Consider the following 57,671-nt stretch of genomic DNA (forward strand, 5'->3'; position numbering starts at 1 on the left):
TTCCATCCGCTCTCAAGAACACGTCAGATGATGAACGAAGCCATGGCATGGCCTCGCTGACCGAGACGCAAACCAGCTGCTCGCACCCTATGGGTTGCGGGCGGCAAGCGGTTTAAGTGGCACATGAAACCGTCACAGACTTGACACATTCGCTCAGCGCCCAAACTATCTCCTCCCGCATCATAGATGAGGCAAATTGGAAGCCTTTGATATCTATTGCGGATTTCTGGAGCAATTCCAGGAAAAGTGCGCAGCGGTTTTCTGTCCGGAATTGCGCGAAAACAAAGAGATAGAGCGGTTCGGGGATTCCGTGAAAAGCTGAACCGCTCTAAAAGGGAGAACAGCGTGAGAAACGGATCTACCGGGCGCCGGGCGCTCGTCGCAACCATCAGCCTCGCTGCCGCCATACCAGCTCTGGCTGCCGATCTGCCGGACGCCACGCCCGATGACAATCTCAACGCGGTTCTTTGGGACCAGACTTCGGTCGAGGCTCAAGCCAATGCACTCGGCGCCTATACGCTCGGCCGCATCAGGCTCGATGAAGCCTTGGCGGACAAGAACTGGACTGCTGCCCCAGTGGAACAGACGGGTAATTTCCAGGACTTTCCGCCAGCCATCATCCTCGATGTCGACGATACCATCGTCAACACATCGCCGTATCAGGCGCGCAACATCACCACCGGCAGCAGCTTTACTGCTGACAGTTGGACGCACTACGTCAACGCCCAGCAGGACAAGCCGATCGCGGGTGCGGTGGAATTCACCCAATATGCCGCCTCGAAGGGCGTGAAGGTCTTCTACGTGACCAACCGCACGGTGGAGGAAGAGAAGCCGACCGTCGAGGAATTGAAGCGCTTCGGCTTTCCGATGGGCGATAATGTCGACACCTTCCTCAGCGCCAAGGAACAGCCCGACTGGGGTTCCGCCAAGGGCACGCGTCGCGCCTTCATCGCCAAGAATTATCGCATCCTGCTGATGTTCGGCGATAATTTCGGCGATTTCACAGATGACTACAAGGGCACGGTGGAAGAGCGTCAGAAGGCATTCGAAGCCGCCAAGACCCATTTCGGCCATGACTGGATCGCGATCGCAAATCCAACTTATGGCTCGTTTGAAAGCGCGCCCTACAAGGGCGATTACAAGCTACCGCCAGAAGAGCAGCGGAAGATGAAGCAGGATGCCTTGACGCCCTGGGATGGGAAATAGCAACCGAACTCCCGGACATTGCGATGTCCGCCTCCGCCACCTCGCGACCTTCCGGTTAAAGGGAAGGGACTGCGATGGTGACGGAGACGGGCATCAAGCTTCCGTCGAAGAAAAGCCTAAGGCCTGAACCCAATCAACTCTTCCTTTTGAGCTTTGCCCCGCCTTCTTCCACCAGCTTTTGCGCAGCCTCGGCGACCGTGATCTTGCCGAAGGCGAGCTGGTCGGCGACGGGGCGCATGACGTTCTGATCGAACTCCCCGGATCCCATCGGTGCCGGCGGCGGATAGTCGCCGACCTGGTCTTTCAGAAGCTCGACATATTTGACCGTCAACTGCTCCACCGGATTGAGCTGCGGCAGGATCGCCTGACGGACCGCAGGCGACATAGGCACACCGCGCTCGACCCCGAGAATCTTGCCGGCATCGACATCGTTGACGAAGAAGTTGATGAATTTAGCCGCCGTTTCGCCGTTCTTGCTGGTAGCGCCGACGCTCCAGATCAGAGCCGGGCGGTAATAGTGGCCGGAAGGTCCGTCCTTCTTCTCGCGCGGCAGCATGGTGATCCCGAGCTTGCCCTTAACGACGAGCTGATAGCCGACAAGCTGGTTGGAATAGGTCATGCCCATGGCCGCTTTGCCAAGCGCCAGGCAATTGCTTTCGATGACGCTCTGGTCGAGCGTCTGGACGTCAGCCGAGACGGTACCACCGCGCTTACGAAGATCTTCCCAATAGGTATACCATTCCTTGGCGTCGTCGACAGCGAAACCCAGGCCGCCCTCATCCGTATAGAGCATCTTGCCGCGCTGGCGCAGCCACGCGTCGAACACATATTGGTAGCGCGCACCATAAGGGCCACCCCAATAGGCGCGTTTGCCCGCGGCCTTGGTCATTTCCACCGCAAGGTCTGCATATTCTGTCCAGGTCGTTGTCGGGCCTGGCGGCGTCAGGCCGGTCTTCTTGAACATGTCCTCGTCGTAAAACAGCGAGAAGGAGTTGAGCCCGAGACCGATGCCATAGAGTTTGTTGTCGACCGTCGTGAGCTTCAGGACATCCTTGCCGAAGCTATCGACGTTCAGTGTGGAAGGAACGAATTGATCGAGCGCCATGCAGGCACCGCGCCTGGAGTAGTCGGCGATCGAGCTCGGCTCGAGCTGAAAGACATCGGCAATGTTCTGACTGGCCATTCCGGTCGCAAGCTTGGCCCAATAGCCATCGCCACTGATACTTTCGCCAACGACGGAAATATCCGGATTCTTGCCGTGAAACAGCTCGGCAACCGCGACAGTACGCTTACCGCGATCGGGTGAACCCCACCACATGGCGCGCAATTGTGTCGCATCGGCAAAGGCGGGCATCGCTCCACCCGTAAAGGCAAGGCCAGCCGCGGTTCCAGCGGCTCCGATCATGAAAGAACGACGATTCATGCGCATGAGATTCCTCCTTCTCTTGCGTTGCCATCCGCGCACCCTCCCCCGGCGCCTCTGCGGATAAGATGAAGCGAAGATATGCAACAAGATTGCACTATGCAATAAAAAATCTTTCTATTGCAAATTTGCATATTTTTGCATAATTTTGCGATATGAATGATAGCCGTACAAAACGCATCAGGCAGGCCGACATTGCTGCCGCAGCGGGCGTCTCCGTCTCCACGGTGTCGCGGGTCTTGACCAATGAACCCGGCATCAGCGACACGATCCGCCAGCATATATTCAAGGTCGCGAGCGATCTCGGCTATCCCTTGAAGACCGCAGCCGAGACGACGACGGGTGGCCTTGCGCTGATCGCGAGCGACAGCGTTACGGGAGGCTTGAGCGTTTTCTACGAAGGCATCGTGGAAGGCTTGCGTGCCGGCGCCGTCGAGCGCGGCATGCGCTTCGATATCCGCCTGATCCGCCAGGCAAGAACCGAACCGGAGCTGGTGAAGGAATATCTCCAGACAGCCGGCGCAGAGGGTCTGTTTCTCGTCGGCATCGATCCCTCCGACGAACTTCGCCGCTGGCTCGAAGCAAGCGGCACGCCGGTGGTGCTCGTCAACGGCACCGATCACAAGCTGATCTTCGATGGCGTATCGCCCGCCAATTTCTTCGGCGCCTATGCCGCAACGCGCCGCCTGCTCGACGCCGGCCATCGCCGCATCCTGCATCTCACCGGCTCGCATCGCCAGACGATCCGCGAGCGCGTGCGCGGCTTCGAGGCGGCGATCGCTTCGGTGGAAGGCGCCGAGGGAAGGCTCGTGCCGATGAATTTCCGCGGCAGCTCCAGCCAGGAAGCGCATGACACGACAGCCGCCATTCTTGCCGAGAAAAGCGGCTTCACCGCCGCCTTCTGCATGAATGACTTCATCGCCGTCGGTGTCCTCGACGCCGTGATTGAAGCCGGCCTGCGTGTGCCGGAGGATTTTGCCATCGTCGGCTTCGACGATCTGCCCTGTGCCCTGATGACCAACCCACGGCTGGCAACGATGCGCGTCGACCGCGCAGCTCTCGGCCGGGAAGCCATCGGCCTGATGATCGCGCGCTTCCGCGACCGCGATGCGCCGGCACGCCAGATTTGCCACGGCGTTCAACCGATCGCCGGAGGCACTCTACCGCCCGAAACCTGAAGCCAATCCCGCCGCGGAAACGATCGAGAAAGCCGAACCGATGATCTATGACCCCGCCAGCTCCAATCCGCTCGCCGGCAATCCTCTGAAGACCCTTCCGGACATGCGCCGCGCGCTGACCGACCTGTTCGATCCACTGATCCCCTATTTCTCCGACGGTGGCGCCCGCGTCCGCATCGATGGTGCCGGCGCGCATTTCGACCGCGCGGCCGCCGATCTCGAAGGCTTTGCTCGCCCGCTCTGGGGCCTTGCGCCGCTCGGTGCCGGTGGCGGCGATTTTGCCCATTGGAACCGTTATGCGGAGGGCCTCGCCAACGGCGTCGATCCGACACATCCGGAATATTGGGGCACGGTCAACGGCCGCGACCAGCGCATGGTCGAGCTTGCCGCCCTCGGCTTCGCCCTCGCATTGGTCCCTGAAAAGATCTGGGAACCGCTCGATCAGCGCGCCCGCGACAATCTCATCACCTACCTCAAACACGCCCGCACCTTCGACTATGCCGACAACAATTGGAAATTCTTCCGCATCTTCGTCGACATCGCGCTCGATCGGCTCGGCGCCTCTTTCGACCGCAGCTTGACGGAAACCTATCTGAACGAACTGGATGGCTTCTATATCGGCGACGGCTGGTATCGCGACGGCGATGTACGGCGCATCGACCACTACGTTCCCTTCGCCATGCATTTCTACGGACTAATCTACTCCAAGCTCGTCGATGACGACCGGGCCAGGCGCTATCGCGAACGGGCAATCCTCTTTGCCAGGGATTTCCGCCATTGGTTCGCGGCCGATGGCGCCACGATCCCCTTCGGCCGCAGCCTGACCTACAGGTTCGCCTGCGCCGGCTTCTGGTCGGCCCTTGCCTTTGCCGACGTCGAGGCACTGCTGTGGGGCGAGATCAAGGGCCTCTGCCTTCGCCACCTGCGCTGGTGGGCCGACAAGCCGATCGCCAATCGCGACGGCACCCTGCCCATCGGCTTTGCCTATCCCAACCTGCTGATGTCCGAGAACTACAATTCCGCCGGCTCGCCCTACTGGGCCTTCAAGGCCTTCCTGCCGCTGGCGCTGCCCAAGACCCATCCATTCTGGACGGCAGAAGAAAAATCGGCTGAAAATGAGCCGGCTATCATCCCGCAGAAGCACCCCGGCATGGTGATGATGCGCAGCAAGGCCGATGTCGTCGCGCTCTCCTCCGGCCAGGAAAACCAGCAGATGCGCTTCGGCGCGGAAAAATATTCGAAGTTCGCCTATTCGGCCCGCTACGGCTTCAGCATCGAAAGCGACGAGCGCATCTTCGCCGGCGGCGCCTTCGACAGCATGCTCGCCTTCAGCGACGATGGCCTGCACTACCGGGTTCGGGAAACCAATGAGGAAGCAAAGCTTGCCGGCGATACGCTCTACGCCAAGTGGCTGCCTTATCCGGACGTAACAGTAGAGACCTGGCTGATCCCGGCGTCTTCCTGGCACATCCGACTGCACAGGATCAGCACGCCACGCCCGCTGCAAACGGCCGAAGGCGGCTTTGCCATTGCAAGACGCGATTTCGAGGCTGACACGCTCGCATCCGAACGCGGCTCCGCCTGCGCGATCGGTGAAGAGGATTTCAGCGGCATTCTCGATCTTGGCTCCACGATTGCCCGGGAAGGTATCGCCCAGAAGGCACCGCCGAATACCAATCTCATCGCCTCCAAAAGCTTGGTGCCGCAGTTGCGGGGCGCAATTCCAGCGGGCGAGACCACGCTTGTCTCGGCCGTTCTTGCGGTGAAGGATCCTGCGGCTGTTACCCACGCCTGGACGAACCCACCTGCCAAACCCGATATCGATGCGCTGCGGGCCCTCGTGACGGAGAAGGGAATTACAGTCAGCGCCATCCAGGCGCCCGGTCGCCTGCCATGACGCAATCCACCTCCGACCGCCCGGCCATCGCCTTTGCCATGCAGCCCTCGCGGACCCAGCATGTGCTGCCGGAGGCGCTTATCCAGCGCCTCGCTACCGTCGGCCGGGTGCTCGATGCCGCGCCAATGCAAGGCTTCGGCGACGATCGCGCGACCAAGCTGCTGGCGGAAACGGAAATCCTGATCACCGGCTGGGGCGCCCCGACGATCGACGCCACCGCGCTTCGACAAGCCCCAAATCTGAAGCTGGTGGTCCACGCCGCCGGCACCGTGAAAGGACTGCTCGGCGACGACCTCTTCGATCGCGGTATCCAGGTCAGTCATTCCGCCCAAGCCAATGCCCTGCCGGTTGCCGAGTTCACCCTTGCCGCCATCATCTTTGCCGGCAAGAAGGTCTTCCGGTTTCGCGATCTTTACGTTGCCGACCGCAATCGTAACCAGACCGTACCGATGCAGGCGCAAGCGATCGGCAATTATGGTCGCACCGTCGGCATCATCGGCGCCTCGCGCATCGGCAGGCGGGTGATCGAGTTGCTGGCTCCCTTCAGCTACCGCATCCTGCTTTACGACCCGATGGTGGACGCGCAAGAGGCGGCAAATCTCGGCGTGGAAAAAGCCGAACTGGATGCCTTGATGGCATCCTCCGATATCGTTTCGCTACATGCCCCGTCACTGCCCGCCACGCACCAAATGATCAACGCCAGCCGTCTGTCTTTGATGAAAGACGGCGCGACGTTCATCAACACGGCACGCGGCGCCTTGGTGGATGAAACCGCTCTGATCGCCGTACTGAAAACCGGCCGCATTGACGCGATCATCGACGTCACCGATCCGGAGATCCCGGAGGCGGGGTCAGCCTTTTACGATCTGCCGAACGTCTTCCTGACGCCGCACATCGCCGGTGCCGTTGGACTGGAGCGAACCCGCCTCGGCGAGATGGCCGTGGATGAAGCCATCCGCTTCATTGAAGGCAAGCCGCTGCTCTATCAAATCCGCCGTGAGGACATGGCGCGCATGGCATGACGCGACGCAGCAAATTCATGAAAACACCCTGAAATCGCCCCATTTCGGCACAGGCAGACAACCCGTTTTTAATCATTCGCGGCTAGCAATCTCTTTAGTCGAGAGGTTCTAGTAATGCGTACCCGCGTCCTTTCCATTCTGGCCGTAATGCTGCTTGCCGTGCTGGCAGGCTGCGCCACCGCGCCGTCGCGCACCCGCAACATCTGCGCGATCTTCGACCAGCGCGACGGCTGGTTCAACAACTGGCAAAGAGCAGCGCAAAACACCGAGCGCAAATATGGTGTGCCGGTGCCTATCCTGATGGCGACGATCTACACCGAATCCGGCTTCCGACCACGGGCTCGGCCGCCGCGCCGCTATTTGCTCGGTTTCATTCCCTGGAAGCGCCCGACGACCGCCTATGGCTATTCCCAGGCTCTCGACGGCACATGGGACAAGTATAAGCGCGAGACCGGGAATTGGGGCGCAAGCCGCACCAACTTCGCCGATGCGATCGACTTTGTCGGCTGGTATCACTACCAGACGCACCTGCAGACCGGCATTGCCCTCAACAATTCCTACGAGCTTTACCTCGCTTATTATTCAGGGCCTAAGGGGTATCTGCAGGGATCGTGGCGCAGCAACTCCATTGCGCTTGCCGGCGCCAGACGTTTCAACGGCATGACGCGCATCTACGCGCAGCAGCTTCCCGGCTGCAACTAGTCTCGCGAGCCTTGGGAGCCGAAGGCCCTAAGGCCGCGGCTCCAGGAGGTTCAGGCCGTCATCCTTACCCCAGATATCGGCAATCGAGATCTGTTGACCGGTTTTGCTGCTTTGAAGTGCCGCGATCCCGCACAACACCGACAGTGCACCGGCGCGTGAGCCGGCACGCTGCTTGAGTTCGTCGTTCGGACCGGAGCGAAGCAGCATATTGCGTAATCGGTCATCGCCACCGTAGTGCCCGCCGGATGAATGCGGCACCCATATGCGCTCGACATCGCCGAAATTCTTCATGACGACGATCTCGTCGGCCGGCGGTGTCGTCCAGTTCTGCTTCTCGTATTGGCGCAGCTCGATACGGCCCTTGTGGCCGTTGAAGGCAAGGTGGTGTCCTTCGATCGGCATGTAGGTATTGAGAGAATAGGAAACGTTGACGCCGCTGCTGTAGCGGATGGAAGCCACCATCGTGTCAGGGATATCGATATCCTCGCGAAAGACACAGGCATCGCGCACATAGCCGTCCACGGCTGAGGGATCTTCATAGAGGCTCTCAAGCAGCGGCGTGGCGCTGATATCGAGATAATAATCGCACTCGTCCTTGTAACGACAGTTACGACAGCGTTCGCCGCGAAAAGGACCCTTGCGGCCATAATGCTTGAGATCGGCAAAGGCGGCGACCGTCTGAGGATCGGAATCCAGATACCAGTTCAGAAGGTCGAAGTGATGAGTCGCCTTGTGAACGAAGAGGCTGCCGGAATTTTCCGTGAAGGCGTGCCAGCGGCGGAAGTAATCGGCGCCATGGCTGGTGTCGAGATACCAATGGAAATCGACGGACGTAACATCGCCGATGACGCCGGAATTGATCAGTTCCTTGATCTTCGCGGAGGTCGGCGCAAAGCGGTAATTGAAGGAAATATCCAGCCGTTTGCCGGTGCGCGCCTCGGCATTGAGAATACGCTTGATCTTGTCGACGGTCGTCGTCATCGGCTTCTCGCTGATGACGTTGGCACCTGATTCCATCGCCTTGACGATCAGATCGTCATGCGTTGAATCGCGCGTACAGACGATGACCAGATCCGGCTTTTCGATGCGCAACAGCTCATCGAAATCTGTGTAAACGGGCACGGACACGCCGATATACTCCAATGCCCGCTTCGCCCGCATGGCGTTGAGATCGCAAACGGCGACGAGCTCGACCTCGTTGGCCCAGCGTTCGACCAGATCCTTGCCCCACATGGTCACGCCACGGTTTCCCGTGCCGACCAGAACGTACCGTTTCTTCGATGACTGCATGTCTCTCCTCCAGACTCTGCAAATGACGACGATGAGGCCTCGGCGGCCTGAATTCATCTCGGTAGAGTGCGCCTCGAGACCTTAACCGGAATCCTAAGCCGGCGATCTCTCCATCGCCGTCCAATCCGGCTCGACCGACGAGCCGAGCCCGACGGCGCCGATAACGGAGCCGATCGCGAGCTGCCCCGCCTCGATCCGCAACCGCGTCCGGCCATTGTTGACGCGATAGAGATCGGAATGCGCCTTGGCAAAAGCCGCCTGCTCTGCTTCCGGAGCGCCGGCCATACCGTCGACATAGTGGTGGCCGTTGCGCTCGATATGCGTCATGCCTATCAGGGAGGCGAGTGCCAGATCCTCCTGTACCGCCAGACCGCCCTGCGTCGTCAGATCCTCCGCCGACATGAAATAGGGAATGCCGTCTTCGGCACTCCATTTGGCAACACGCGCCCGGTTCAGGAGCGAGCGATAGAAACCCTTGCAGGATTTCGACGAAATACCGGTATAGCCGAGCCCCCTGGCAGTGACGAACGCATCGATATCGGCATCGGATTCATCGATCTCGACCGGCTTGAAGGCGGCGAGCGCCTTGACCGGCTTCTCGAAGGCATGGGCGCGGGCAATCGGCTGCTCGACGAACAGGATCGAGGAAGCGAACCGCGCAAGCCTCGGTTCCCCCTTCACACGCGCAAGCAGATCCGCAACTGCCTCGGCGGAGGAGAATTGTTCATTGCCATCAAGCGTTACTGAGTATCTCGGCACCTTGGCGTCGATGACGGCAGCGACGCGGCAGAGGCGATCGATATCCGCATCAGCAACGCCCGACACTTTCACCTTGAAGAATGTCAGCCCATAGGCGTCGATCGCCTCTTCGAAACTCTCCGGCAGCCCGTCGTTCAATCGTTCACTTGTCGGAATATCGGCAGACACGATGGCATCAACCAGACCAACGGTATGGCGGGCAGCAAGACTTGCCGCCGGCTCCAATGTTGCCAGAAAACCAGCGAGATCGAAGCTCGAGAGATCGCCTGCCGTTGAACCATTGATACCGGGGCGGTTAGCCCTGATCGCCTGCGTGACGCTCAACCCCTCCAGCCGGCAGAGCGCATCGAGAATGGCCCGATCGGCGAGCGCAAGGCCGAAGGAGGCTACGAGACCATTCAGCTTTTCGCCCGCTGCCCTTCTATGATGCGAAGCCTCGACGGCAGCATGCAGACCGAAAGCCGTTCCCGATCCCGCACCCTTCAAGGCGTCGAGCGCCAAGGTCAGTGAACGGCGCAACTGGTTTTCATTGTCGGAGTTGGAAAGCTCGGGCGATTTGTCGAACCATTTCGGCACCATCAGTTCGGCCGCCATGCCCTGTGCAGAGCGCCCCTGCGCGTCTTCGATGCGGACGCGTAGAAAAGCCTGCCGCGCCTCTCGCAAGGTCGCCGCCCCGAAACGGAAGGGTAGCCGCAGCTTGACCGGACGCTCGAACGCCTCGGCTTCGACGAGCCTGATTTTCAATGGATCGGTCATGATGTCAGGAAGCTCCCGTGATTGTCAGGCCGGTAAGGGGATCGGCGTTGCTGTCCATGCGCGTCAGATCCTTGCGCAAGTGGCTATAAGAGCCTTCGCGGCATCGGCCTGCAGGCGACGATAGGGCAGATCTCACGATTTCTCCTCCTTGCCTGATTCCCTCCAGAATCAGGAAAAGCAACTGCTTGGCCGCCTAAGAAATGTAACCGTATAGTTACAAGATCACGCAAGAACTCCGGCCTTGTCAATCACCTTTTGAAATTTTGTCGAAAGTGCCGCAGGCCCCTTATTTCATTGCGATTCATGCCCGGATCGAGGCGAGAGTTACGTCCACAATGTGTTCGCCCCAGGCATTCAGTGCCTCCGATGATGAAAGCTTGCGGGCAAAAATCGTCGATAGTGTATGGCGGTTCGACAAGTAGAAGAAACCGAGCGCAGCAATCGTCAGATAGACCGATATAGGGTCGATGGCCGGCTTGAAAATGCCCGACGCCTCTCCCCGCCGCAAAACCTCCGCAAGCTCGTCGATCAGATGCGAGTGCATGACCGATACTTTTTCGGAGCGTTGCAGATAATGGGCCTGATGCAGGTTTTCGGTGGCAAGCAGGCTTAGAAACTCCGGGTGCGCCAGGAAGTGCCGCCAGGTGAAGAGAGCCAACTCCCGCATCCCCTCTTCCGGATGGCGGTGGGCGAGATCGAGCTGCTTTTCAGCATTGCGGATCGTCGCATAGGTCGCCTCCAGCACAGCGAGATAGAGCCCCTCCTTGTCGCCGAAATAATGGTAGAGCATCCGCTTGTTGGTCTGCGCCCGTGCCGCGATGGCGTCCACTCGCGCACCGCCGAAACCATGGGCGGCAAATTCCTCGGTGGCTGCTTCGAGAATTGCTTCCTGGGTGCGCTGTGGATTGCGCGAGGACTTTTTCGACCGTGCCCTCACCCCTCCGCCAGTATCGGCTTGTGCTGACTTTTCAATCGCTTGCCCTGCCTTGACCGCCATGACCAACCTCCTTCCCGACCGGTGTTTCCCATGGTGCGTGCCGTAAGCTGCCGCATACCTCGCTTGCATTGTTGCGCGATTGGCGCTTGACAGCGGTCGCGTTTCTATCCAACTTGTAACCAAATAGTTATATCATGCAAAGCAGTTCGTAAATCATCGCTAAACTGGGGAGGAGACCAGGATGACGTTGACGATCGACCGCCGGCAGTTGCTTGCCGGCATTGCAGCGACCGTAGCTTTCAGCAGCATCGGGCTTTCCAACGCCAGAGCCGCGACTGCGATGCGCCTTCTATGGTGGGGGTCGAAGGAGCGAGCCGACCGCACATTTGCGGCGGTGAAGGCCTACCAGGCCAAGAATAAGGACATCACCATAGCCGGCGAATCCTTCGGCTGGGATAGCTACTGGACGCGCCTCGCCACGCAGACCGGCGGTGGCAACGCGCCCGATCTCATCCAGATGGATTATCGCTATATCTTCGAATATGCCCGCCGCGGCGCGCTGCTCGACATGACGCCTTATCTCGGCAAGAGCCTTGCGATCGAGGATTTCGGCCCGGCCAATATCGATTCCGGCAAGGTCGACGGCAAGGTCTACGGCGTCAGTCTCGGGGTAAATTCCTTCATGGTGGTCTTCAACTCGGCCGCGTGGACGGAAGCCGGCGTCGAGCCGCCACATGACGCCATGACATGGGAACAGATCGGCGATGCCTGCGCCAAGATAACGGCAGCCAAAAAGCGCCGCGGATTTTACGGCACCGGCGATGCGAGCGGCAACGAGCCGGCATTCGAATGCTGGCTGCGCCAGCGGGGCAAAGCGCTCTATACGACGGACGGCAAGCTCGCCTTCGAAGCCAAGGATGCGACCGAGTGGTTCGACTTGTGGGGTCAAATGCGCAAAAGCGGCGCCTGTGTGCCAGCCGATGTCCAGGCGCTCGATCAGCAGACCCTCGAAACCGACATGCTGGTGACGAAGAAAGCAGCGATGAGCTTCGCCCACTCCAACCAGTTCGTGGCCATTCAGGGCCTGGTGAAGGAGAAGCTTGAGATCGTTTCCTATCCGGTCGCGGCTGCGGACAGCAAGCCCGGCCAGTATCTGAAGCCGTCCATGTTGATGTCGGTTTCGGCAACATCGGCGAATAAGGATGCCGCCGTCGCCTTCGTCAATTATCTGGTGGAAGATCCGGAAGGCACAAAGGCGCTTGGTCTCGAGCGCGGCGTCCCCGCTTCGCCGAAGATCCGCGATCTTCTGACGCCCGATCTGGACCCCGTCAGCAAGCAGGTGGTCGATTATATCGGCCGGCTGACGCCGCATGTCGGGCCATTGCCGCCATCGCCGCCGAACGGCGCCGGTGAGAATGCATTCCTGCTGAAGAAAATCGCCGAGGAAGTGGCTTTTGGTAAAACCAGCGCACAGGACGCAGGCACGAAGTTCACCGAACAGGCAGCAGCAAACATTACGCGAGGCTGATACCGTGGGTACAAACAGCAAGAGCGTTGCCGGCGGCTTGGCCGTCGCTACGCCCGCGCCCTTGCGCGTGGAAACGACCTATAAGGCGCCAGGCGCATTCGCGCGCAACGCGCCCGGCTACCTCTTTCTTCTGCCGTGGTTCATCGGCTTCTTCGGCCTGACCTTGGGCCCGGCGATCGCATCGCTCTATCTGTCGTTCACCGACTACAATCTTCTGCAGTCGCCAAACCTCGTCGGCATCGACAATTACGTGCGGATCGCCACGGCAGACGACAAATTCCTGTCGTCGATGAAGGTAACGCTGTTCTACGTCGTCTGCTCGGTACCCCTGAAGCTCGCTTTCGCGCTGATGGTGGCTTTGCTGCTCAACCGCGGCATCAAGGGCCTGCCGGTCTATCGCGCCATTTTCTACCTACCATCACTGCTCGGCTCCAGCGTTGCCATTGCCGTGTTGTGGCGGCAGATCTTCGATGCGGATGGCATCGTCAATACCTTGCTCTGGTACGCCTTCGGCATCAACGGGCCGAGCTGGATCTCCAATCCGGACTATTCGCTCTACACGCTGGTCATTCTCGCCATATGGCAGTTCGGCTCGCCGATGATCATCTTTCTGGCCGGCCTGAGGCAGATCCCGACGGATCTCTACGAGGCCGCCAGCCTCGACGGTGCCTCCAAGGCGCGGATTTTCTTCAAGATCACTCTGCCGCTCCTGACCCCGGTGATCTTCTTCAATTCCGTCGTCCAGACGATCGACGCCTTCAAGGCTTTCACGCCGGCCTATGTGATTTCTTCCGGCACCGGCGGCCCGATCGACTCGACGCTGTTCTACACGCTCTATCTCTACCAGGAAGCCTTCGGCTATTTCCGCATGGGCTACGCGGCCGCGCTCGCCTGGGTTCTGGTTGTCATTATCGCCATCTTTACCGCCTTCTCCTTCCTCTCCGCTCGTTATTGGGTTCACTACGATGACTGACGCGAAACTCACACATTTCGCCGAGGACATGAAGCCGCCGCGCGAGCGGCCCTGGTTCCTCTCCGTCCTTATTCATGTCGCTCTGATCGCTGCCTCAATCGTGATGCTCTATCCGCTGCTGTGGATGCTCTCGGGCTCGATCAAGGACCAGAACGAGATCTTCGGCACGGCATCGCTGATCCCGTCGCAATTCGATTTCAGCGCCTATGCCCGCGGCTGGTTCGGCGGCCAGGTCACCTTCGGCACCTTCGTCTGGAATTCGGCGGTCATCGCCGTGCTTTCGGTCATCGGCAATGTCATGTCCTGCTCGCTGGCCGCCTACGCCTTCGCGCGGCTCAATTTCTGGGGCAAGAATTTCTGGTTCGCGCTGATGCTCGGCACGCTGATGCTGCCCTATCACGTCACGCTCATCCCGCAATATATCCTCTTCCTGAAGCTCGGCTGGGTGAAGACGATGCTGCCGCTCGTCGTGCCGAAATTCCTCGCGGTCGACGCCTTCTTCATCTTCCTGATGGTGCAGTTCTTCCGCGGCATTCCACGCGAACTGGATGAGGCCGCCATGATGGATGGCTGCAGCCCGTGGCGCATCTATTGGCGCATCATGCTGCCTTTGTCGCTGCCGGTCATGGCGACGGCCGCCATCTTCTCCTTCATCTGGACATGGGACGATTTCTTCGGCCCGCTGATCTACCTTTCCGACATCAACACCTACACGGTGCAGCTCGGTTTGCGGTCCTTCGTGGACTCCACCGGAAGTTCTGACTGGAGCAGCCTGTTCGCCATGTCCAGCCTGTCGCTGATCCCGGTCTTCCTGATCTTCCTCTTCTTCCAGAGGCTGCTGATCGACGGTATCGCGACCGCTGGCCTCAAGCGCTGATCACAAACTCTGCGGTCCCGAATACCCAAGGTTCGGGATCGTAGCCAAAGAAACCCATTGAAAGGAAATGTCGCATGAGCGCGCTGCGCTTTGCCGCCATCGGCCTCAATCACGATCACATTTACGGCCAGGTCAACGTCATGCTGCGGGCCGGCGCCGAACTCGTCGCCTTCCATGCCGTGGAGGACGAGCTCGCCGCCGTCTTCGCCGACCGCTTCCCGCAGGCGAAACGTATCGCCGACAAAAGAGAGATCCTGGAGGACAGCTCCATCGCGCTGATCGTCAGCGCCGCAATCTCAAGCGAACGCGCCGGACTTGCCATCGAGGCCATGCGCCACGGCAAGGATGTGATGCTCGACAAGCCCGGCATGGTGACGCTCGATCAGCTCGCGGATGTCAAGAAAGTGCAGGCCGAGACCAAACGTATCGTTTCCATCCTCTACTCCGAGCATTTCGAGACGGCATCGACCGTCAAGGCCGGTGAGCTGGTGAAATCAGGCGCCATCGGCAAGGTCATCCACACGACGGGCCTCGGGCCACACCGGCTGCGCAAGCAGACCCGGCCGGACTGGTTCTTCGACCGCAAGCGGTATGGCGGCATCATCACCGACATCGCCTCGCATCAATGCGAGCAGTTCCTGTTCTTCGCGGACTCCCTTGAGGCTGAAGTGCTGTCGGCGACCGTTTCCAACCGCGCCAATCCCGAAACACCGGGCCTGCAGGACTACGGAGATTTCCACCTGCGCACGCCTGATGTGACCGGCTATGTCCGCGTCGACTGGTTTACGCCGGACGGTCTTTCCACCTGGGGCGACGGCCGCCTCTTCATCGTCGGCACCGAAGGCACGATCGAGCTGCGCAAATATATCGACGTTGCCGGTCGCCCCGGCACCGATCACCTCTTCCTCACCGACCGCAAGGGCATGCAGCATGTCGACTGCACCGGCTTCGACCTTCCTTACGGTCGCCAGCTTGCCGCCGACATAAGAGACCGCACCGAAACGGCGATGGGCCAGGAACATTGCTTCAAGGCGATGGAGCTGGCGCTGAAGGCGCAGGCGCTTGCCGAGGCAACATCCCTCAAGAACATTCAGAGGTAACCCGATATGTCCGACATCAAGAAAGTCGCGATCATCGGCCTCGGCATCGGCCGCTCCCACATTACCGAAGGCTATCTCCCGCACTCCGATCGCTACGAAGTCGCCGTCCTCTGCGATCTGAACGAGGAACGCCTCAATGCGGTCGGTGACGAATTCGGCATCGCCAAGCGCGTCAAGGATTTCTCCGAAGTCCTCGCCATGCCCGATATCGACATCATCGACATCTGCACGCCCCCCGGCTCGCATTTTCAGCTGATTATGCAGGCATTATCAGCCGGCAAGCATGTGGTCTGCGAAAAGCCGCTCGTCGGATCGCTCGCCGATGTCGATGCCGTCATCGCCGCAGAAAAGACGGCCAAGGGCCGGCTGATGCCGATCTTCCAGTATCGCTACGGCGACGGCATCCAGAAGGCCAAGCGCATCATCGCTTCGGGCCTTGCCGGCAAGCCCTATGTCGCGACGTCGGAAACGCATTGGGTGCGCGGCGCCGATTATTATGCAGTCCCTTGGCGCGGCAAATGGGAGACCGAACTCGGCGGCGTGCTGATGACCCATTCGATCCACCTGCACGACATGCTGACCTATCTGATGGGACCGATCGCAGGCCTCTTCGGCCGCGTCGCTACCCGCGTCAACGATATCGAAGTCGAGGATTGCGCCAGCGCCAGCCTGCTGATGGAAAACGGCGCGCTCGCCACCATCAGCGCCACGCTCGGCTCGCAGGAACAGATCAGCCGCCTGCGCCTCGCCTTCGAAAACGTGCTGATCGAAAGCAACCACGAGCCCTACAGCCCCGGTCAGGACCCCTGGAAGATCGTCCCCGCCAATGACGAGATCGGCGCAAAGATCGATGCGCTGCTCGCCAACTGGTCGCCGATCCCGAACCGCTTCAACACACAGATGAAGCTGTTCCACGAAGCACTGGTCTCCGGTGGTCCGTTGCCGGTAACATCGGCCGATGCCCGCCAGGCGCTGGAGCTGGTCACCGCGTTCTACGAATCGTCGGAAACACGCACCGAAGTCCGCTTCCCCGTCGGGCCGGAAGCCAAAAAATACAAGAGCTGGAGGCCGGCATGAACGTTGCCGCGCGAGCCATCAGAACCAACAAGGAGGAAGCGCCCATGGCGACAAGCGTATCGCTGCAGAAGGTTATCAAGCGCTATGGCGAGCTTCAGGTGGTTCACGGGATCGACCTGGAAATCGAGCCGGGTGAATTCACCGTCTTCGTCGGCCCCTCCGGCTGCGGCAAGTCCACTCTCCTGCGCATGATCGCGGGGCTCGAGCCGATTTCCGGTGGCGGCCTTTATCTCGACGGCAGCCGCATGAACGATGTCCCCGCCTCCAAGCGCGGCATCGCCATGGTTTTTCAGTCCTATGCGCTTTACCCGCATATGACCGTCTACAAGAACCTCGCCTTCGGCCTCGAAACCGCGGGCATGAAGAAACAGGATATCCATCCGCGCGTAGAGAAGGCGGCCGAGGTTCTGCAGATTACCCAGCTTCTCCAGCGCAAGCCGAAACAGCTGTCCGGCGGTCAGCGCCAACGTGTCGCCATCGGCCGCGCCATCGTGCGCGAGCCCAACATCTTCCTCTTCGACGAGCCGCTATCGAATCTCGACGCTGAACTCCGCGTGCAGATGCGCGTCGAGATCGCCCGCCTGCACCAGCGGCTCGGCAACACCATGATCTACGTGACCCACGACCAGACCGAGGCCATGACGATGGCCGACAAGATCGTCGTGCTCAATGGCGGCAAGATCGAGCAGGTCGGCGCTCCCCTCGACCTCTACAACAAACCGAAGAACAAGTTCGTCGCCGGCTTCATCGGTTCGCCGAAGATGAACTTCCTCGATGCAAAGATCGTCGCTTCCGACGACGGTTCCGCCGTCATCGACCTCGCCAGCCAGACAGTGCGCCTGCCGCGCCGGCTAGGCGGCCTGCAGCCCGGACAACCCGTCACTCTCGGCGCCCGCCCGGAGCATTTGAACGTCGGCGATCGCGGCGTCGGGCTCGGCAGTGCCCGCGTCGATCTCGTCGAGCATCTCGGCGGCCAGACGATCCTCTATGTCACGCTGCATGGCGGCCAGGCGCTGACGGTGGCGCTGGAAGACCAGCAGACTATCCGCGCCGGCGAAACGGTGAGCATTCACATCGATCCCGAACGCTGCCACCTGTTCGGCCCGGACGGCGCGACGCTGTAACAACAGTGGCCTGCGGATCGATCAGACCTCGACGATCCGCCGGCTGCCGATGGCTTGAATCTGGCCGGATGGAATGGCATCGGCGGGTATCCCGTCTCGCCGATGCAGCCGGATGCGGCGGTTGTTGCCGGGCGCAAGATGGAACCAGTCGTCCTCGGCCCGATAAGCTTCCAGATCGACCTGCACCGATTGCGCCAGCCGGTCGGCACTGAGATCAAGGAACCAGTCCTCGCCCTCCTGCACCGCCGACGCGGTGATCTCGGCATCGTGAAACGCCTTGGTGCGCCCAAGCGGAAAGTAGAAGGCCTGAGCGATCAGGGCACCGGTTGCCGACGCCGTCAGCCGCGCGACCGTGACATCATGCGACGGCGGCCCGAAACGGAAGGCATAGGTCGTATCGAAGAAGGCGCCGAACAATTCAGTGCAGGCTATCTTTTGCTTGCTGCGCGCTTCGAGCACTAGATCGCGGCCACCACCCACGACGATCTGGCGACCGTCGCGCAGGCAGGAAACCTCGACGGTTAGCTCGAGCGCTGATTCACTTTCGTTGATGACATGCACGTCGAGGCCGTTGGTGCCCTCGTCGGTCAACAGCACCTGCACCGGCCGAAAAGCGCGGCGCAGCCCATACCAGACCGGCTTTGGCTCTCCGGTTGAATCGATCACGCCCCAGCCGGCACCGGGAAGCAGGTCCTGCAGCGTCCAGACCAGCGCGCCGTTGCAGCCGGAGCCGTGCCGACGCCATTCGGCATAGATCTCCTCAACCACTTCGCCGGTTACGGCCCGAGAAAGGTTGAGATAGAGGTCCGGATCTTCTCGCCGCAGCCGGTTTGGTTCGAAGCCGTAAAGCTCCTGAAGATAATGATCGCGCACATCCTCGAAATCCCAGGAGGCACCGCGGTCACGAGGCACACGCTCTTTCCATAGCGGGCTATGAACTGCCGGAACCGGGAGATGCTGACCCAGCGTGCGCGCTTGTGGCACATGCGCGAAAGCCAGACTCTCGGCGGAGAATCGGACATCGGCGCGGCGCGCATCGGCGAGCCGCCGCATGTACGCACCGACACCGTAATAATGCGTCACGCCGACGTTCGAAGAAAACGGCATAGGCCCGCCCGAGGGCGAATTGACGATATAGGGCACATCCGGCCGGAGCGACTGCACCAGCGGCGGGATGATCTCCTCGACAACGGGGCTTTTCCAGAACTGCTCCGGCAGCCCCATCATCGCCGCCTGCTGGTGGATTTCGCTGCCGCCGCAAAGGACCGCCAGCGAAGGCGAGAGGCGCGTGCGGCTCAGAAGTTGCGAAACCTCCGTTTCGACATGGGCATTGAAGGCCGCGTCGTTCTTCGGATAGTCGAAATTGGCGAACATGAAGTCCTGCCAGACCATCAGGCCGAGTTCGTCGCACAGGCGGAAAAACTCCGGCGTCTCATAGGCCATGGTGCCGCCGATGCGGATCATGTTCATGCCGGCCTCAGCAGCCAGCCGCAGCCAGCTTTCGTAATCCTCGCGGGTGCCGGGCAAGCGCACGATATCGGCCGTGGTCCAAACAGCGCCGCGGCAGAAAATCCGCTCGCCATTGACGATCACGGCGAAATCTTCACCGTCGGCGCCACGATCGACCGACAATCTGCGAAAGCCGGTCTGCCCGAGCACATGTTCGATACCATCGACAAGAAGCGCGATGTCATGAAGCTGCGGCGTGCCGTGTGTATGCGGCCACCAGGGCGCTACATCCGGAATTTTGAGGATCGCGGTATAGCGGCCGGGACCATCCTTCTCGAAGGCTTGTTCCGCGTCTCCGCACCTCAGTACGAGTTCGCCGATCTCCCCTTCGATCGAAAGCGAGGCGTAGAGCCGACCTTCCCCGTTCTCAAGCAAATCCGGCCGCAAGGAGAGATCGCGGATCACTGGCGCGCTTGGCCGCAGCAGCGAAATCGGCCGCCATGGACCAATAGCCTGAACCTCCGGACACCAGCCGGGCATGTGGCCGAGCAGCGTCGTGCGCACCGTCCGCAGTCCCTGTGGCGTGATCATCTGCGGCCGCCATCGCGCGCGTGGGCCTGGCTCGGAAAGCTTCGGCTCCAGGGCTCGGAAGCAAAGCGCCAACTCGTCGCCGCCAAGCAGGGTGACGGCTACGTCGTGCGCTTCGAACATGCTTTCGGACAGGAGGATTTGCTGGCCGTTGAGGAAGACTTCGCAAAGCGTCGCCAGTCCTTCGAGCCGCAAGATCGCCTCGCCAGCTTCCGCATCCACCAGACGGCAAATGTACCAGGCGTCATGGTCGTGAAGCGGTTGCGGCTTCGCCCGGTCGAAACGGCCAGCTTTTTCCAAGGCTTCCGCGACCGTGCCCGGCACGGGTGCCGGGATGAAGCCTGAGTTCAACGGCACATCAGACGGCAGGAGGCAGGTGCCCGCCTCCGTCAACACCAGATTCCAACCTTCGCTCAGCCCCATTCCACCGCCGAGATCCGCCAAGCGCCCGCCCATGACATCTTTCGAGGGATTACCCCCGCCCCAATATTCTCAGAAACAACCCGGCTTTATTGCGATCGAACGAAAGCCGATCAAAGCTTCCGTTCGAGCTCGCTCATCATGGAATCCCATGCATCTGCGGCAGGATCAAGGGCTGTGCGCAGCGGCTCGAATTTCTTGCGCGTGACGGCGCGAGCCAGCTGGAACTGCACGGACTTCGACACCTCGGAAATTTTCCGCGCTTGTCCCGCCGCATCGGACAAATCGGCCGAGAGCCAGTCGAAATGGCTGCCCGCAAGCTCGAAATTGGCGCCGAGCTGACGCAGCGTGTTGAAGGCGTATTTATGGAAGAAGTCGAAAGGCCGTTCGGCAACCGCTTCCACCTGCGTTGGAAAAATTTCCGAAAAAGCGCGGATCGGATTGGCGTTCGGGCGACGACGGAAATGGAAAGGTAAAAGCCGTCTGGCCGCCTCTCGGATTGCCGCGTCGTCCGGCGCTTTCTCGGGAAACTTGGCGAATTCCGTATAAGGCAGAAACGGCAGATCGTCATCCGTCAGATGCAACTGGAACAGCCCGTCGAAATCCTCACCGGAGAGATGGAAGAAACCACCATTGTGGAAGTAGTCGAGCGTGCGCCCTTCCATGTCGAGCCGGTTGATCGCCACGGTCGTCTTGCCGTGTTCGCGGCGATAGCCGACGCCCTGCGTATCGGGCATGAAATAGGAATCCATCTCCACCAGGCAGAGCCGGCCGCGACCGATCTGCTCGGCGACATGGTTCTGAACCTTGTCGTAGATCGCAAGCTCGGTGCAGCGCACGCCATAGAGCGCTTCCAGATCCTCGAGCGGCGCCTTGAAGAAAGTGAACTGGTCACCCTCGAAATCCTGGCCGACCGTGAAGCCCAGCATAGCTTCCGGCGGCAGCTTCAACGTCGAAAGCACTTCGATCCAGAGATCGATGTAGCAATTCGTCTCGGGCCACATGCGTTCACTGTCGTGCAACGCATGGGACTTGTAGGCGGCGGGATCCAGTCCCTGAAACACGGCGGCCATGGAAGCGATCAGCCCCACAGCGCCTTGCGCACGCTCTCGGGCCATGCCTTGACGTCGAGACCGTGGGTGTGGAACAGCGCCAGTGCAATGCGCTCAAGGCCGAAGCCGACGCAGGCCGTGTGCACGACTTTGCCGTCTGCGAAATTCAGGCCCCACTTCGTGCCGAAGGCATCCTGGTGATAGTTGAAGCTCATGCAGGCGGTCGGATTGGTCGTCGAGGTGATCGGGATCAGCAGCTCGAACTTGAGATTCTGGTCGCGCTGGTTGTTGGCGAGCATCTTGCCGGCGCGGCCGAAGAACGGGTCGTTGGCGACATCGATCGTCACGTCGAGACCGACCGCCTTCATCATTTCGATACCGCGATCCATCCAGCTCTGACGGAAATCGGTCACATGCTTTTCGCTGCCCATGCAGACATATTCGCGCATGCGGAAGAGCTGCTGGCGGGCCGGATCCTTGGAGGGCTCATGACGGAAGCAATAGGACTGCAGATCGAAGAGGGCACCGTCGTCAGGCAATGCCCCGCGCTTGGCGACGGTCGGATAGAGCGGATAGCAGGCAGCGGGCGTCAACACGATATCGGTCGCCTGCTGGTCTTTCGTCCAGTCGTCGCCGACTTCCATGCACTTCAGCAGGCTCATATGGTCGAGCTCGCTGCCGCAGAAGCTGTGCACCGTGCCGGCCAGCTGCGGGAAGCTCTTCATGTAGCCGCTCGTTTCGAAGAAGGCGCGGTTCATGCCGGGCGGAAAGCGGATGGCTTCCGCACCGTCTGCGCCGCCGAACTTGTCGATCAGCCGCTCGAAAGCGGAAATGACGTCTTCGAACTGGCCGCTGCGACCGTAGAGACCGTCAACGCCGGTGTCGATCAGAAGACCGGAATCAAAAAGACGGTCGAGAAACGAGGCTTGCATATCCATGGCGATTATCCCAACAGGCTGGTGTCTTGTTTGTGGACGAGCAGCATGGTCGACGTATTGCCGAGGATGCGGTCGTTCGAGATCATCAGTTGCGCGGAATGCGCGTCGCGCAGATGGCGACCGAGGCTATAGGGCGTACCGTTCTTGTAGCCCATGATGCCGCAGATGAGCATCGCGTGATTAATGATCGGCAGGATCATCTCGGACGAGGCGATCTTGACGTTGTTCATCGCCACAGCAAACGCCATCGACGACAGGCGGTCCGCATCGAGCTTCGCCTCTTCATAGGCCTTCAGCCCGGCAACCACATTGGATTTCACCATCTGCAGCATGCTGGAGGCTTCGGCCAGACGCAGGGCGCCGGGCGGCGGCGCACCAGGAGACTTGCGGGCGGCGGCACGCACGAATGACTGCGCACGAGCGACTGCATCGGCGGCAATGCCGTACCAGACGCCGCTCCAGAGCAGATGCGAGCTTGCCAGCATCGATTGTGCGGCGATCTCGGCAAACGGCTTGGGCAGGATCTGTTTGGCCGGTGCCTCTCCCTTGAAGAGAAAGCCGTCGGAGCAGGTGCCACGCATGCCGAGCGTATTCCACTCGACCGTACGCTGGATGTCGTACTGATCTTTCAGGAAGCAGGTCAGCACCTGGTCGGAGGATGCTGCCTCGGCGTGGCTACGCGAGGTAATCAATATGGCGTCGGCATGGGCGCCGTAGGAAATGACGGTCGCATCTTTTTCCAGGTAGCAGGTGTCGCCTTCGACCCTGATGGCGCAGATGCTGTTGCGCAGATTGCCGCCGATGCCGCCCTCGGTCGTTGCCGAGGCGAGCAGAAGCTGTTCCCTCGCGATGCGGCGCATGAAGTCGCGATGCCATTCGCTATCGGCGCCATGCTCGACCAGGCTCGACAGCTTGATCTGATGCATGGCGAAAACCATGGCGCTGGCCGCGCATGCCTGACCGAGGATCGAGCACAGTTCGGCGATCGCGGTTGTCGACGCGCCCTCCCCACCCAGATCGGCCGGAATCTGGATCGAGAGCAGCTTCTCGGCGCGCATGGCTTCGACTGCTTCGCGCGGGAACCGGCCATCGGCATCGACGGCGTCGGCGTGTTGGCTGGCGATGACAGCAACACGGGCAGCACGCGCTGCCGCTCGGTCGGCTGTCCCGACTTCGGCTAAAGCGACCGCCGCAGTCATCAGGCGACCTTTCTGCTGTCCAGAATCAAACCGACTGTCTTCTCGATCGCAGCAATACTCGCGAAGGACTTGCGGTTCAGCAGATTGTCGGGAAACTCGATGTCAAAGGCTTCTTCGATGCCAAGCATCAATTGTACGGATGCAAAAGAAGATAGACCTGTCGCATAGAGATCAGCATCATCTTCAATCTGATCGACAGCAACGGGAAGCGCACCAAACTTGGCCAGCAAATCGCGAATCGTCTTGTTCATAGTCTAGTCCCTTCTTGCAATTGTCAGCACAACCGAAGTTACGCTATCTTATCATGTGCACGGAAGTAACAGGCAAAATAGAACATTCCGCTAATCGACGTGGTAAATGCGGCCGATCTATACTTTGTATAGGATTGCCATATTCAACAATTTTCTGATTAAAATTTACCAAGTGTAAGCCATATAACCAACGGCTCACACGTAAACATTGAATTTTATGAATATGAGGACAGAGCGATTTTGGGGAGAGTATAGCGCATAAGAAGGTTAATGCGCAAAATTTCGCCATCACGTTTTATTCAAAAATCCTCATTCACAATCATGACGACGCCGAAAGTATAGGATCCGGCGCAGGAATTATCCTTCCGGCGGATAGAGATGCTCGCCGCCGCGATAGTCGGAAACAGAATAGCAGCCTTCCTGCAATTCACGCACCGAACTCTGGCTGATATCCGCCTTGCCGTAGCCGCCGGGAATATCGAGAATATAAGTCGGCTGACAAAGACCCGAGATGCGACCGCGCAGGGCTGCGACGATCGCCTGGCCCTCCTTGATCGATAGGCGGAAGTGGCCGGTGCCGGGCGCCAGATCGGGATGATGCAGGTAATAGGGCTTCACCCGCGTTTCGACGAAGGCCTTCATCAGGGCGGCCAGTACGTCCGGATCGTCATTGACGCCCTTCAACAGCACGGACTGGCTGACAAGCACGATCCCCGCATCGACAAGCCGAGCGCAGGCCGCACGAGCCTCGTCCGTCATTTCGCGGGGGTGATTGGCATGCAGGGCGACATAGGTCGTCTTGCCGCTGACCTTCAATGCGGAAATCAGCGCTGCATCGACCTTGGCGGGATCGACAACCGGAATGCGGGTATGAAAACGAACGATCTTCACATGATCGATATCCGCGAGCTGCCGCAAAATCTCCTCGAGGCGTCTCGGAGAGAGCACAAGCGGATCGCCGCCGGTGAGGATTACCTCCCAGATCTCCTGATGGTCGCGAATATAGGCAAATGCCCCGTCCAGCGCTTCGCCATCGAGCGTGCCGAGGCCCTGCGGCCCCACCATTTCGCGCCGGAAACAGAAACGGCAATAAACCGGGCAAACGTGTACGGCCTTTAAAAGCACGCGATCCGGATAACGATGCACGATCCCCTCGACCGGGCTATGCGCGTGATCTCCGATCGGATCCGCGCGCTCGTCCGATGTCACAATCAATTCGGCCGCATCGGGCACGAACTGGCGCGCGATGGGATCGGCGGGGTCGGTCGGATCGATCAGGCGCATCACGGATGGCGTCAGGGCGACGGCATAACGCTCTGCCACGGTTTCCAGCGCAACGGCCTGATCGGCATCGATCAACCCGGCCCTTTCAAGCTCGCCGACAGTCCGGATCGGACGCATCACATTCATGCATCGAACTCCGCCACCGGCGCCCAAAGCACCTGCTCGATACGCGAGGCACCCGTCGCCAGCATCACGAGCCGATCGAACCCAAGTGCAATACCGCTCGCCTCCGGCATGACGGCGAGCGCTTCCAGAAACTCCTCATCCAGCGGATAGGTCTCGCCATAGACCCGCTGCTTTTCCGCCATCTCGATCTCGAAGCGGCGGCGCTGCTCCTCGGCATTGGTCAGTTCGCCGAAAGCATTGGCAAGCTCGACGCCGCAGGCATAGAGCTCGAAACGCTCGGCAACGCGATGATCTCTGGCGGATGGCCGGGCGAGCGCCGCCTCCGACACCGGATATTCGTCGAGAATGGTAGCGCGACCGAAGCCGAGGTTCGGCTCGATCTTCTCGACCAGCACGCGGCTGAACAGATCCTGCCAGAGGTCGTCGTCGGCAACGCGAATGCCCGCCTGGCGCATATCCGCCGCAAGACGCTCCCGGTCCGTCGATCCATCGAGGCCGATGGACGCAAAGAGATCGATGCCGGCATAGCGCTCGAAGGCAGCGGCAACGCTGATGCGGTCGGGCGTGACGAACGGGTCGGTTTCAGCGCCGCGATAGGTCAGCTTCTTTGCCCCGACAGTCTCGGCCGCCAGCGCCAGAAGCGCGCCGCAATCGGCCATCAAAACCTCATAGCTCTCGCCGGCCCGATACCATTCGAGCATGGTGAATTCCGGATGATGAAGAGGTCCGCGCTCGCGATTGCGATAGACGTGGGCAAAGCAGGCGATACGCTCCTCACCCGCCGCGAGCAGCTTCTTGCAGGCGAATTCCGGGGAGGTGTGCAGATAAAGCGGCAGCGCCTTGCCGTCAGTCGTCAGCGCCTCGGTTTCGAAAGCATGCAGGTGCGCCTCGTTGCCTGGCGAGACCTGCAGCGTTGCGGTGTCGACCTCGATGAAGTCGTTGCGAGCGAAAAAGCCACGAAGGGACGCCTGAATCGCATTGCGGCCGATGAGGAACGGCCGCCGGTCGGCATGGACATTGCGGGTCCACCAGGGGGACGCTTTGCTCGTCTTTGGCTTCATTCCTAGCTTTCTTCCGCGCGGCGGCCACGTTGGGGGGTGGCAATTTCCATTGATTTAGGGTAGTTGCGCCCCCAAGCAAACAAAAGCTGCGTCTCGGAGAGCATTTCACAGTCCCTCTACGACGCAAAACGCAGCGTTACAAGGAAGTCTTATGGTCAAGGTCATCGCCTCTTCCGTCCGCAAGGGCAACGTTCTCGATGTCGACGGCAAGCTCTACGTCGTTCTCACCGCACAGAACTTTCATCCGGGCAAGGGCACCCCGGTCACCCAGGTCGACATGCGCCGCATCGTCGACGGCGTGAAGGTGTCCGAGCGTTGGCGCACCACCGAGCAGGTCGAGCGCGCCTTCGTTGAAGACGTGAACTTCCAGTACCTCTATGAAGACGGCGAAGGCTTCCACTTCATGAACCCGGCCACCTACGACCAGGTCGTCGTCGACGTCGAAACCATGGGCGACCAGAAGGCCTACCTCCAGGAAGGCATGACCTGCATCTTGTCGATCCACGAAGGCATCCCGCTCGCGCTCGAGCTGCCGCGCCACGTGACGCTCGAGATCACCGAGACCGAGCCGGTCGTCAAGGGTCAGACGGCATCCTCGTCCTATAAGCCAGCCATCCTGTCGAACGGCATCCGCACCCTGGTGCCGCCGCACATCAACGCCGGCACGCGCGTCGTCATCGCAACGGAAGACAATTCCTATGTCGAGCGCGCCAAGGATTGATCCTTAGCCACTTGAATTCATAAAAACGCCTCGTCGTCGACGGGGCGTTTTTTGTTTGGGATGAAACACACTCGCATAAATGCGGGATTGAGCCCAACAAGCTCGAGGCATCGCCAGCCCTGTCAGGGCGTGTTGGCTTCCTTCACGTCCTTCGATTCGGTCTCAACCTTGTCCGTGCTTGGCTCGGCCGTCGGGGTTTCGGTCTCGATGCTGTGCTCGTGCGGGGCCAGAGACTGCAGATGCAGGATGCGCGGCGACATGGCATGCGCATAGGCATCCGAGCGCCCGATATAGATCACCGTCGTGTCGGCCAGCTCGGCAAGCAGGGCGCTGAACTTCGCCTGGACCTCGACCTCCAAGCCCTCCAGCGGATCGTCTAGAACGATCCACTTCGGCTTGGCGAGAAGCAGATGGGCAAATCCGACGGCCTTCTGTTCTTCCGTATCCAGCAGACGATCCCACCGCGCCTGCGTATCAAGACGATTCTTGAGGCGTCCAAGCCCCACCTGCTCCATGGCGGCCTCGACAGCGGCATCGTCATAGGCATCCCTGTCCTCGGGGAAGGAAATCGCCTCCCGCAGCGTGCCGCCAGGCACATAAGGCATATGCGGAACGAAGAGCATGTCTTCCATCGGCGGCAGGCTGACCGTGCCGGACCCGCTATACCATTGATGCGCCAGCACTTCGAACAACAGACGCCGGTTGACGCCATGGTCGCCGTTGATCATCACATGCTCGCCGGCCTTGATGGTGACCGTGCCCTCGGCGATCCGGAAGCCGTTCTCCGTGGCCTCGTCACTGGTCTTGGTCGAAATCTCCAGATCGGTCCACGCCATCGTGCCGGGCTCGGCCTCATCGAAGACGAGCGTGTGCGGCATCGGCGGCTTGTCGTCCATCTCCGTCAATGCCTTGCGGAAATCGGTCACGCGCATCAGCGTGGCGCGCCATTCGGCGATCGGTCCGAAATTGGCAACATACCAGCGAAGGGCGGTGTTGACCTGATTGAAGGCACCGACCGCGACCATCAGCTGGCCGAACGTCAGCCCGCCGGAGAAATAGGCAGGCGCGGCAACGAGAATGGGGATGATCAGCACCAGCCAGCCATAGCCGGCGGAAACCCATGTGAGATTGGTGTTGGCTATGGCGAGCTGACGAATGACGGCAAGAACCGCGGAAATATCGACATTGATGCGCCGGCGCTCGTTCTCTTCGCCGCCGGCAATGGTGATTGCCGGCATATGCTCGTTGGCATGCATCAGCGCGAACCGCAGCTCGGCTTCCTTCGAATAGCGATCGGCATTCAGCCGCACGAGGCGGCGTCCGACAAACTGGCTGAGGAACGACGCCGAGCCGGCATAGAGGATGGCGGCCCACACCATATATCCGGGAATGGCGAAGCTCATATCCTTGAAATGGAAGACCATGCCGTTCGACAGTTCCCAAAGCACGCCGATAAAGCTGAGCAGCAGGATCGTCGCCTGCACGAGACCGATCGCCAGGCCCGTCGTACTTTCCGCGAGATTGCGGGCATCTTCATGCAGGCGCTGGTCGGGATTGACGCCAATCAGCCCGGCGGAAGCGAGGCGAAGCGCGCGCTTGGCCTGCAGCCATTGGTTTACCAGATCTCTCGCCAGCCCCTCGCGCATGTAGAGCGCGGTCATCTGGTTCAGCCAGGCTTGGATCACGTTGAGCACGAGCAGCGACCCGGCAATCATGCCGAAGACGCCGAGCTGGTGGAAAAAGGCGGCAATATCGCGCCGTGCCAGCGAATCGTAAAAAGGCGCGTTCCAGCTGTTGAGCAGCACCTGAACGTAGGCGGTGATCATGATGATCGCGAAAAGCGCAACGGTAAGCGAAATGATCTTCAAGCGGACAGGCGAATTCCAGAAGGCGGAGAACATCATTCTCAGCCGAAAGAAGAGGCTCAAATCATACCCGACCTGCTCGTTTCCTGGACTATTCGGCTTAGCTTCCGCTTCAACTGCCATCAGCACTTCCCTGCGACGCACATCCCCTCAGTTAACCACCACACGCCCTCATGTCCATCCTCGCAACAGATCCGCGCGATCACGTTCCTTATACACCGTTTCATGTCTTGAACCGAATTAGGCCAGGAACTAGCTTGCACAGGAAAGATTGAGAAAGCCTTCCGATGCAATTTCAAGGAACTGCCGACTATATCGCCGACAAGGATCTCATGGTCGCTGTCAATGCCGCGATCCGCCTGGAGCGTCCGCTTCTGGTAAAGGGTGAACCGGGCACGGGCAAGACGGAGCTGGCGCGGCAGGTGGCCGCTGCTCTCGGGCTCTCCCTGCTCGAATGGAATGTGAAATCGACAACCAAGGCGCAGCAGGGCCTTTACGAATACGATGCCGTCTCACGCCTGCGCGACAGCCAGCTTGGCGACGAAAGGGTTCAGGATGTCGGCAATTATATCCGCCAAGGCAAGCTCTGGCAGGCTTTCACGGCGCCGCAGAGATGCGTGCTGCTGATCGACGAGATCGACAAGGCCGACATCGAGTTTCCCAACGACCTGCTGCAGGAACTCGACCGCATGGAGTTCCATGTCTACGAGACCGGCGAGACCATCCATGCCGCGATCCGCCCGATCGTGATCATCACCTCGAACAACGAGAAGGAGCTCCCCGACGCCTTCCTGCGCCGCTGCTTCTTCCATTACATCCGCTTTCCCGACATGGAAACGCTGGCGCGTATCGTGGAGGTTCACTATCCCGGCATCAAGCAGACGCTCGTCCATGAGGCCCTGACGCAGTTTTTCGAAATCCGCGACGTACCGGGCCTGAAGAAAAAGCCGTCGACCTCCGAAGCCCTCGACTGGATCCGCCTGCTGGTCGCTGACGACGTTGATCCGGCAACGCTGCGTGCCGACGCCAAAAGCGCACTGCCGAAACTGCATGGCGCACTGCTTAAAAACGAGCAGGACGTGCATCTCTTCGAACGGCTGGCCTTCATGGCGCGCGGACAAGGGAAGTAGTCACACCTCTTGTCGCGTTGAAGTTCATCCGGTGGGAGACCAGAAAGATCGCCACTTTTGAAGCCGATCTTCGACACGCTGCCCCGGCTCTTCTTGAACATCCGTAAGCGACAACCGACATCAGGCCACGGCCGCCGCTTCTCACAAACCTTGCCCATTGACCAGCAGAGACAGCAGGTTTATGGATTTCTCCTCGTGGTGATTTGGCCGGCCGGCTTGCAGCCACGTTAAATAAGTCGCTAAAGGGCCGCGTGCGGACCGGTAGCGATTCATCGCGGCCGGTTTTTTTGTATTTGGCGAGTGAAACAATGCCCATCAAGATCCCCGATACGCTACCCGCATTCGAAACCCTCCAGAGCGAGGGCGTGCGGGTAATGACCGAAACGGTGGCGTTCCGTCAGGATATCCGCCCCCTGCAGATCGGGCTTCTCAACCTCATGCCGAACAAGATCAAGACAGAGGTCCAGATGGCGCGCCTGGTCGGCGCCTCGCCGCTGCAGGTGGAGTTTTCGCTGGTGCGCGTCGGCGCACACAAGGCGAAGAATACCTCGGAAGAACATCTGCTTGCCTTCTATCAGACCTGGGAAGAGGTAAAGCACCGCAAATTCGACGGCTTCATCATCACAGGCGCGCCGATTGAGCTGCTCGATTATGAGGATGTCACCTACTGGAACGAGATGCAGCAGATCTTCGACTGGACAGCTACCAACGTCCATTCGACGCTGAACGTCTGCTGGGGCGCAATGGCTGCCGCCTACCACTTCCACAAGGTGCCGAAATATACGCTGACGGAAAAGGCGTTTGGCGTCTATCGCCACCAGAACCTGAAACCCTCGTCGGTTTACCTCAACGGTTTCTCGGATGATTTCGCCATTCCCGTCTCGCGCTGGACGGAAGTGAAGCGTGCCGACATCGAAAAGGTGCCCGGCCTGCAGATCCTGATGGAATCGAGCGAGATGGGCGTCTGCCTCGTGCACGAACAAGCTTGCAACCGGCTCTACATGTTCAATCATGTGGAGTATGATTCCACATCGCTTGCGGACGAGTATTTCAGGGATGTGAATTCGGGCGTGCCGATCAAGATGCCGCACAACTACTTCCCGCACAACGACCCGGAAATCCCACCGCAAAACCGGTGGCGCAGCCATGCGCATCTGTTTTTCGGAAACTGGATCAACGAGATCTACCAGACCACGCCATATGATCTGGAGGAGATCGGCCAGGAAAGGACCTGACGCTTGTTCATTCCCTTCTTCCTGAAGCTGAAGGAAGCGAAGGTACCGGTGACGCTCCGGGAATTCCTGTCGCTGCTTGAGGGAATGGAAGAAGGGATTGCCGATTATGACGTCGAGGCCTTCTACTATCTGGCGCGCACGACGCTCATCAAGGACGAGCGCTTCATCGATCGCTTCGACCAGGTCTTCGCCGCTTATTTCCGTGGCGTGGAAGCGATCGGCGGAACGATCGAGGGAGAAGCGCTGGAGCCGACGGCCATTCCTGAGGAATGGCTGCGCAAGCTTGCCGAGCGGCATTTGACGGAAGAGGAGCGCAGAGAGATCGAAGCGCTCGGTGGCTTCGACAGACTGATGGAGACGCTGCGAGAGCGCCTCGCCGAACAGAAGGGCCGGCATCAGGGCGGCTCGAAATGGATCGGCACGGCCGGCACCTCGCCCTTTGGCGCCTATGGCTACAATCCGGAAGGCGTGCGCATCGGCCAGGAAACCTCACGAAACCGCCGCGCGGTGAAAGTCTGGGATCGGCGCGACTTCCAGAATCTCGATGACGGCGTCGAACTCGGCACCCGCAACATCAAGGTGGCGCTGAAGCGGCTGCGTCGCTGGGTGCGCGAGGGGGCGGCCGAGGAACTCGACCTTTCGGGCACCATCCGCTCCACCGCCGAGCACGGCTATCTCGATGTCCGGACACGGCCCGAGCGCCGCAACGCCGTCAAGCTCCTGATGTTCTTCGATGTCGGCGGCTCGATGGACGATCATATCCGTGTCGTCGAGGAGCTATTCTCCGCCGCCCGTGCGGAGTTTCGCCACATGGAGTATTTCTATTTTCACAACTGCCTTTACGAAGGCGTGTGGAAGGACAATCGCCGCCGCCGCGTCGATATCACCGCAACGACCGACATCGTCCGCACCTTCGGCCCCGACTACAGTGTCGTCTTCGTCGGCGATGCCTCCATGAGCCCCTACGAGATTACACAGGCTGGCGGCTCAGTAGAGCATTGGAACAAGGAGGCCGGCGAGGTCTGGCTTGCGCGCATGACCGGTCATTTCCGCAAATGCATCTGGATCAACCCCGTGCCGGAAAACTACTGGGGCTACACAACCTCGATCTCCATCATCCGCCGCCTGATGGCCGACCGCATGTACCCTCTGACACTCGGCGGCCTGGAAAAGGCGACGCGGGAACTGTCGCGCTGAATGTTCAGCATTCGCATGTCGTGGTGCCACCAAATAACCACAACCATTTATAGAAAGAGAAGGACGATAGATACCTCCCCGCACCCTCGGGGACACCGGTGGAGATGTGCGTGCACCACGCTGTGAGATTTCTTCTCCTCATCGCGACCATTTTGCTCGTCTCGCAGCAGGCGAGAGCGGAGGAGGGAGACTTTTCCGGCCAGTGGAATCAAACCTACTCCGACGTCGGCCCATGCGAGAAGTGCCGCGTGGGCGTCGTAAGGCAGGGGAGATTTATGACGATCAGCACGAACGACGGCTGGAGCGCTACGGCGCAGACCGGCCGGTACGGAAACGTGAATTACGCTGAGGGCACAGGTCAGTGGAGCGCTCAAAGCGGTATATACAGCTCAAAACCGTTCGATATCTTCATCGCCATTCGTGGCGATAGGCTGATGATAATCATAGCGGTGGAAAAATCGAATGGATCGAAGCAACCGATCAGGGCTCTTTTCAGTCGGAAGCCTGTCAAGTTTCTCAACGACAAGACATAGTGGCCGGATGCATTTTCCATGAATTCGGTGGAAAGAACGCCGCGTCTTGATCCCCCTCTGGCCCCCTCTAAATTTCGCTCGGGAATCGGTTGCGGAATAACGCGAATGGGGGCAGGGTCTGGCCTCACATATTCGAAAGCGATGGATGAGCTGATATGACGGAAAGCACTTTGCAGCGGGAAGTTTTTGGGACGACGGCAGACGAGGAAACCGTCTATCGCGTCAAGATCGTCGGCGGCGGCCTGACCGCGCATATCATGTCCTGGGGCGCGGTTATCCAGGATCTGCGTCTTGACGGCCACGCGCCCTCGCTGCTGCTCGGTTTCGACGATTTTGCAGATTATCCCGCCCATTCCTCCTATTTCGGCGCGACGCCCGGGCGCTGCGCCAACCGCATCGGCGGTGGCCGTTTCACGCTGGATGGCAAGCAGTATCAGCTCGAGCTCAACGAAAAGGGCGTCACTCATCTGCACGGCGGCAAGGACAACATCGCCAAGCGCAACTGGACCATCGTCGAACACGATACCGATCGCGTGGTGCTGAAGATCGTCGATCCCGATGGGCGCGCCGGCTACCCCGGCAATTGCACCATCCATGCGACCTATCGCGTTCATGGCAATGGCGAGTTCTCGGTGACATATGAATCCACCACCGATCAGCCGACGATCGCCAATGTCTGCCAACACGCCTATTTCAACCTCGATGGTCGCGAGGACGCGCTCGGCCACGACATCATGATCGCCGCCGATCACTATACGCCGACCGATGACAAGCAGGTCCCGACGGGTGAAGTCCGCTCGGTCGATGGCACAGTCTTCGACTTCCGCGAGATGTCGCCGATGAAGCGTTTCGATGGGAGCGAACAGGCGCTCTACGATCATAATTTCTGCCTTTCGCGCGAGCGCACCGCCAAGCGTTCCGTCGCGCTCGCACGCAGCGTCAATTCCGGTGTGTCGATGGAAGTGCGCACCACCGAGCCTGGCGTGCAGTTCTATACCGGCTTCAAGCTCAATGTGCCGGTTCCCGGCCATGACGGCCGCAAGATCGGCCCGTTTGCCGGCTTCTGCATGGAAACGCAGGTCTGGCCCGACGCCATCAATCACGAAGGCTTCCCCAATGCCGTACTTCGCCCCGGCGAAGTGCTGCGGCAGGAAACGGACTATATCTTCACCAAGAACTGAGCCGGGCATGTCCTGCTCAATCCATCGTCGGCCGGGCGTCCAAAGCGCCCGGCCGATTCTTTTTTGCCAAACGCCCAGATTCACCTTGTGAATTGGTTCTAAATAGGTTCTAATTACTCACCATGGATAGAACCAGTTTGATCGCCGAACTGAACAATCGCGGTCTCAGTGAAGGGACCGGAAGCGGGCCGCTGTACAAGCGGCTGGCACAGGCCTTGACGGGTCTCATTCAGGAAGGACTGCTGAAAGCCGGTACGGCGCTGCCGGGCGAGCGCGATCTTGCCAGTGCGTTGGAAATTGGCCGCATCACCGTCAGAACCGCCTATCGCGACCTCTTGGCCTCCGGCGTCATCGAATCGCGCCACGGCAGTGGCACCTTCGTGTCGCAACATGTTGAACGCATCGAACAGCCGCTGTGGCGCCTCTCCTCCTTCTCGGCGGACATGCGATCGCGTGGACGCGAGCCCGCGGCGCGTGTTCTCCAGCGCACGATTGGCACGCCCTCCCCGGAAGAATGTTTCCTTCTGGGCCTTGCCGTCGATGAGCCGATACTGCGGCTCGACCGATTGCGCCTTGCCGATGACCAGCCGCTCGCCATCGAGCGCGCCGTCGTCCCTATCAAGTTTCTCGGCAAGGACGCCGTATCCGAAGGATCGCTTTACGACACGCTGGCGGCCAATGGCTTCAAGCCGGTGCGCGCCCAGCAAAGACTGACGGCCGTGACGCTTGACCCGACATCCGCAGCGATCCTGACGGTCAAAGCCGGCGCGCCGGCGCTTCTGATCGAACGCGTGTCCCGCCTCGCCGACCAGCGCGTGGTTGAATATACCCGCTCGCATTATCGCGGCGATGCTTATGATTTTGTTGCTGAATTGAGAATTGGAGATGACCTATGAGCGAGACCCAGTCCCTGATGCTGACGGAAGCCGGCCAATCGCCTGAAGTGGTTGCGACCCTGCTTGAAAAAGAAAAGCCCGCTTTCGCTGAGATCGCGAAGCTCTTCGCTTCGGGCCGGCCGTCGCTGATCACGACGGCAGCGCGCGGTTCGTCCGACCATGCGGCCACCTTCTTCAAATATCTCTTCGAAATCTCCTGCGGCGTTCCGGTCGCCTCCGTCGGCCCGTCGATCGCCTCTGTCTATGGTGCGTCCCTGAACCTCAAGGGCGGCATCCATTTCACGGTATCCCAGTCCGGCGGCAGCCCCGACATTATCGCAATGCAGGCGGCAGCCAAGAAGGGCGGCGCGACCACCATCGCCGTCGTCAACGTCACCGACAGCCCGCTTGCAAAGGAAGCCGACATCGTGCTCGGCCTCAATGCCGGCAAGGAACAAAGTGTTGCCGCCACCAAGTCCTTCGTCGCCTCGGTCGCGGCCCTTGCCGGCGTGACGGCAGCAGTTTCGCAGGACAAAGCCCTGATCGATGGCCTTGCCAAGCTGCCGGAAGCCCTGGCCGCCACCTCGGGCATCGATGGCAAGGCGGCAGAAGACGTGCTCTTCGATGCTTCCTCGCTCTATACCGGCGGCCGCGGCCCTGCCTTCGCTATCGCGCTTGAAGCGGCGTTGAAGGCAAAGGAAACCGCCGGTCTGCATGCCGAAGCCTTCTCCCTGGCCGAACTCATGCACGGCCCGATGCGCCTGGTGCAACCGGGCTTCCCGATCGTCGCCTTCTCGCCCGATGATGCCGCCTTCGCCAACAATGCGCAGGCGCTGGAGCGGCTGCAGAAGCTCGGCGCCACCGCCGTTTCCTTCTCGACCGCGCCGCTCGCCGGCATCAATCTTCATATGCCGACGACGGGCAATGGTCTGCTCGACCCGCTCGTCTCGCTATTGTGCTACTATCGCCTCATCGAGTCGGTAACGCGTCGCAAGGGCTTCAACCCAGATAAGCCGGCTAACCTTCTCAAGGTAACGGAGACCATGTGATGGAGTACAAGGTCTTTACCGGCGCCCGCATCTTTGATGGCGACCGGTTTCACGACGACAGCGCGCTTGTGATCGGCAACGGTCGCGTCCATGCCATCACCGGTGCGAATGACGTGCCGGAGAATGCCGAAACGATCCGGCTCGATGGCGGCGTGCTTGCGCCGGGCTTCGTCGATGCGCAGGTCAATGGCGGCGGCGGCCGCATGCTGAACGACGAGCCCTCGCCCGAATCCATGTACATGATCGCCGAGGGTCATCGCCCCTACGGCACGACATCGGTGCTGCCCACGTTGATTACCGATGTTGCAGCGGCAACGATGGCGTCGATCGAAGCAGCCGTCGAGGCGGTGAAGACCAATCGCGGCGTAGTCGGCCTCCATCTCGAAGGCCCGCACCTGGCTCCGGCCCGCAAGGGCGCGCACCTCGCCGAACTGATGCGCCCGGTCGAAGACAGCGATGTCAAAACCTTTATCCGCGCTCGCGAAGCGATCGGCACCTTGATGATCACCATGGCGGCGGAGCAGGTGACCGAGCGCCAGGTACAGGCGCTCAGCGAAGGCGGCGTCATCATCAGCCTTGGCCATAGCGATTGCACGGCGGAAGCGGCGGATGCACGGTTCGATGTCGGCGCGCGCGGCGTCACCCATCTTTTCAACGCCATGAGCCAGATGAGCCATCGCACACCCGGCCTCGTCGGCGCGGCGATCGACCATCCCGCCGCCTGGTGCGGCATCATTGCCGACGGCCATCACATCGACCCGAGAGCATTGCGCATTGCGCTGCGCGCCAAGCGCGGCGAAGGACGCCTGTTCTTCGTCACCGACGCCATGTCGCTCGTCGGCACGGATCTCCCGAGCTTCACGCTGAACGGCCGCACGGTCTATCGCACCAAGGGTGGCTATTGCTCGAAACTCACGCTGGAGGACGGCACGCTGGCCGGCTCGGATGTCGATATGGCCTCCACGATCCGCTATGGCGTCAATTTCCTCGAGCTGTCGCTCGCCGAAGCACTGCGCATGGCGACCTCCTATCCCGCCCGCTTCCTCCGTTTGACGGATCGCGGTCACCTGACGCCGGGAACCCGCGCCGATCTCGTTCACATCGATGACGGTATCGAAGTGACGAACACCTGGATTTCGGGCCAGCCATCGAAATAGAGCAAGTCCGGCAAACTGCGCGGCGGTACTGCCGGGAATTGCGAGACAACGAACAGACAAGGCGATTCAGTGTTCGCGTGACATGCTGAACCGCCAGTCCGAACAGAATGAAGCGCCTTCGCAATTTGAACAAGGCGAAAGCGCTCTGATACAGCAAATGAGGAGACGCGGGATGACCGCAGTCACGGACAGCTATTTCTCGGCCGTCATCGGCAGGCTGCAGACCTTGCGCGAAGCACTGGCCGAGCCCATGTCCCGAGCTTCAGCCGCCATATGCACGGCCGCGCGCGCCGACCGCCGCGTCTATGTCTTCGGCACCGGCCACTCGCATATGCTGGCGGAGGAAGTGCATTATCGCGCCGGCGGCCTGGCTTTCACCATACCGGTACTGGTGGGCTCTGCCATGCTCCACGAAGGTGCCGTCATCAGCTCGGTCTATGAGCGCACGGAAGGTCTCATCCGGCCGGTGTTTGAACGCTATGGCATGCAGGCCGGCGACGTTGTCATCATCGCCTCCAATTCCGGGGTCAACGCCGCACCGATCGAGGCGGCCAACTACGGACGCGAAATCGGCGCAACCGTGATCGCCATCACCTCGCTCGCCTATTCGGCCGCCATTGCCAACGGGCGCACGAAGCTTGCCGATATCGCCGATATCGTGCTGGATAACGGCCTGCCGCCCGGCGATGCGATGGTCGAGCTGCCCGGCGTCGGGATGAAGGTCGGTCCGGCATCGACGGCCGTCGGAGCAACCGTGCTGAACGCGATCTTCGCAGAAGTCGCCGCGGAACTCTGCAAGGATGGCAATCCACCCGTTTACCTCAGCGCCAATATGCCAGGCGCCAAGGAAATCAATCAGGAGCTGGTCAAGAAATACCGGCCTCGCAATCCGCATCTCTGAACGAGAGCGGCCTTTGCCGTTTATTGCATGAAAACAGACGAATGAAGCGGCCGAGCGATTCCCGTGAAACGCTCGGCCGCTTCGTCAGATGTCACTGTGCCGCAGCATCGGTCGCGGAGGGCTCTTGCGTCGCCTCCGCCTGCTTGCGCCGACGACGAAGGACCACGTAGAACACCGGCGTCAGGAACAGACCGAACAACGTCACCCCAAGCATGCCTGAAAAGACGGCCGTACCGAGCGACTGGCGCATTTCCGCACCCGGGCCGGTGGCGATCATCAGCGGCACGACGCCGAAGATGAAGGCGAATGCCGTCATCAGGATCGGACGCAGGCGCAGATGGCTGGCCTCGATCGCCGCCTCCACCGCACTCTTTCCTTCAAGCTGCGCCTGCCGGGCAAACTCGACGATCAGAATAGCGTTCTTGGCCGCAAGGCCGATCAGCACGATCAACCCGATCTGCGTGAGGATGTTGTTGTCCATCCCTCTCAAATGCACGCCGATCAATGCCGCCAGGACTGCCAGCGGCACGATGAGGATAATGGCAAGCGGCAGGATCCAGCTTTCATACTGCGCCGAAAGCGCCAGGAAAACGAAGATGACCGACAGCGCGAAGATGTAGATCGCCGTATTGCCGGTGTGCTTTTCCTGATAGGCGAGTTCGGTCCATTCGAAGGTCGTACCCGCCGGCAGCAGGTTCTTGGCCAATCCTTCCATAGTGTCGAGTGCCGAGCCGGTGGAAACACCCGGTCCCGGGTTCCCCTGCAGGGGAACGGAGACATACATGTTGTAGCGCTGAACAAGCGCCGGCCCGGTGGTGTCGCGAATATCCACCAACGTGCCGAGCGGCACCAATGCGCCCGTTGCCGAGCGCACCTTCAGCGCCAGAATATCCTCGCGATCCATACGGTACTGCTGATCGGCCTGCGCCCGCACCTGATAGACGCGGCCAAAAGCGTTGAAGTCGTTCACGTAGGATGTGCCGAGGTTGATCGACAGCGTTTCGAAGATATTCGGGATCGGCACGTTCAGCGCCCGCGCCTTGTCGCGGTCGATCGCCAGGAAGTATTGCGGGCTGTTGGCGGAGAAGGTGGTGAAGACGCCACTTACACCCTTGTTCTGCGCTGCGGCGCCCATCATCTGGTAGGCGAGCGGCAGGATCCGGCGCATGTCCGGATTTTCCCGGTCCATGATCTGCATCTTGAAGCCGCCGGAATTGCCGACGCCGCGGATCGACGGCGGCGGAATGGCGATGATGAAGGCCTCCTGGATACCCTGAAGGCTGCCATAGAGCTGACCGATGATCTTGGTCGCAGTATCCCCGGTCTTTAGTCGTTCCTCGAAAGGCTTGAACGGCGTGAAAATGACGCCCGAGTTCGATGCATTGGTGAAAGTCGCCCCGTTGAAGCCGGCAAAGGCAACGGCATTTTCGACGCCTGGCGTCTTGTTGATGATCTCCGTCGCCTTCTGGATGACGGCGTTGGTGCGCGCCAGCGACGCGCCGTCAGGCAGCTGTACGACGACGATCGCGTAACCCTGGTCCATCGTGGGAACGAAGCCTTGCGGCACGATCTTGCCCATATACCATGTGGCACCCAGAAGCCCGACAAAAACAAGAAGCGCGCAACCGAGAGCGACCCACGTCGTGACGAGATGCCGGATGACCCAGGAATAGCCGCCGCTCATCCGCTCAAAGCCACGGTTGAAGCCATCGCCGAGGCCACGGCCGAACCGCGCAAAGATGTTGCTGGACTTCTTGTGGCTGTGTGGCCGCAACACGATCGCGGCGATGGCCGGTGAGAGCGTCAGCGAATTCAGGCAGGAGATCGCGGTTGCGACGGAGATCGTCACCGCGAACTGCCGATAGAACTGGCCGGTGATCCCCGGAATGAACGCTGTCGGCAGAAACACCGCGATGAGCACGAGCGAGATTGCCAGAACGGCTGTGCCCACTTCGTTCATCGTCACATGCGACGCCTCCTTCGGCGTCATTCCAAGCGCAAGGTTTCGCTCGACATTCTCGACGACCACGATCGCATCGTCGACGACGATACCGATCGCCAGCACCAGACCGAACAAGGTGAGCATGTTCAGCGAGAAGCCGAAGGCAAGCAGGAATGCGAAAGTGCCGATCAGCGAAACGGGGATGGCAACGATTGGAATGATCGCCGTTCGCCACGATTGCAGGAAGACCAGCACGACGATGGCAACGAGGATAGCCGCCTCGAAGATGGTCTTGTAAACCTCATGGATGGATTCGGCGATGAACTCCGTCGGATTGTAGATGATGCGGTATTCAAGCCCCTGCGGGAAATCCTGGGCGAGACTTTCCATCGTCTTCTGGATATCGGCGGCGGCATCGAGCGCGTTCGTGCCCGGACGTGCGAAGACGCCTAGCGCCACTGCGGGACTGCCGTTCAGATAACTATTGGTGACGTAATCCTGCGCACCGAGCTCGATGCGCGCGACATCCTGCAACTGTACGAGACGTCCGTTGCCTGTCGCCTTGACGATGACGTAGCGGAACTGCCGGGCATCGGAAAAGCGTCCCTGTGTCGTGACGGTATATTGAAAGGCATTGGTGCCGGAGACGGGTGGACCACCGATCGTGCCGCCCGAAACCTGAACGTTCTGATCCCGAAGCGCCTGAACGATGTCACCGGCGGTCATGCCATAGGCGGCAAGCTTTTCAGGATCCAGCCAGATGCGCAGCGAATATTGCCGCTCGCCGAAGAGCTGAACATCGCCGACGCCATCCAGACGAACCAGAAGGTCGCGGATGCGCGTGCGGGCATAGTTGGAAATATAGAGCTGGTCGTAGCGATTGCTGGGCGAGAGAAGGTGCACGACCATCATCAGGTCAGGCGAGCTTTTGACCGTCGTGATGCCGATACGGCGTACGTCATCGGGCAGGCGAGGCTCGGCGATGGCGACGCGGTTCTGCACCAGCACCTGCGCCTTATCGAGATCGGTGCCGAGCTTGAAGGTGATCGTCAGCGCCATGGAACCGTCGGCGCTTGAATAGGAGGACATGTAGAGCATGTCCTCGACGCCGTTGACTTCCTGCTCGATCGGCGTTGCCACCGTATCGGCAATCGTCTGCGAGTCCGCGCCCGGGTACGAGGTGCGCACGACGATCGTCGGCGGCGCCACTTCCGGATACTGCGCGACCGGCAGCTGGAAATAAGCGATGCCGCCGACAATCAGCAGCACGATGGATAGGACCGACGCGAAGATCGGTCGATCGACGAAAAAGTGGGAAAACCTCATTGGTTCGTCCCCTGTGCATCGGCCTGGGCCGGCGGCTCGTCATTCGTCGCCTGTTGCGGCAGTTCGATCAGCTGCGGCGCAACCTTGACGCCGGGGCGGATACGCATCAGCCCGTTGACGACGATCGTTTCGTCACCGGTCATACCGTCACGGATGACACGATAGCCATAGAGCTTCGGCCCGAGACGCACGGATTTCGGCGTTACGTTGCCGGCCGTATCCACGACATAGACGACGCGCTGGTTCTGGTCGGAGCCGATGGCTTCATCGGGGACCAGGATCGCCTTGTAGCTGTTGGAACCCTGAACCTGCACACGCCCAAACAGGCCGGGCTGCAGGATGAGGTTGGGATTCGGAAAACGCGCGCGGACACGTATCGTGCCCGTTTCGTTATCGACGCGGTTTTCGGCGAAATCGAGCTTGCCCTTGAAGGGTTTCTGCCGCGCATCGGCGATCGTTACAGTGACATCGAGGCCGCCGCCGCCCTGCTGCAGGGCGCTGCCGTTCTTGCGTGCTTCATCGGCATAGGATAGCAGCCGGCGCTCGTCGACATCGAAGTAGAAATCGATGGGATCGAGCGACACGATGGTCGTCAGCACCGTCTGGTCGGCCTGAACGAGGTTGCCGACCGAGATCAGCCGCCGGTCGATACGGCCGCTGAGCGGTGCGGTGATCTTGGTGAAATCCATGTCGAGATTGGCGCGGTCCACCGTCGCCTGCGCACCACGGACATTTGCCTGCGCCGAGATCAGGTCACGGCGGCGGTCGTCCAGTGTCGAAGCCGACTGGCTGCCCGTCGTCGACAGGGATTCCGCCCGCTTGTATTGTGCATCGGCAAGCGTGAGCGACGATTTTGCCACTTCGAGCGATGCCGCCGCCTCGTTCAATGTCGTGACGAAGGGTCGTTGGTCGATGACGAAAAGAAGATCGCCCTGCTTGACCAGAGTACCGTCCTGGAAATGCACTTCCTGCAAATAGCCGCCCACACGCGAGCGCACCGACACTTCATCGACGGCCTGGAAGCGTCCGATGAACTCGTCGCTGTCGACGACATTGCGGACGACAGGCTTGGCGACAGTGACGGGCGCGGCCGGCGGCGCACTTTGCGCGAACGCCTGGGCGCCTGAGAAAACAACAAAAACACAGCTGTAAAGAATGCTACGCGGCAGCACCGGCATGTAGGCCCCCTCGAAAAACCGCGTACGGCAAGGAGCGCCGCCGCGTTAAGCGATCACGAAATTTGCCTGCAATTTCCACGAAGGACCTGTCGCCATCAGGCGAAATGCAATCAGGTTTCTTCGGACGTCCCCAATATGCGCCACGAGCCGAGCCGGCTCGGGGTATCAACCGGCTCACTGTCCGGCACCACGCGTTAATGTATAAACGGTTTATTGAATTCGACAACAGGGAATGAAGCGGGCACGATCGAACGCAACCGCTTGTTTTTCCTCACGGAGAAGAACGCCTATAGGATGAAATGGTCAGGGCCTCAGCCCTCCAGTTCCTCGCGCAGCATCTCGAGCTCAAGCCATTCCTCTTCCATCTTCAGCAGGCTTTCCCGCAGCTTTTCCATCTCGGCCGCAAGACGGTTGAAGGTTGCGGGGTCCTTTGAGAAAAGGTTTGGATCGGCCATCTTCTTTTCGCGGACGCCGATCTCGGTTTCCGCCTTGGCCATTTCTTTCGGCAGGTTTTCGAGCGCGAATTTCTGCTTGTAGGAAAGCTTGCCCTTGCCCTTCGAGGCATCGGCGGAAGACAATGCGGCATCGGCAGCCTTCGGCTTCTCGGCAGCCTTTTCCGCCCGCTTTCGCTCCTCGATTGCGCCCTTTCGCTGGGCAAGCATGTCGGAATAGCCGCCGGCATATTCGATCCAGCGTCCATCCGGATCTTCCGGGTTGGCCGGTGCGATCGTCGACGTCACGGTGCGGTCGAGAAAATCGCGATCGTGGCTGACGAGGATGACGGTGCCGACAAAACCGGAAACGATCTCCTGCAGCAGGTCGAGCGTCTCGATATCGAGATCGTTCGTCGGTTCGTCGAGAATGAGCAGATTGGTCGGCCGCGACAGGATGCGTGCCAGCATCAGCCGCGCGCGCTCGCCGCCGGAGAGATTCTTGATCGGCGTGCGTGCCTGCTCGGGCTGGAACAGGAATTCCTTCATATAGCCGGTCACATGCCGCTGCTCGCCGTTGACGAGAAGGTTCTCGCCGCGACCGTCGGTCAGGTAGTTGGCGAGCGTATCTTCCGGGTTCAGCTCCTCGCGCTTCTGGTCGAGCGTGGCGATCTCCAGATTGGTGCCGAGCTTCACCGTGCCGCTGTCCGGCCCCAGCTGGCCCGTCAGCATCTTCAGAAGCGTCGTCTTGCCGGCACCGTTGGGGCCGACGAGGCCGATGCAATCGCCGCGATGCACACGGATCGAAAACGGCGCGACGATTGTGCGGTCGTTATAGGCCTTGGTGATCTTCTCCGCCTCGATCACCAGCTTGCCGCTTTCCTGCGCATCGGAGGCGGTCGCCTGCACGGTGCCGAGAGCGCCCTTGTGGCCGCGATAGCGGGAGCGCATGTCCTGCAGCTCGCCGAGGCGGCGCATGTTGCGCTTGCGCCGCGCCGTCACGCCGTAGCGCAGCCAGTGCTCTTCGCGCTCGATCTGCTTGCCCAGCTTGTGCTGTTCCAGCTCTTCGGCTTCAAGCACCTGGTCGCGCCAGGCTTCGAAATGGCCAAAGCCCCTGTCCAGCCGGCGCGAGGTGCCGCGATCGAGCCATACGGTCGCGGTCGAAACCTTCTCCAGAAACCGACGGTCGTGCGAAATCAGTACAAGCGCGCTGCGACTTTTCTGTAGTTCGCCTTCCAGCCATTCGATGGTCGGCAGGTCCAGATGGTTCGTCGGCTCGTCGAGCAGCAGGATGTCCGGCTCCGGCGCCAGAACACGCGCGAGTGCCGCGCGGCGCGCCTCGCCGCCGGAGAGGTTCTTCGGATCTTCTTCGCCGGTCAGACCGAGATGAGACAGCAAATAGGTGACGCGATAGGGATCGTCGCCCGGTCCGAGGCCGGCTTCGGCATAGGCGGTGACCGTCTTGTAACCGGCAAAATCCGGTGCCTGCTCGAGATAGCGCACGGTCGACGATGGATGCCGGAACACGTCACCTGATTGCGCTTCGACGATGCCGGCAGCGATCTTCAGAAGCGTCGACTTGCCGGAACCGTTGCGTCCGACCAGGCAGATCTTGTCACCCGGCTCGACCTGCAGGCCGGCGCCGGCCAGAAGAGGCGCGCCGCCAAAGCTCAAAAAGATGTCGTCGAGTTTCAGAATGGGAGGGGCCAAGATCAGACTCCGGAAAGGTCATATGGGCGGGCCAGAACAATCGCCCTGCCGCTGCCGAGCGAAAAGCGAACGTCGCCTTCCGCCACGTTGGAAATGGTGCGCGATGCGCCGAAGGGCAAATGAAAGTCGCGCAACGGATATCGGGCATTATAGATGAAAAGCCCCGTCAGATCGCTGAAACCGAGGACGGAGAACAGCGAGCCGGCCGGCAATGCCATTGAGAGATCGCCAGGCGGAAGCGGCACCGCCTCCTCGTCGCCCGAGGTCAGCAAGACATCCAATCCCTTTTCTGCGAGTTGCACTCCATAAAGCAGATGCTGAATGGCGTGGTCCGATCGCTCACCGCCCATGGCACCTGCGAGAATCAGCCTGACGGCGCCGCGATCGATCGCTTCCGAGACGGCGATCTCGCCATCGGTCGCGGCCTTGGCGGCCGGATATGGCTGCTTGGGCACATCGGGAAATGCAGACTGCAGATCGGCAGGTGTTGAATCGAAATCGCCGACCCAAAGCTCTGGTTCCACACCGAGCGCGATGGCATGGCGCATGCCGCCATCCGCTGCGATGAAACGGCTGCCGGACACCGCAACGCGCAGCCGCTCCGTCAGACGAAGCTCGCCGCCGAGCAGGATGGTGAATGTGGTGGACTGGCTCATGGGCCAAGCCCATAGCGCAAAGTCATATCCCTAGGGAAGAGCGACGTAGGCAAGAACGGCCCTGTTGGCCGCTCAGTCGTCCGTTTCCTTGAGCCGCGTCTGGACAACCTGTTCGTAGCTCGTGATGTAACGATCGAACAACAGCGAGAAACGCTCGATGTCCTCCGATGCCCAGTCGGCAAAAATACTGTCGATGACGGAATGCTTCTGCGCCTGGATCTCCGACAACAATCTCTGGCCGAGCGCGGTCAGCACGACCACGATGCGGCGTGCGTCTGCCTGCGAGGCCTTGCGCCGCAGAACGCCCCGCGCCACCATATCGGCAACGATGCGACTTGCCCGTGAGGGATCGATACGCAACATCTCGGCGATCGTTCCCACCGTGACCTCGCCGGCTGCCTCCGCTCGCCGTACGACATCGAGCACGTCGAGATGCGAAAGCTCGAGCCCCGGCGCAACACTTTGAATGGCCAGCCTGCCGATCATGCGGCGGCCCGTCAGCAGACGCATGCGCGTCATCGCCTGGCCGATACGCAGGAGATCCTCGTTTTCGGTCAGGGTCTGGGGTTCAACTTCACGTGTATTCGTCGCTGATGTCATCATCCCAACATATCAGAGGCGGACAAGAAATAAAACATGCAAACAGCATTCACCTGTCGTTGACATTTATATGCTAATGGCACATATATCTTTCATATGAAAACCGGGGCGCCCCGCGCATTCGATCGACCGCGCAGCGTTTCGGCCAAGCTCGGATTTCTTGTTCCATGGACATGCAGACCACCTTCGCGCCGCTCGTCGCGGATCATAAACGGCGGCTTATTCTCTTCCTGTTTCTGATGACTGCCATGTTCATGGCGACGCTGGATAACCAGATCGTGTCGACGGCGCTCCCGACGATCGTCGGCGAGTTCGGTCATCTGGAGCGCTTCGGCTGGATCGGCTCCGCCTACCTCCTCTCACTCTCCGCCGTCATGCCCGTTTACGGCAAGCTCGGCGACCTCTTCGGCCGCAAATATGTGATGATGACGGCCATCGCGATCTTCACGATCGGCTCGGCCGTATGCGGTCTTGCGGTGTCGATGAACACGCTGATTGCCGCCCGCGTACTGCAGGGCCTTGGCGGCGGCGGCATCCTCGTGTCGATCTTCGCTGTTAACGCCGACATCTTCGAGCCGCGCGAGCGCGCCCGTTACCAGAGCTATTCGAGCCTTGTCCTCATGGCCTCCGGCGCCATCGGCCCCGTCCTCGGCGGCACGATGAGCGATCTGTTCGGCTGGCGCTCGATCTTCCTCGTCAACGTACCGATCGGCTTCATCGTGCTGGCCGGCCTTGCCATCATGCTGCCATACCGCAAGCCTGCCCGCCGCCCGAAGATCGATTATGCCGGTGCTGTCGTCCTTGCCCTGACCACCACAAGCATCGTGCTTGCCGCTGACGGCAGCGAACTCTTTGGATCGCTGCTGTCGCCACAATGCCTCGGCATCATCGCCTTCGGCATCGTCTGCGCCATCGCGTGGGTCTTTATCGAGCGCCGCGCGCCCGAGCCGATCGTGCCGATGACGCTGTTCCGCAACTCGACATTCGGCCTCCTGCTGATCATCTCGATCACCAGCGGCGCCGTTGCGATCGGCATGGTCAACTACTTCGCGCTTTTCCTGCAGACCACGACGGGTCTCTCGCCCTCGATGGCCGGCCTGCTGTTCATTCTGTTGACCGGCGGCATCGTCTGCGGCTCGCTCTCAGCCGGACGGCTGATCGCGGCCAGAGGCCGCTACAAGCCTTTCGCTATCGCAAGCGCTGCTTGCAGCACCATCGCATTCGGCTCGCTTGCCTTCGTTCACGCCGGTACACCCATCCTCTTCATCGGCGGACTGATGCTGCTGCACGGCATCGGCATCGGCCTTGCACAGCAGGTGCCTGTTATCGGCGTACAGAACGCGGCCGCTGCCCGTGACGTCGGCGCAGCAACAGGCGCCGTCACGCTTTCGCGCATGGGCGGCGCCTCGATCGCCATCTCCATCTACGGCGCCATCATCGCCGCCAAGCTCGGCAATGTCGGTGTTTCGATCGCCGGCGTCCCCGATATCGAGGAACTGACGCCCAAGATGATGGCGGCTTTGCCGGATGCAACCCGCGAGGCGGTCGCCAATGCCTATGCAAGCGCCTTCAGCCCGCTCTTCATGACCGCCGCCGGCATCTGCCTCATCGGTCTTTTGACCTCGCTGAAGCTGAAGAACGTTCAGCTTCCGGGTGCGGCGAAGAAATTCGACAGCCCGACGGCCGCCGCTCACGCCGCCGAATAAGCTCCTCCCGCATGCAATCGACAAGGGAATCATTTCCCTTGTCATCCCTTCGTCACGGGTCTAAACCTGCCAGCGCTCTAACGGGGTGCCTTGTGTCTTTCCAGACATCTGGCTGAGAGGCTTTCATCGGCCAACCCGCGGAACCTGATCCGGCTAACACCGGCGGAGGGATTAGACGCGTGACGAAATCATAGCGCCCTTTTCCTCTTCAAGACGAAACCAAAAGGAGGCGCTGTCATGCCAGACCGTTCGCTATTGTCATTCTTCGCCGGCATGGCCTTCGCTGCCGGCGCAACGTTTTTTGCCGCCCAGACCGCCGAGGCCGCAGACAAGACCCTCACCATCTACACCTATGAAAGCTTCACCGCCGATTGGGGACCGGGCGCCAAGGTCAAGGCAGCCTTCGAAAAGACCTGCGGCTGCACGGTCAATTATGTCAGCGTCACCGATGGCGTCGCGCTCCTCTCTCGTCTGAAGCTCGAAGGCGCAGGCACCAAGGCCGATCTCGTTGTCGGCCTCGACACAAATCTCGTCGACGAGGCCAAGGATACCGGCCTGTTCGACACAAGCGGCGTAGACACTTCGGCCCTCAAGGTGCCCGGCGGCTTCAAGGACGATGTTTTCGTGCCCTACGATTACGGCCATTTCGCCGTCATCTACGACAGCCAGACGGTCAAGAACCCACCGAAGAGCATGAAGGATCTGATCGAAGGCGATCCCTCGCAGAAGATCGTCATCGAGGACCCGCGTACCTCGACCCCAGGCCTCGGCCTGCTGCTCTGGGTCAAGTCGATCTATGGCGACAAGGCAGCGGATGCCTGGACGAAGCTCAAAGGCCGGATCCTGACGGTGACGCCGGGCTGGTCGGAGGCCTATGACCTCTTCACCAAGGGCGAAGCGCCGATGGTGCTCTCCTACACGACCTCGCCAGCCTACCACATGATCGAGGACAAGACCGACCGCTATCAGGCGGCCGCCTTCTCGGAGGGGCACTATATCCAGATCGAGGTCGCAGGCCTGATCAAGGCTTCCCCGAACAAGGATTTTGCCCGCGACTTCCTGAAGTTCATGGTCTCCCCGGGCTTCCAGGACATCATTCCGACGAGCAACTGGATGATGCCGGTTTCGGCGACATCGGAACCGTTGCCGGATGCCTTCAACAAGCTCGTGGTGCCTTCGAAGACGTTCCTGATGAGCCCGGCCGACGTCGACAAGAACCGCAAGGCCTGGATCGACGAATGGCTGACCGCCACCAGCGGCAATTGAAGTCTCGGCCATGTTGACGTCCTCCGAACGACGGCGCGCCATTTCCGGTGGAGCGCTCAGCCTCACCGGCATCGCGCTGTTCGTCGGGATTGCCGTCCTTGTTCTTCTCGCCGCCGGCATCGAATCCGGCGGCAACACCACGCTCACCGATCCCTATCTGCTGCGCGTCCTGCGCTTCACTCTGTTGCAGGCGGTGCTCTCGACGCTGCTATCCGTCGCGCTCGCCATACCCGTCGCCCGCGCCCTCGCGCGCCAGCCACGCTTTCCCGGCCGGCTATGGCTGATCCGGCTGATGGCCGTGCCCATGGGCCTGCCGGTGCTGATCGGCGCGCTTGGTCTGCTCGGCATATGGGGCCGGCAAGGGCTTATCAACCACGCGCTTGCAGCACTCGGCCTGTCGCAGCCCGTCAGCATCTACGGCCTCGCCGGCATCCTCCTTGCGCATGTCTTCTTCAACATGCCTCTCGCCTGCCGGCTGATGCTTGCAGGGCTGGAGCGCGTCCCGGCCGAATATTGGCTCGTGGCCGGCGGTCTCGGCATGCGTCCGACCTCTGTCTTTCGGTTCATAGAGTGGCCGATACTGCGCGGCCTCATTCCCGGCATTGCCGGCCTGATCTTCATGCTTTGCGCGACAAGCTTCACGCTGGTCTTGATCCTCGGCGGCGGGCCGGCCGCGACGACCCTGGAAGTCGCGATCTATCAGGCGCTCCGCTTCGATTTCGATCCCGGCCGCGCCGTCATGCTGTCGCTGTTGCAGATTGCCATCACTCTCGTCGTCCTCGGCGCCATGACGCTGTTTCGCGCACCCGACGATCATGGGCTGACGAGCGGCCGTACGCTGCGGCGCATCGATGGACAGGCGCCTGCGGCGCGATGGGCCGATGCCATCTTGCTGTCGCTTGCAGCTCTCTTTCTCGGCCTGCCGCTCGCTTCGGTCGTTGTTGTCGGCCTGGAGGCCGACCTGCCGAAGCTTGCGATCCAACCGATCTTTCTGCAGGCGGCGGTGACGAGCCTGGCAATCGCCCTGGCTGCCGGGCTACTCGCCGTTCTGATATCCTTCGCCATCATTCGCGCTCGCTCGGTCATTTCGGCGGATCGTCACAGAGCGGTTGGTTTGCGCAGCCTGGCCATCGCGTTGAGCGCAAGCTCCTCTCTCATTTTGCTGGTGCCGCCGATCGTCCTTGCAACAGGCTGGTTTCTGGCGCTCAGGCCATTGGGCGACCCCAGCGAATTTGCGGCTATCTTGATTATCATTATCAACGCGCTGATGGCGCTGCCGTTCGTCATTCGCGTGATTGAACCGGCCTATGCCGTCCATCGCCGGCGCACGGAGCGGCTGGCGGCGAGCCTTGGCCTTCACGGCATGTCCCGCTTTCGCCTGATCGACTGGCCAGGCCTGCGCAAGCCGTTCTTCACCGCATTGTCTTTCGCCATGGCCCTGTCGCTTGGCGACCTTGGCGCCGTGGCGCTCTTCGGCTCCAGCAGCCTTATGACACTGCCCTGGCTGGTCTACAGCAAGCTCGGCAGCTACCGCACAAACGATGCCGATGGATACGCGCTGATCCTCGGGCTGGTCTGTCTGCTTCTGACCATGGCCGGCACGACAGGTCAGGGCACAAATGATGACGAAAGCAGACGAAATGGCTGACGGCGGCGACAAAAAGGAACTTGGGATCATCATGGCCGGCGTCGAGCTGCGCCTCGGCACACATGATTTTCGCTTCGATTGCACATTGCCGCAGGGCAGCATCATCGCCGTGACTGGACCGTCCGGCGCGGGCAAATCGACCTTCCTCAATCTGCTTGCAGGCTTCGAACAGCCCGACCGCGGCCGCGTGTTGCTGGCGGGGCAGGATGTCACCGGCCTGCATCCCGCCGAACGGCCCGTGTCCCTCGTCTTTCAGGACAACAACCTCTTTGCTCATCTGGACCTCTTCACCAATGTCGGCCTAGGCATCAGCCCTTCGCTGAAACTCTCGCGGCAGGACAAGCAACGAATCTCAGAGGCGCTGGCGCGTGTCGGACTGCCCGGTTTCGAGACCCGAAAGCCGGGAACGCTTTCCGGCGGCGAACGACAGCGTGCCGCCTTTGCCCGGGCACTGGTGCGTGACAAGCCGATCCTTTTGCTGGATGAGCCCTTTGCCGCGCTCGATCCGGGCCTGCGCTCCGGAATGGTGGAACTGCTGAAGACGCTCCATTGCGAAACCGGCAATACGGTGCTGATCGTATCCCACGATCCCACAGAGGTGCGGCGTGTTGCCGATCACGCCGTCTTCATCGATGGCGGCACCATCAGCCTCGCCGCGCCGATCGACACCTTCCTCAAGACGGATGGCATCCCGGCGCTGACCACATTTCTGCAACATTGATTGCGTCGTTGCATCTTGTTGCCGGCTTTGCCTTAATTTCGTCGTGCCGGGCGGCTGAAAGTCCTGGGGAATGCTTGCTAAAATACAACGCTGCCACATTTAAACGGAGTCTCGCTATGCAACCGGTGCCAAAATCGGCTACAGCAAGGGGTGGAGACCGTCCGGATGAATGCGGATTGATGGGGTGAAAACAACCTTTATCGGCGCGCGACGATGTTCGCCCCGGTAATGATCAACCGGATTTGGCGCCGAGCCGGCATGGCAGCGAAATGAGCGAGACACAGGTACTGAAGCAGAGCGAACGAGCAGAACGAAGGACCAGAGTGAACGTCGCAGCCCGCTTGCGCCGCCTGGCACCGCTTCTTGCCGCGACCGCGATATTGAACAGCTGTCAGTCTGTGATGGATCAGTCCTATCAGCCGAGCGTGTCGCCGTCGGCCAATCCGCAGATCGTTTCGGAAGTTCAGAAGAATGACCCGCGCGCGCAGATGGGCGCCCGCGAGCATCCTCGCATTCTCGCCAGCTATGGCGGCGAATATAAGGATGCCAAGACCGAGCGCCTCGTCGCCCGCATTGCCGGCGCACTCACCAGCGTGTCGGAAAATCCGCAGCAATCCTACCGAATCACCATTCTCAATTCGCCCTCGATCAACGCTTTTGCCTTGCCGGGCGGCTATCTCTATGTGACGCGCGGTCTCTTGGCGCTTGCCAACGACGCTTCGGAAGTGGCGGCGGTGCTGTCGCACGAAATGGCGCACGTCACCGCCAACCACGGCATTGAGCGGCAGAAGCGCGAAGAAGCGGAAGTCATCGCCAGCCGTGTCGTTGCCGAGGTTCTTTCGAGCGATCTTGCCGGCAAGCAGGCGCTTGCCCGCGGCAAGCTGCGCCTCGCCGCCTTCTCGCGTCAGCAGGAATTGCAGGCCGACGAAATCGGCATCCGCACGCTGGGCCAGGCCGGCTATGACCCTTATGCCGCTGCGCGCTTCCTGAACGCCATGGAAGACTACAGCCGTTTCATGTCGGCCAATTCCGACGTCGACCAGAGCCTGGACTTCCTTTCGAGCCACCCGAGCACACCGCAGCGTATCGACCTTGCCAAGGCGCATGCGCGCGAATTCGGCGAGGAAGGCAAGGTCGGCGACACCGGCCGTGACTATTACCTGAACGGTATCGACGGCTTGCTTTACGGCGACAGCCCGGAAGAAGGCTATGTCCGTGGCCAGACCTTCCTGCATGGTGGCCTCGGCATCCGCTTCGACGTACCGCCCGATTTCCGTATCGACAACAAGGTCGAGGCGGTCATGGCGACCGGCCCCGGCGATATCGCCATCCGCTTCGATGGCGTTGCCGACACGCAGAACCAGAATCTGACGAACTATATTTCCAGCGGCTGGGTGACGGGTCTCGATCCGTCTTCAATCCAGTCGATCACCGTCAACGGCATGCCGGCCGCAACTGCCCGCGCCTCTGCCGATCGCTGGGATTTCGACGTCACCGTCATTCGCGATCGCACGCAGATCTTCCGCTTCCTGACGGCCGTTCCGAAGGGGAACATTGCCCAGCTCAACCAGACGGCCAATGTCCTGCGCTCGAGCTTCCGGCACATGACCCCGGACGAAGCCGCTTCCCTGAAGCCGCTGCGCATCCGTGTCGTCACCGTCAAGCCGGGCGACACGACCACCACGCTTGCCGCCCGCATGATGGGCACGGACCGAAAGCTCGACCTCTTCAAATTGATTAACGCTTTGCCAACCGGCGCAAACATCGCACCGGGCGACAGGGTCAAGATTATCGCGGAATAAAGGTCGTTACCCTCTCCCGACGGGGGAATGGGTCTCTCAAGTCATGCAGCGCTGACAGCAATTTCAGGAAAAGTGCATAGCCATGTCTCGTCCGCAATTGCTCGAGAATAAGAAATAAAGCAGCCCAGAGTTTCATGAAAACTCTGGGCTTGTTTAAAATATCCGGCGGCTTTGCGAGAAAGTCACGCTCAGGCTCAAGACTGAACCGAGACTTAGAGCAATTCCAGAAAAAGTGTGCAGCGGTTTTCCGTCCGGAAGTGCGCGAAAACAAAGAGATAGAGCGGTTCAGGGATTCCGTGAAAAGCTGAACCGCTCTATCGACGTGCTTTAAGCGTAGCTTGCCATGCGCGGATCGGCATCCACCAATGCGCTGCGAAGCTTGTCCATGGCGCGGCTTTCGATCTGGCGAACACGCTCCTTGGAGATCCCAAGATCGGCGCCGAGCTCTTCCAGCGTTGCGCCATCCTCGACGAGGCGGCGTGCGCGGATGATCTTCATCTCGCGTTCGTTGAGATGCCGCAAGGCGGATGCAAGCCAGATGCGGCGACGCTCGCCGTCGATCATGTCGGAAACCTGCTCATCGGGAAGCGGCTCGTCGCTGATGAGAAAATCGATGCGCTCGGCGCTTTCGGAATCCCCTGAGATAGACGGGGCCTGCAGCGATGTATCGCTGCCGGAAAGACGGGCATCCATGGTCTGCACGTCGGCCAGGCTGACACCAAGCGTGACGGCGATTTCTTCATGAATGGATTGAACGGTGACGCTTGAGTTGCTTCGAGCGAGCTTGGCGCGCAGCCGACGGAGGTTGAAGAACAGCGCCTTCTGCGCCGAACTCGTACCACCGCGAACGATAGACCAGTTACGCAGGATATAATCCTGGATCGACGCGCGGATCCACCAGCTGGCGTAAGTCGAAAACCGCACTTCCCGTTCCGGCTCGAAGCGCGCCGCGGCCTCGAGAAGCCCTACATAGCCTTCTTGTACGAGATCGCTCATCGGCAGGCCGAAATTGCGAAATTTACCTGCCATGGAAATAACGAGGCGCATGTGTGCTGTGGCGATTTTGTTGCGGGCGCCGCGATCATCGTGATCTTTCCAGCGAATGGCGAGGTCATGTTCTTCGTCGCGATCAAGATAAGGGGCAGCCATCGCTACTTTGATCATGCGCCGATCTGCAGACATATTCGTCATATGCTTCTCCTGGGTTCGGCCTCAAATCGTCTTAGTGCCGCGGACGACGAAAAGGGCAGCAAGCATCGTTTCCGAACATCGCTGTTCGGACAGAAATGAATGAATGAAATTCGAAATTGAAGACCGATATCCGGCTGACCGGAGATCGATAACTAGTCTAGTTCGATCTCATCGAACGGGTCTGACGATTGAAGCATCTTCAGATCGCCGGGGGGCTTCGAATGAAAACGCATAAGCCGGTCCTCGTGAATGTCTATAAACTGGCTCATCCAAGCATGCTCCTCCTTGAGCGTACCCGCACGAACCGTCAACACGAGGTCTAAACGCGGCACAATGGAAAAGGTTCCAAAGAAAAAACCCGGCACGAAGGCCGGGTTTTTGGAGGCTGTATCGGGCAATCGCCTTAAGCGGCTTCGTCCTGGGAATCGTCTTCTTCGATGGCCTTGCCGCGCTTGGGACCCTTGTTGAGATTGGTCTCGACAAGGCGAACGGCTTCGGTTTCCGACATCTTGTTGACGGCGGCAATTTCGCGCGCCATGCGATCAAGCGCAGCTTCGTAAAGCTGACGTTCGGAATAGGACTGCTCCGGCTGATTCTCAGCACGATAAAGATCGCGAACGACCTCGGCGATCGAGATCAGGTCACCGGAATTGATCTTGGCATCATATTCCTGGGCGCGGCGCGACCACATGGTGCGCTTAACGCGGGCCTTGCCCTGCACGACCTTCAGTGCACGCTCGACGAAATCGGTTTCGGAAAGCTTGCGCATGCCGATGCTCATGGCCTTTGCCACCGGCACCTTGAGACGCATCTTGTCTTTCTCGAAATCAATCACGAACAGCTCGAGCTTCATGCCTGCGACTTCTTGTTCTTCGATCGCAGTGATCGTGCCGACACCGTGGGCCGGATATACGATCGCTTCACCAGTCTTGAAGCCATGGCGTGCTGCTGACGGTTTTTTCTGCTGGGTCGTCATTCTATTCAAAAACTCCCTGTTACGCGCCCGGTTAGGGCCGGGGGCCGGGTCAGTCAGGCCCGGATGAGACGGGGGTGCCGTCGGGGTAGCGTCATCCTGGTCCAGCCAGACTTATGCAAAAGGAAACCCACCCATCGCGATCAAGCTCTCGACAACACAAATCGTTGATATGTCAAGGAAACCGCGTACGGATTGGTGATTTGCTTTCGTGATGGTTTTGGGCATGCGAAATGCCGCTGTGGATCAGTATGAGGAACCTATCACAAAAATCTGAGGAAATCAATAATTTGCTTCGCGCGCGCCAAAAAGGCCACGTTGACAGCCGACGCGGCCCCAACGCAATTGATTCGCTTTCTGCGATATCGACTACACCTTTATCGGCGGCCTGTCACGGCCTCGATCAGTCGCCTGCGCCGGGATTTGCCGAGAAATATTTCTCCAGCTTGCCCTGTTCGCCGTCCATTTCCTTGGCTTCGGGCATCGGATCGCGCTTGACGGTGATGTTCGGCCAGATCGATGCATATTCCGCATTGAGCTTCAGCCACTTGTCGAGACCCGGCTCCGTGTCGGGCTTGATCGCCTCGGCGGGACATTCGGGTTCGCAGACACCGCAATCGATGCATTCGTCGGGGTGAATGACGAGGAAATTCTCGCCTTCGTAGAAGCAGTCCACGGGGCAGACTTCCACGCAATCGGTATATTTGCAACGGATGCAATTGTCGGTCACGACGTATGTCATGAAGAACTCCAGGAATGTCTCAAGCTTCCGCGGCTGCGCAACCTGGAACGTCGCACCCTTCCACGGCGCCGAACGAGCGGACAGATACGCCATGCGCACCAGCGCCGTCCGGCTGGTTACCGGCAGGTTGACCGTGAGGTATCGATTTTATGAGCCAATTTCAAGGATAAACAATCTTGAAAACCGCCCGTCGCAGGCAGAGTTTTCTAATCCTCATCAGAAGTGAAGCGGTCGATTGCACGCCGATCGCGCTTTGTGGGTCTGCCGCTGCCGGGAGACCGCAATGCCTGCTCGAAGGGCGTGAGACGTTTTGCCTCATCTGGAGGCGGCGTCAGATCTTCGTAAAGAAGCTTGGCTTCCTCGAATGGGCCGCGGCGTTCGCCGGGCGCGCGCACGACCAGAATGACATCACGCCGCTCCAGAGACAGTTCGATCCGGTCGCCGATCTTGACGCCGTGGCTTGGCTGGACAACGCGCTCGCCATTCACCCGGACGCTGCCATTCTGCACATAATGCTGCGCCAGCGACCGGGATTTCACCATGCGGGCAAAGAAGAGCCATTTGTCGATGCGCTGGCGCGAACCGGAAAATGGCTGCTTCTCGTCCGTCATGACTTATTTCTTCATCTGCTCCTTGAGGGCAGCCAGCTTTGCGAAAGGAGAATCCGGATCGATCGGCTTTTCCTTGCGCGGCGGCTTGGCTTCGAAGCGCAAAGGCTGCGAGGCGCCACGATTGTTCCGGTCGTTCCGATTGTTACGGTCATTCCGGTCGTTGCGTTCGCCACGCTCCTGGCGATCGTTGCGCTCGCCGCGATTGCCCTGATGCTGCGGACGACCACCCTCACGGTTGTCGCCGCGCTGACCCTTGTCACCGCCGCGAGCCTCGCGCCGGTCACGCCCTTCGCGATTGCCCTCGCCGCTTGGCTGTTCGCCACCGCGACGATTGCCTTGATGTCCACGGCCTTCCGCACCCTGCTGGCCGCGACGGTCGCCATGACCACGGCCACCCTGGCGCTGCTGCTGATCGTTGCGGCCGCCAAGGCGCCACAACAGAACCGGCTTCGGCTCAGTCACCTCGGCTGCGGCAGCTTCGGTTTCGCCTGCCTCTGCGGTCGTCTCAGCTGCAGGCTCTGACGCTGCTTCAGCGGCAGGAGCCGCTTCCTGCGTCACAGCCTCGGCATCCTTAGCCGGCTCATCGGCGGCCGTATCTGCATCGTCGTGATCCGCTTTCTCGGCGGCAACATCTGCAGCCGGCGTTGCCGGTGCTGCGGCAGCGTCCTGCTGGGCGAGGTGAGCCGAAGCTTCCTCTGCCTTCACGGCATCGGCGCGATAGCCAAGGCCCTTGAGGATTTCTTCCATGTCCTCGAGCGTTGCGCCGAGGATGGAAAGCATGGCCGTTGTCGTGGTGAAGCGGCGACCGTCATAGGCACCCTCTGGGCGCGAAGCCTGACCCGGCTTCCACTGCAAGAGCGGACGGATGAGATCGGCCAGGCGCTCGAGAATGTCGATACGCACCGCGCGCTTTCCGAGGAACCGGAAGCCCGCAAGCTTGTAGAACATACGCTCGTAGCTCGGATCGGTGACGACAGAGGTGCGGCCTGCGGCCAGCACCGGGATCAGATCGCCATAACCCGGCTTGTCGAGACCATCATTCTTCAACGCCCAGAGCAAGGTGATGAGTTCGGCAGGAGCCGGCTTCAACAAGGCGGGAACGAAGAT

General features: G+C 60.4%; 47 protein-coding genes, 1 pseudogene and 2 riboswitches (1 of these 50 cut by a window edge). Of the genes and pseudogenes, 26 read left to right on the plus strand and 22 right to left on the minus strand.

Features of this window, described 5'->3' with window-relative positions:
• The first annotated feature begins 345 nt into the window (after nucleotides 1-345).
• Nucleotides 346-1,206: an HAD family acid phosphatase gene (locus tag HGP17_RS21065; RefSeq protein ID WP_168812401.1), complete on the plus strand. Its 861-nt coding sequence runs from the start codon at nucleotides 346-348 to the stop codon at nucleotides 1,204-1,206.
• A 133-nt stretch (nucleotides 1,207-1,339) separates the two neighbouring features.
• Here HGP17_RS21065 and HGP17_RS21070 read toward each other — a convergent pair whose 3' ends face one another.
• Entirely contained in the window at nucleotides 1,340-2,635 is a 1,296-nt protein-coding gene (locus tag HGP17_RS21070; protein WP_168812402.1) for an ABC transporter substrate-binding protein, read from the minus strand.
• Nucleotides 2,636-2,784: 149 nt separating this feature from the next.
• Here HGP17_RS21070 and HGP17_RS21075 point away from each other — a divergent pair, with 149 nt between their 5' ends.
• From HGP17_RS21075 to HGP17_RS21090, 4 genes are all read left to right on the plus strand, one after another.
• Nucleotides 2,785-3,807, plus strand: a complete 1,023-nt coding sequence (locus HGP17_RS21075; RefSeq protein WP_168812403.1) for a LacI family DNA-binding transcriptional regulator — start codon at nucleotides 2,785-2,787, stop codon at nucleotides 3,805-3,807.
• Nucleotides 3,808-3,847: 40 nt separating this feature from the next.
• Nucleotides 3,848-5,704, plus strand: coding sequence for a DUF2264 domain-containing protein (locus HGP17_RS21080; protein ID WP_168812511.1), 1,857 nt, complete (start codon nucleotides 3,848-3,850; stop codon nucleotides 5,702-5,704).
• Nucleotides 5,701-6,726, plus strand: coding sequence for a hydroxyacid dehydrogenase (locus HGP17_RS21085; protein WP_168812404.1), 1,026 nt, complete (start codon nucleotides 5,701-5,703; stop codon nucleotides 6,724-6,726). Before HGP17_RS21080 ends, HGP17_RS21085 begins: the two co-directional genes overlap by 4 nt.
• Nucleotides 6,727-6,840: 114 nt before the next feature.
• Entirely contained in the window at nucleotides 6,841-7,428 is a 588-nt protein-coding gene (locus HGP17_RS21090; protein WP_168812405.1) for a transglycosylase SLT domain-containing protein, read from the plus strand.
• A gap of 27 nt (nucleotides 7,429-7,455) precedes the next feature.
• Here the strand turns inward: HGP17_RS21090 and HGP17_RS21095 are convergent, their stop codons facing one another.
• The 3 genes from HGP17_RS21095 to HGP17_RS21105 all read right to left on the minus strand — a co-directional run bounded on the left by HGP17_RS21095 (nucleotide 7,456) and on the right by HGP17_RS21105 (nucleotide 11,230).
• Nucleotides 7,456-8,718: a Gfo/Idh/MocA family oxidoreductase gene (locus HGP17_RS21095; protein ID WP_168812406.1), complete on the minus strand. Its 1,263-nt coding sequence runs from the start codon at nucleotides 8,716-8,718 to the stop codon at nucleotides 7,456-7,458.
• Nucleotides 8,719-8,811: 93 nt separating this feature from the next.
• Nucleotides 8,812-10,233: a mandelate racemase gene (locus HGP17_RS21100; protein ID WP_168812407.1), complete on the minus strand. Its 1,422-nt coding sequence runs from the start codon at nucleotides 10,231-10,233 to the stop codon at nucleotides 8,812-8,814.
• A gap of 301 nt (nucleotides 10,234-10,534) precedes the next feature.
• On the minus strand, nucleotides 10,535-11,230 hold the full coding sequence (locus HGP17_RS21105; RefSeq protein WP_168812408.1) for a TetR/AcrR family transcriptional regulator: 696 nt from the start codon (nucleotides 11,228-11,230) through the stop codon (nucleotides 10,535-10,537).
• 181 nt (nucleotides 11,231-11,411) lie between these two features.
• On the opposite strand from HGP17_RS21105, the gene HGP17_RS21110 reads away from it, so the two are divergent.
• The 6 genes and pseudogenes from HGP17_RS21110 (at nucleotide 11,412) to ugpC (ending at nucleotide 17,849) form a co-directional block, all read left to right on the plus strand.
• Entirely contained in the window at nucleotides 11,412-12,698 is a 1,287-nt protein-coding gene (locus HGP17_RS21110; RefSeq protein WP_168812409.1) for an ABC transporter substrate-binding protein, read from the plus strand.
• A 106-nt stretch (nucleotides 12,699-12,804) separates the two neighbouring features.
• Nucleotides 12,805-13,671 (plus strand): annotated as a pseudogene (locus HGP17_RS21115) (sugar ABC transporter permease); the annotation flags it as partial.
• Nucleotides 13,672-13,699: 28 nt separating this feature from the next.
• Nucleotides 13,700-14,548: a carbohydrate ABC transporter permease gene (locus HGP17_RS21120; protein ID WP_205926075.1), complete on the plus strand. Its 849-nt coding sequence runs from the start codon at nucleotides 13,700-13,702 to the stop codon at nucleotides 14,546-14,548.
• Nucleotides 14,549-14,622: 74 nt separating this feature from the next.
• Complete coding sequence (locus tag HGP17_RS21125) at nucleotides 14,623-15,648, plus strand: Gfo/Idh/MocA family oxidoreductase (protein ID WP_168812412.1); 1,026 nt, start codon at nucleotides 14,623-14,625, stop codon at nucleotides 15,646-15,648.
• A 6-nt stretch (nucleotides 15,649-15,654) separates the two neighbouring features.
• Nucleotides 15,655-16,725 carry a Gfo/Idh/MocA family oxidoreductase gene (locus HGP17_RS21130; protein WP_168812413.1) on the plus strand — a complete coding sequence of 357 codons (1,071 nt, stop codon included), beginning with the start codon at nucleotides 15,655-15,657 and terminating at the stop codon, nucleotides 16,723-16,725.
• 44 nt (nucleotides 16,726-16,769) lie between these two features.
• Nucleotides 16,770-17,849 carry a sn-glycerol-3-phosphate ABC transporter ATP-binding protein UgpC gene (gene ugpC / locus HGP17_RS21135; RefSeq protein WP_168812512.1) on the plus strand — a complete coding sequence of 360 codons (1,080 nt, stop codon included), beginning with the start codon at nucleotides 16,770-16,772 and terminating at the stop codon, nucleotides 17,847-17,849.
• A 21-nt stretch (nucleotides 17,850-17,870) separates the two neighbouring features.
• Here the strand turns inward: ugpC and HGP17_RS21140 are convergent, their stop codons facing one another.
• The 7 genes from HGP17_RS21140 to epmA all read right to left on the minus strand — a co-directional run bounded on the left by HGP17_RS21140 (nucleotide 17,871) and on the right by epmA (nucleotide 26,217).
• Nucleotides 17,871-20,342, minus strand: a complete 2,472-nt coding sequence (locus HGP17_RS21140) for a glycoside hydrolase family 2 protein (RefSeq protein WP_168812414.1) — start codon at nucleotides 20,340-20,342, stop codon at nucleotides 17,871-17,873.
• Nucleotides 20,343-20,419: 77 nt separating this feature from the next.
• Nucleotides 20,420-21,379, minus strand: a complete 960-nt coding sequence (locus HGP17_RS21145; protein WP_168812513.1) for a DUF1839 family protein — start codon at nucleotides 21,377-21,379, stop codon at nucleotides 20,420-20,422.
• A gap of 8 nt (nucleotides 21,380-21,387) precedes the next feature.
• Nucleotides 21,388-22,296, minus strand: a complete 909-nt coding sequence (locus HGP17_RS21150; RefSeq protein ID WP_168812415.1) for an amino acid--[acyl-carrier-protein] ligase — start codon at nucleotides 22,294-22,296, stop codon at nucleotides 21,388-21,390.
• Nucleotides 22,297-22,301: 5 nt separating this feature from the next.
• Nucleotides 22,302-23,495, minus strand: coding sequence for an acyl-CoA dehydrogenase family protein (locus HGP17_RS21155; protein WP_168812416.1), 1,194 nt, complete (start codon nucleotides 23,493-23,495; stop codon nucleotides 22,302-22,304).
• Nucleotides 23,495-23,746, minus strand: a complete 252-nt coding sequence (locus tag HGP17_RS21160) for an acyl carrier protein (protein ID WP_168812417.1) — start codon at nucleotides 23,744-23,746, stop codon at nucleotides 23,495-23,497. Before HGP17_RS21160 ends, HGP17_RS21155 begins: the two co-directional genes overlap by 1 nt.
• A gap of 357 nt (nucleotides 23,747-24,103) precedes the next feature.
• Nucleotides 24,104-25,156, minus strand: a complete 1,053-nt coding sequence (locus HGP17_RS21165; RefSeq protein WP_168812418.1) for a lysine-2,3-aminomutase-like protein — start codon at nucleotides 25,154-25,156, stop codon at nucleotides 24,104-24,106.
• A complete protein-coding gene (gene epmA, locus HGP17_RS21170; RefSeq protein ID WP_168812419.1) occupies nucleotides 25,153-26,217 on the minus strand; it encodes an EF-P lysine aminoacylase EpmA in 1,065 nt (354 codons plus the stop codon). The genes HGP17_RS21165 and epmA overlap by 4 nt, the downstream gene beginning before the upstream one ends.
• Before the next feature lie 151 nt (nucleotides 26,218-26,368).
• Between epmA and efp the strand changes: the two genes are divergently transcribed.
• A complete protein-coding gene (efp, locus tag HGP17_RS21175) occupies nucleotides 26,369-26,938 on the plus strand; it encodes an elongation factor P (protein WP_168812420.1) in 570 nt (189 codons plus the stop codon).
• Nucleotides 26,939-27,060: 122 nt separating this feature from the next.
• Here the strand turns inward: efp and HGP17_RS21180 are convergent, their stop codons facing one another.
• Entirely contained in the window at nucleotides 27,061-28,926 is a 1,866-nt protein-coding gene (locus HGP17_RS21180; RefSeq protein WP_168812421.1) for an ABC transporter ATP-binding protein/permease, read from the minus strand.
• A gap of 164 nt (nucleotides 28,927-29,090) precedes the next feature.
• Here HGP17_RS21180 and HGP17_RS21185 point away from each other — a divergent pair, with 164 nt between their 5' ends.
• The 9 genes from HGP17_RS21185 to HGP17_RS21225 all read left to right on the plus strand — a co-directional run bounded on the left by HGP17_RS21185 (nucleotide 29,091) and on the right by HGP17_RS21225 (nucleotide 38,061).
• Nucleotides 29,091-29,933 (plus strand): MoxR family ATPase, encoded by an 843-nt coding sequence (locus HGP17_RS21185; protein WP_168812422.1) that lies wholly within the window; start codon nucleotides 29,091-29,093, stop codon nucleotides 29,931-29,933.
• Nucleotides 29,934-30,118: 185 nt separating this feature from the next.
• Nucleotides 30,119-30,196: riboswitch (SAM riboswitch) on the plus strand.
• A gap of 45 nt (nucleotides 30,197-30,241) precedes the next feature.
• Nucleotides 30,242-31,168 (plus strand): homoserine O-succinyltransferase, encoded by a 927-nt coding sequence (metA, locus tag HGP17_RS21190; RefSeq protein ID WP_168812423.1) that lies wholly within the window; start codon nucleotides 30,242-30,244, stop codon nucleotides 31,166-31,168.
• A 3-nt stretch (nucleotides 31,169-31,171) separates the two neighbouring features.
• On the plus strand, nucleotides 31,172-32,365 hold the full coding sequence (locus tag HGP17_RS21195; RefSeq protein ID WP_168812424.1) for a VWA domain-containing protein: 1,194 nt from the start codon (nucleotides 31,172-31,174) through the stop codon (nucleotides 32,363-32,365).
• Between the two features lie 110 nt (nucleotides 32,366-32,475).
• Entirely contained in the window at nucleotides 32,476-32,898 is a 423-nt protein-coding gene (locus HGP17_RS21200) for a hypothetical protein (protein ID WP_168812425.1), read from the plus strand.
• A gap of 155 nt (nucleotides 32,899-33,053) precedes the next feature.
• Nucleotides 33,054-34,079 (plus strand): aldose epimerase family protein, encoded by a 1,026-nt coding sequence (locus HGP17_RS21205; protein ID WP_168812426.1) that lies wholly within the window; start codon nucleotides 33,054-33,056, stop codon nucleotides 34,077-34,079.
• Nucleotides 34,080-34,201: 122 nt separating this feature from the next.
• Nucleotides 34,202-34,975 carry a GntR family transcriptional regulator gene (locus HGP17_RS21210; RefSeq protein ID WP_168812427.1) on the plus strand — a complete coding sequence of 258 codons (774 nt, stop codon included), beginning with the start codon at nucleotides 34,202-34,204 and terminating at the stop codon, nucleotides 34,973-34,975.
• A complete protein-coding gene (locus tag HGP17_RS21215; protein ID WP_168812428.1) occupies nucleotides 34,972-36,003 on the plus strand; it encodes an SIS domain-containing protein in 1,032 nt (343 codons plus the stop codon). Before HGP17_RS21210 ends, HGP17_RS21215 begins: the two co-directional genes overlap by 4 nt.
• Nucleotides 36,003-37,160 (plus strand): N-acetylglucosamine-6-phosphate deacetylase, encoded by a 1,158-nt coding sequence (gene nagA / locus HGP17_RS21220; RefSeq protein ID WP_168812429.1) that lies wholly within the window; start codon nucleotides 36,003-36,005, stop codon nucleotides 37,158-37,160. The genes HGP17_RS21215 and nagA overlap by 1 nt, the downstream gene beginning before the upstream one ends.
• Nucleotides 37,161-37,332: 172 nt before the next feature.
• Nucleotides 37,333-38,061: an SIS domain-containing protein gene (locus tag HGP17_RS21225; RefSeq protein ID WP_168812430.1), complete on the plus strand. Its 729-nt coding sequence runs from the start codon at nucleotides 37,333-37,335 to the stop codon at nucleotides 38,059-38,061.
• Between the two features lie 91 nt (nucleotides 38,062-38,152).
• On the opposite strand, the gene HGP17_RS21230 is transcribed toward HGP17_RS21225, so the two are convergent.
• The 5 genes from HGP17_RS21230 to HGP17_RS21250 all read right to left on the minus strand — a co-directional run bounded on the left by HGP17_RS21230 (nucleotide 38,153) and on the right by HGP17_RS21250 (nucleotide 45,904).
• Nucleotides 38,153-41,329: a multidrug efflux RND transporter permease subunit gene (locus HGP17_RS21230; RefSeq protein ID WP_168812431.1), complete on the minus strand. Its 3,177-nt coding sequence runs from the start codon at nucleotides 41,327-41,329 to the stop codon at nucleotides 38,153-38,155.
• The gene (locus tag HGP17_RS21235) at nucleotides 41,326-42,507 is read right to left on the minus strand and encodes an efflux RND transporter periplasmic adaptor subunit (RefSeq protein ID WP_168812432.1); all 1,182 of its coding nucleotides are present in this window, start codon (nucleotides 42,505-42,507) and stop codon (nucleotides 41,326-41,328) included. Before HGP17_RS21235 ends, HGP17_RS21230 begins: the two co-directional genes overlap by 4 nt.
• Nucleotides 42,508-42,818: 311 nt before the next feature.
• Complete coding sequence (locus tag HGP17_RS21240) at nucleotides 42,819-44,648, minus strand: ABC-F family ATP-binding cassette domain-containing protein (RefSeq protein ID WP_168812433.1); 1,830 nt, start codon at nucleotides 44,646-44,648, stop codon at nucleotides 42,819-42,821.
• A 2-nt stretch (nucleotides 44,649-44,650) separates the two neighbouring features.
• On the minus strand, nucleotides 44,651-45,304 hold the full coding sequence (locus HGP17_RS21245; RefSeq protein WP_168812434.1) for a thiamine diphosphokinase: 654 nt from the start codon (nucleotides 45,302-45,304) through the stop codon (nucleotides 44,651-44,653).
• 72 nt (nucleotides 45,305-45,376) lie between these two features.
• Nucleotides 45,377-45,904, minus strand: coding sequence for a MarR family transcriptional regulator (locus HGP17_RS21250; RefSeq protein WP_168812514.1), 528 nt, complete (start codon nucleotides 45,902-45,904; stop codon nucleotides 45,377-45,379).
• Nucleotides 45,905-46,071: 167 nt separating this feature from the next.
• Here HGP17_RS21250 and HGP17_RS21255 point away from each other — a divergent pair, with 167 nt between their 5' ends.
• The 5 genes from HGP17_RS21255 to HGP17_RS21275 all read left to right on the plus strand — a co-directional run bounded on the left by HGP17_RS21255 (nucleotide 46,072) and on the right by HGP17_RS21275 (nucleotide 53,047).
• Nucleotides 46,072-47,610, plus strand: a complete 1,539-nt coding sequence (locus HGP17_RS21255) for an MDR family MFS transporter (RefSeq protein ID WP_168812435.1) — start codon at nucleotides 46,072-46,074, stop codon at nucleotides 47,608-47,610.
• Between the two features lie 71 nt (nucleotides 47,611-47,681).
• Nucleotides 47,682-47,798, plus strand: a riboswitch (TPP riboswitch).
• An 85-nt stretch (nucleotides 47,799-47,883) separates the two neighbouring features.
• Nucleotides 47,884-48,876, plus strand: a complete 993-nt coding sequence (thiB, locus tag HGP17_RS21260) for a thiamine ABC transporter substrate binding subunit (RefSeq protein ID WP_205926076.1) — start codon at nucleotides 47,884-47,886, stop codon at nucleotides 48,874-48,876.
• Nucleotides 48,877-48,886: 10 nt separating this feature from the next.
• Nucleotides 48,887-50,524: a thiamine/thiamine pyrophosphate ABC transporter permease ThiP gene (thiP, locus tag HGP17_RS21265; RefSeq protein WP_168812437.1), complete on the plus strand. Its 1,638-nt coding sequence runs from the start codon at nucleotides 48,887-48,889 to the stop codon at nucleotides 50,522-50,524.
• The gene (locus tag HGP17_RS21270; RefSeq protein ID WP_168812515.1) at nucleotides 50,517-51,245 is read left to right on the plus strand and encodes an ATP-binding cassette domain-containing protein; all 729 of its coding nucleotides are present in this window, start codon (nucleotides 50,517-50,519) and stop codon (nucleotides 51,243-51,245) included. Before thiP ends, HGP17_RS21270 begins: the two co-directional genes overlap by 8 nt.
• A 401-nt stretch (nucleotides 51,246-51,646) precedes the next feature.
• Nucleotides 51,647-53,047: a M48 family metalloprotease gene (locus HGP17_RS21275; protein WP_246704170.1), complete on the plus strand. Its 1,401-nt coding sequence runs from the start codon at nucleotides 51,647-51,649 to the stop codon at nucleotides 53,045-53,047.
• Between the two features lie 327 nt (nucleotides 53,048-53,374).
• Here the strand turns inward: HGP17_RS21275 and HGP17_RS21280 are convergent, their stop codons facing one another.
• The 5 genes from HGP17_RS21280 to HGP17_RS21300 form a co-directional block, all read right to left on the minus strand.
• On the minus strand, nucleotides 53,375-54,238 hold the full coding sequence (locus HGP17_RS21280) for an RNA polymerase factor sigma-32 (RefSeq protein WP_168812438.1): 864 nt from the start codon (nucleotides 54,236-54,238) through the stop codon (nucleotides 53,375-53,377).
• Between the two features lie 403 nt (nucleotides 54,239-54,641).
• The gene (locus HGP17_RS21285; protein WP_068389886.1) at nucleotides 54,642-55,214 is read right to left on the minus strand and encodes a CarD family transcriptional regulator; all 573 of its coding nucleotides are present in this window, start codon (nucleotides 55,212-55,214) and stop codon (nucleotides 54,642-54,644) included.
• Nucleotides 55,215-55,614: 400 nt separating this feature from the next.
• On the minus strand, nucleotides 55,615-55,953 hold the full coding sequence (fdxA, locus tag HGP17_RS21290) for a ferredoxin FdxA (protein WP_168812517.1): 339 nt from the start codon (nucleotides 55,951-55,953) through the stop codon (nucleotides 55,615-55,617).
• 206 nt (nucleotides 55,954-56,159) lie between these two features.
• Nucleotides 56,160-56,564, minus strand: coding sequence for an RNA-binding S4 domain-containing protein (locus HGP17_RS21295; protein ID WP_168812439.1), 405 nt, complete (start codon nucleotides 56,562-56,564; stop codon nucleotides 56,160-56,162).
• Nucleotides 56,565-56,567: 3 nt separating this feature from the next.
• On the minus strand, nucleotides 56,568-57,671 hold the 3' end of the coding sequence (locus tag HGP17_RS21300) for a helicase-related protein (RefSeq protein ID WP_168812440.1). Its footprint extends 2,040 nt past the window's final position; only the last 1,104 of its 3,144 coding nucleotides appear in the window; its start codon lies off the right edge, out of view; its stop codon occupies nucleotides 56,568-56,570.

Origin of the sequence: Rhizobium sp. P38BS-XIX, from assembly GCF_012641435.1 — a bacterium.
GTDB lineage: Bacteria > Pseudomonadota > Alphaproteobacteria > Rhizobiales > Rhizobiaceae > Rhizobium.

Excerpts from the sequence above, each read along its gene's own strand:
- ugpC (WP_168812512.1), top strand. The coding sequence starts at position 16,770 with ATGGCGACAAGCGTATCGCTGCAGAAGGTTATCAAGCGCTATGGCGAG.
- HGP17_RS21120 (WP_205926075.1), top strand. The coding sequence starts at position 13,700 with ATGAAGCCGCCGCGCGAGCGGCCCTGGTTCCTCTCCGTCCTTATTCAT.
- HGP17_RS21155 (WP_168812416.1), bottom strand. The coding sequence starts at position 23,495 with ATGACTGCGGCGGTCGCTTTAGCCGAAGTCGGGACAGCCGACCGAGCG.
- HGP17_RS21070 (WP_168812402.1), bottom strand. The coding sequence starts at position 2,635 with ATGCGCATGAATCGTCGTTCTTTCATGATCGGAGCCGCTGGAACCGCG.
- epmA (WP_168812419.1), bottom strand. The coding sequence starts at position 26,217 with ATGAAGCCAAAGACGAGCAAAGCGTCCCCCTGGTGGACCCGCAATGTC.
- HGP17_RS21250 (WP_168812514.1), bottom strand. The coding sequence starts at position 45,904 with ATGACATCAGCGACGAATACACGTGAAGTTGAACCCCAGACCCTGACC.
- HGP17_RS21225 (WP_168812430.1), top strand. The coding sequence starts at position 37,333 with ATGACCGCAGTCACGGACAGCTATTTCTCGGCCGTCATCGGCAGGCTG.
- HGP17_RS21180 (WP_168812421.1), bottom strand. The coding sequence starts at position 28,926 with ATGGCAGTTGAAGCGGAAGCTAAGCCGAATAGTCCAGGAAACGAGCAG.
- HGP17_RS21215 (WP_168812428.1), top strand. The coding sequence starts at position 34,972 with ATGAGCGAGACCCAGTCCCTGATGCTGACGGAAGCCGGCCAATCGCCT.
- HGP17_RS21255 (WP_168812435.1), top strand. The coding sequence starts at position 46,072 with ATGGACATGCAGACCACCTTCGCGCCGCTCGTCGCGGATCATAAACGG.
- HGP17_RS21275 (WP_246704170.1), top strand. The coding sequence starts at position 51,647 with ATGGATCAGTCCTATCAGCCGAGCGTGTCGCCGTCGGCCAATCCGCAG.
- fdxA (WP_168812517.1), bottom strand. The coding sequence starts at position 55,953 with ATGACATACGTCGTGACCGACAATTGCATCCGTTGCAAATATACCGAT.
- HGP17_RS21150 (WP_168812415.1), bottom strand. The coding sequence starts at position 22,296 with ATGGATATGCAAGCCTCGTTTCTCGACCGTCTTTTTGATTCCGGTCTT.
- thiP (WP_168812437.1), top strand. The coding sequence starts at position 48,887 with ATGTTGACGTCCTCCGAACGACGGCGCGCCATTTCCGGTGGAGCGCTC.
- HGP17_RS21085 (WP_168812404.1), top strand. The coding sequence starts at position 5,701 with ATGACGCAATCCACCTCCGACCGCCCGGCCATCGCCTTTGCCATGCAG.
- HGP17_RS21110 (WP_168812409.1), top strand. The coding sequence starts at position 11,412 with ATGACGTTGACGATCGACCGCCGGCAGTTGCTTGCCGGCATTGCAGCG.
- HGP17_RS21140 (WP_168812414.1), bottom strand. The coding sequence starts at position 20,342 with ATGGGCGGGCGCTTGGCGGATCTCGGCGGTGGAATGGGGCTGAGCGAA.
- HGP17_RS21080 (WP_168812511.1), top strand. The coding sequence starts at position 3,848 with ATGATCTATGACCCCGCCAGCTCCAATCCGCTCGCCGGCAATCCTCTG.
- HGP17_RS21095 (WP_168812406.1), bottom strand. The coding sequence starts at position 8,718 with ATGCAGTCATCGAAGAAACGGTACGTTCTGGTCGGCACGGGAAACCGT.
- HGP17_RS21270 (WP_168812515.1), top strand. The coding sequence starts at position 50,517 with ATGGCTGACGGCGGCGACAAAAAGGAACTTGGGATCATCATGGCCGGC.
- HGP17_RS21160 (WP_168812417.1), bottom strand. The coding sequence starts at position 23,746 with ATGAACAAGACGATTCGCGATTTGCTGGCCAAGTTTGGTGCGCTTCCC.
- HGP17_RS21205 (WP_168812426.1), top strand. The coding sequence starts at position 33,054 with ATGACGGAAAGCACTTTGCAGCGGGAAGTTTTTGGGACGACGGCAGAC.
- efp (WP_168812420.1), top strand. The coding sequence starts at position 26,369 with ATGGTCAAGGTCATCGCCTCTTCCGTCCGCAAGGGCAACGTTCTCGAT.
- HGP17_RS21235 (WP_168812432.1), bottom strand. The coding sequence starts at position 42,507 with ATGCCGGTGCTGCCGCGTAGCATTCTTTACAGCTGTGTTTTTGTTGTT.
- HGP17_RS21210 (WP_168812427.1), top strand. The coding sequence starts at position 34,202 with ATGGATAGAACCAGTTTGATCGCCGAACTGAACAATCGCGGTCTCAGT.
- HGP17_RS21285 (WP_068389886.1), bottom strand. The coding sequence starts at position 55,214 with ATGACGACCCAGCAGAAAAAACCGTCAGCAGCACGCCATGGCTTCAAG.
- HGP17_RS21090 (WP_168812405.1), top strand. The coding sequence starts at position 6,841 with ATGCGTACCCGCGTCCTTTCCATTCTGGCCGTAATGCTGCTTGCCGTG.
- thiB (WP_205926076.1), top strand. The coding sequence starts at position 47,884 with ATGGCCTTCGCTGCCGGCGCAACGTTTTTTGCCGCCCAGACCGCCGAG.
- nagA (WP_168812429.1), top strand. The coding sequence starts at position 36,003 with ATGGAGTACAAGGTCTTTACCGGCGCCCGCATCTTTGATGGCGACCGG.
- HGP17_RS21075 (WP_168812403.1), top strand. The coding sequence starts at position 2,785 with ATGAATGATAGCCGTACAAAACGCATCAGGCAGGCCGACATTGCTGCC.
- HGP17_RS21165 (WP_168812418.1), bottom strand. The coding sequence starts at position 25,156 with ATGAATGTGATGCGTCCGATCCGGACTGTCGGCGAGCTTGAAAGGGCC.
- HGP17_RS21125 (WP_168812412.1), top strand. The coding sequence starts at position 14,623 with ATGAGCGCGCTGCGCTTTGCCGCCATCGGCCTCAATCACGATCACATT.
- HGP17_RS21130 (WP_168812413.1), top strand. The coding sequence starts at position 15,655 with ATGTCCGACATCAAGAAAGTCGCGATCATCGGCCTCGGCATCGGCCGC.
- HGP17_RS21105 (WP_168812408.1), bottom strand. The coding sequence starts at position 11,230 with ATGGCGGTCAAGGCAGGGCAAGCGATTGAAAAGTCAGCACAAGCCGAT.
- HGP17_RS21185 (WP_168812422.1), top strand. The coding sequence starts at position 29,091 with ATGCAATTTCAAGGAACTGCCGACTATATCGCCGACAAGGATCTCATG.
- HGP17_RS21230 (WP_168812431.1), bottom strand. The coding sequence starts at position 41,329 with ATGAGGTTTTCCCACTTTTTCGTCGATCGACCGATCTTCGCGTCGGTC.
- HGP17_RS21145 (WP_168812513.1), bottom strand. The coding sequence starts at position 21,379 with ATGGCCGCCGTGTTTCAGGGACTGGATCCCGCCGCCTACAAGTCCCAT.
- HGP17_RS21100 (WP_168812407.1), bottom strand. The coding sequence starts at position 10,233 with ATGACCGATCCATTGAAAATCAGGCTCGTCGAAGCCGAGGCGTTCGAG.
- HGP17_RS21295 (WP_168812439.1), bottom strand. The coding sequence starts at position 56,564 with ATGACGGACGAGAAGCAGCCATTTTCCGGTTCGCGCCAGCGCATCGAC.
- HGP17_RS21280 (WP_168812438.1), bottom strand. The coding sequence starts at position 54,238 with ATGACGAATATGTCTGCAGATCGGCGCATGATCAAAGTAGCGATGGCT.
- metA (WP_168812423.1), top strand. The coding sequence starts at position 30,242 with ATGCCCATCAAGATCCCCGATACGCTACCCGCATTCGAAACCCTCCAG.
- HGP17_RS21245 (WP_168812434.1), bottom strand. The coding sequence starts at position 45,304 with ATGAGCCAGTCCACCACATTCACCATCCTGCTCGGCGGCGAGCTTCGT.